This window comes from Brevundimonas sp. (assembly GCF_003248455.1).
Lineage (GTDB): Bacteria > Pseudomonadota > Alphaproteobacteria > Caulobacterales > Caulobacteraceae > Brevundimonas.
In genome coordinates this window covers 1-50550 of the sequence record NZ_QFNM01000030.1, presented here as the reverse complement: position 1 = coordinate 50550, position 50550 = coordinate 1, and the positions used below count along the sequence as shown (strand labels likewise).

The following is a 50550-nucleotide window of genomic DNA, read 5'->3' as shown; positions in this document are numbered from 1 at the left end:
TCGCCCTCCTTGACCATGGTCTCGAAATCGAGCGAGACGGCCTCGGCCGAGATCGGCCCCTCGACCAGGGCGCAGATTTCGGCGATGACCTCGGCGATGTTCCGGCCCGACTTGGCGATCAGCGACGGATTGGTGGTGACGCCGTCCACCATTCCGGTGGGGATCAGGTCCTGGATGACGGCGACGTCTGCGGTATCGAGAAAGAGTTTCATGGGCGGCTTCATAGCCGAGGGCGAAGTTCGGTGAAAGTCGCCTCGGTCCTCATTCCCCTGCCGGTTCCGGAAGCCTTCGACTACGCGGTTCCCGAGGCGCTGACCTTGGCGCGCGGCGATCAGGTCGCCGTGCCCCTGGGGCCGCGCCTGATGCGGGGCGTGGTGTCGGAGGTGTTCGAGACGACGGGCTCGAACCGGCGGCTGAAGGCGGTGGAGTCGCTGCTGGACGATCCGGCCCTGCCGTCCGGGGTGATGGATTTCGTGGAATGGGCGGGGCGCTGGACCCTGTCGGCCCCGGGAGAGATGGCGGCGACGGCGCTGAAGGGCCTGCGCGCGCCGCGTCCTCGGCCCGAACGGCGGGTGAGGCGGGTCGGGGAGCGGACGCCGGCGCGGGCCACGCCGGCGCGGACGGGGGTGCTGGAGGTGCTGGGCGAGCGGGCGATGACGGCGGCCGATCTGGCGCGGGCGGCCGGCGTATCGTCCGGCGTGGTCAAGGGGCTGATCGACGAGGGCGTGCTGGAGGTCGTCGAGATCGCCTCCGAGGCCGCCTTCGACCGGCCCGATCCCGACCACGCGCCGGCCGGGCTGAACGGGGACCAGGCGGCGGCGGCGGCGGCGATGGCGGACGGCGCGATCGGCGACGGTTTCCGCCCCTTTCTGCTGGACGGGGTGACGGGATCGGGCAAGACCGAGGCCTATCTGGAAGCCATCGCGCGGGTGCTGCGCGCCGATCCGGCGGCCCAGATCCTGATCCTGCTGCCCGAGATCGCCCTGACCCAGGCCCTGATCGAGCGGATCGCGGTCCGGTTCGGCGCGGCCCCGGCCGAATGGCATTCCGGCGTCGCCCCGCCGCGCCGTCGCCAGGTATGGGAGGCGGTGATCGCCGGCCGCTGCAACATCGTGGTCGGCGCGCGCTCGGCCCTGTTCCTGCCCTTCGTCGACCTGCGCCTGATCGTGGTGGACGAGGAGCACGACGGCTCGTTCAAACAGGAAGAAGGGCTGGTCTATCACGGCCGCGACCTGGCGGTCGCGCGGGCGCGGATCGAGGGGGCGGCGGTGGTCCTGGCCTCGGCGACGCCGTCGCTGGAGACGCTGTGGAACGTTCAGGGCGGGCGTTACGACTGGCTGAAGCTGGGGGCGCGGCACGGGACGGCGGTCCTGCCCGAGATCGACCTGATCGACCTGCGTCAAAATCCGCCCGATCCGCAGACCTGGCTGTCCCAGCCTCTGCGTCTGGCCATCGGCGAGACGTTGGCGCGGGGCGAGCAGACCCTGCTGTTCCTGAACCGGCGCGGCTATGCGCCCGTCGTCCTGTGCCGCGCCTGCGGGCATCGGCTGACGGCGCCGGACACCGACAGCTGGCTGGTCGAGCATCGCTACACCGGCCGCCTGATCTGCCACCTGACCGGCTTCTCGATGCCGCGCCCGAGACTGTGCCCGTCGTGCGCGGCCGAGGATTCGCTGGTCTCGGTCGGGCCGGGGGTCGAACGGGTCGAGGAGGAGGTGCGCCAGCTGTTCCCCCAGGCGCGCACGGCGGTCTTCAGCTCCGACACCGCGCCCGACGCCCGCTCTGCACGCGCCCTGATCCAGCGGATGACGGACGGGGAGATCGACATTCTGGTGGCCACTCAGGCGGCGGCCAAGGGGCACAACTTCCCGCGCCTGACGCTGGTCGGGGTGGTGGATGCGGACCTGGGGCTTCGCGGCGGGGACCTGAGGGCGGCCGAGCGGACCTATCAGCTGCTGGCCCAGGCGACGGGGCGGGCGGGGCGGGCGGACCGGCCGGGCCGGGCGCTGTTGCAGACCTGGACCCCCGAACATCCGGTGCTGCAAGCCCTGGCGGCGGGCGACCGCGACGCCTTCGTCGAGGCCGAAATGGCCGAGCGGGAGGCGGCGTCCCTGCCGCCCTATGGCCGGCTGGCCGCGATCATCCTGTCCAGCGAGAATGCGGCCGCCGTGGAGAAGACCGCCGCCGACCTGGCCCAGGCCATTCCCAACGCCGAGCGGTTGGAGGTATACGGCCCCGCCGACGCGCCCCTGGCCCTGGTCCGAGGTCGACGCCGGAAGCGGCTGCTGGTCCGGGCGGACCGCGACGTGAACATCCAGGCCTTCCTGCGCGCCTGGCTGCAACGGGTGAAGGTTCCGGGGTCGGTGCGGCTGACGGTCGACGTGGATCCCTATTCCTTCCTCTAAGGACGGCCCGGTTCAGACCGCCATTACCGTGCCCAGCAGCACGCGGGCCCCGGGTCGGCCCAGAGCCGTATTGGTGGCGGCCTGGAGTTCGGCGGCCAGGCGGTCGATGTCGGGCACGGCGCCGGGACGAAGCCCCGCGCCGAAGCGCTGGGCCACGGTGTTGTAGGCGGCGCGCAGGCGCGGCGCCGACTGCTGGGCGCGGGCGCGATGGGCGGCGTCGGGCACGTCCACCCCGGTCTCGATCGACAGCACCCCCCGCCGGCCGTCGGCGTGGAGGATGGAGGCGGTGATGATCGGCAGACGGAAATAGGTGTCCGCCGAGGCCGCGCCGCCGCCCGACGAGGCGCGGGCGGCGGGGGCGGTCGTCGCGGCCGCCGTCGCGGCGACGGCCAGTCCGAGAAGGGCGCGGCGTTCCATGCGATGTCCTTTAGGTTGCGACCGCTTTGGGAAAGCTTCACGCCGCGTGGCGGGCGGCCGGTTCGGCCAGGTCGGCGTCGGCGTCGAAGCGGAAGCCGGCGATCTGGCGGGCCAGGGCCTCGGCCTCGTTGGCCAACTGGCGGCTGGCGGCGGTGGCCTGTTCGGTCATGGCGGCGTTCTGCTGGGTGATCTCGTCCAACTGGCCCAGCGCCCGGCGCACCTCGGCCAGACGGTCGGCCTGATGGCGCGAGGCCGAGGCCATGCCGCCGGCCAGGTCGTCGACCGCCGCGACCCGCTCGCCGATGCTGTGCAGGGCCTGGCCGGCCCGTTCGACCAGTTCGACGCCGCGCGCCACCTGGGCGGCCGAGGTGGCGATCAGGGTGCGGATCTCGCCGGACGCCTCGGCCGAACGCTGGGCCAGGGCGCGAACCTCGGCGGCGACCACGGCGAAGCCGCGGCCGGCGTCGCCGGCGCGAGCCGCCTCGACCCCCGCGTTCAGGGCCAGGAGATTGGTCTGGAAGGCGATCTCGTCGATCAGGGAGGTGAAGCGGGCGATCTCGACGGAGGAGTCGCGAATGGCGGTCATGGCCTCGGTGGTCTCGTCCACCACCGCCTCGCCATGTTCGACGTCGCGGCGGACCGAGACGACGGCCTGGGCGGTGTTCTGGGCGCCCTTGGCGGCCTGTTCGACCCCGGCGGCGATCTCCTCGGCGGTGGCGGCGGTGCGTTCCAGCCCGGCCGCCTGACGTTCGGTGCGCACGGCCAGGTCGTCCGAGGCGATGGCCAGTTCGCCCGAACCGGTCCTGACCGCCTCGGCGCTGTCGGCCACGGCGCCGAAGGCCTGGCGCAGGCTGGCGGCGGCGGCGTTGAAGTCGGCCTTCAGCGTCTCGTATTCGGGGGGGAATTCCGCCTGGATCGACACGCCCAGATCGCCCTGGGCCAGGGTCTTCAGAGCCTGGCCCAGGGCCGCGACCACCTCAGCCTGGCGCGCATCGGCCTCGGCCTTGGCTGCGGCGGCCTGATCCCGCTCGGCTTCCAGGGTCTCCAGATAGATGGAGATGGCCAGGTCCATGTCCAGCAGGGCGCGCTGGTTCAGCTCGGCCAGGGCCTGACCCGTCCGGCGGTCGTGGGCGGCGCCGGCGAACGCCTTGCGCGGCCGCGTCGCCACCGCCTTGATCAGTTCGCCCAGCAGGACGCCATAGCCGCCGATATACCAGCGCGGCTCCAGGCCGATACGGGCGTGGGTGCGGCCGATGGCGGCGACCGCGCGGCCGTAGTCCTCGTCGATCCGGCCATCGATGATGGCGTCCCAATGGCCGATCTGGGCGGACTTGGCGCGGCCCATATGGGTCTCGTCCTGGAAGAAGCGCCGGGTCTCGGGCGTGGCGCGGATGCGGTCGTAGAAGGCGTCCAGGGCGCCGGGCGCGGCGGCCCGCAGGATGTCCTGCATGGCCAGATAGTCGGGCGAGGGATGGGACAGGCCGGCGAAGTCGGTCCGCTGCTGGATCGCGGCGTCGGGCATGGTCCTGAACTCCAAATCTGGCCGGACGCCCCTGTCGCGGCGATATCCCCTTAACCAATGGGGGTTTTGCGGACGTTAACGCACCGCTTCCATTGGTGGCGGATCGCATAAGGATATCTTTATACGATCATTGCCCCCGCGCCGCTGTCGGGCTATGAGGCGCCAAATCCCTGTTTCGGCCACGACAGGCCAGGAGCCCGAGCCATGACCGACTATATCGTCCGCGACATTTCCCTGGCCGCCTGGGGCGACAAGGAAATCGCCATCGCCGAGACCGAGATGCCGGGCCTGATGGCGCTGCGCGACGAGTTCGGCGCCAGCCAGCCGCTGAAGGGCGCCCGCATCGCCGGTTCGCTGCACATGACCATCCAGACGGCGGTCCTGATCCAGACGCTGGAAGCCCTGGGCGCCGAGGTGCGCTGGGCGTCCTGCAACATCTTCTCGACCCAGGATCACGCCGCCGCCGCCATCGCCGCCTCGGGCACCCCGGTCTTCGCCACCAAGGGCGAGACGCTGGTCGAATACTGGGACTACGCCCACAAGATCTTCGAATGGGCCGACGGGGGCTATCCGAACCTGATCCTGGACGACGGCGGCGACGCCACCTTGCTGACCGTGCTGGGCCCCAAGGCCGAGAAGGACATTTCGGTCATCTCCAACCCGCAGAACGAGGAGGAGGAGGCCCTCTTCGCCGTGATGAAGCGGTATCTGAAGGAAAAGCCCGGCTTCTATTCGGCCATCCGCGACGCCATCGGCGGCGTGTCGGAAGAGACGACCACGGGCGTCCACCGCCTGTACCAGATGGCCGAAAAGGGCGAGCTGCCCTTCCCCGCCATCAACGTCAACGACAGCGTCACCAAGTCCAAGTTCGACAATCTGTACGGCTGCCGCGAATCGCTGGTCGACGCCATTCGTCGCGGCACCGACGTCATGCTGTCGGGCAAGGTCGCCGTGGTCTGCGGCTACGGCGACGTGGGCAAGGGCTCGGCCGCCTCGCTGCGCCAGGGCGGCGCCCGCGTGATCGTGACCGAGATCGACCCGATCTGCGCCCTTCAAGCCGCGATGGAAGGCTATGAGGTCCAGACGCTGGACGACGCCGCCGACCGCGCCGACATCTATGTGACGACGACCGGCAACAAGGACGTCATCACCGTCGAGCACATGCGGCGGATGAAGAACAACGCCATCGTCTGCAACATCGGCCACTTCGACAGCGAGATCCAGGTCGCGGGCCTGAAGAACTTCAAGTGGGACGAGATCAAGCCGCAGGTCCACCACGTCGAGTTCCCGGACGGCAAGAAGATCATCCTGCTGTCGGAAGGCCGTCTTGTGAACCTGGGCAACGCCACGGGCCACCCCAGCTTCGTGATGTCGGCCAGCTTCACCAACCAGACCCTGGCCCAGATCGAACTGTGGACCAACGCCGACAAGTACGAGAACAAGGTCTACACCCTGCCCAAGCACCTGGACGAGAAGGTCGCCTTCCTGCATCTGGCCAAGCTGGGCGCCAAGCTGACGACGCTGACCAAGGACCAGGCGGACTATATCAATGTGCCGGTCGAAGGCCCGTTCAAGGCGGATCACTATCGTTACTGAGCCCCCGCCTAAGCCTCTGTTGGCAGGGGGCGTCAAATGAGGAGGGCGTCCTTGGACGTCCTCGTCGACGTTTTGGTGGTGGGGGCCGGCGCGGCGGGCATGATGGCCGCCATCGAGGCCGGGCGGCGCGGACGCCGGGTGCTGGTCGTCGATCACGCCGAGCGGCCCGGCGAGAAGATCCGCATCTCGGGCGGCGGGCGCTGCAACTTCACCAATCTTGGCTGCGGGCCGGCGAACTTCCTGGGCGAGAACCCCCGGTTCGCGACCTCGGCCCTGAGGCGCTACAGCCAGCACGACTTCATCAAACGCATAGACCGGGCCGGCATCGCCTGGCACGAGAAGACGCTGGGCCAGCTGTTCTGCGACGACAGCGCCAAGCAGATCATCCGTATGCTGACGGACGACATGACGGCGGCGGGCGTCTCCCTGAACATGAAGACCGGCGTTGAGCGGATCGCGCGTGGCGGGGACGGCTGGAGCATCGGCCTTTCGGACGGGACGCAGGTCGCTGCGGCGTCGCTGGTCGTGGCGACGGGCGGCAAATCGATCCCGAAAATGGGCGCGACCGGCTGGGCCTATGAAATCGCGCGCCAGTTCGACATCCGTGTCACCGAGACGCGGCCGGGCCTGGTCCCCCTGACGTTCGAGGCGGGTCTTCTGGAGACCCTGGCGCCGTTGGCGGGGGTGTCGGTGGACGCCACGCTCGCCTCGGCGCCCGAAGGGGCCAGGGCGCGCAAGGCCAGCTTCAACGAGGCGATGCTGTTCACGCACCGGGGCCTGAGCGGTCCGGCCATTCTTCAGATCAGCTCCTATTGGCGCGAGGGCGAGGCGGTGGTGGCCAGCATGGCGCCGGGACGCGATGTGTTCGAGGAACTGAAGGCCGCCAAGGCGTCGAACGGGCGCCAGGCCGTGCACACCGCGCTGGGCCACATCGTGCCGCGCCGCCTGGCCGAGAGCCTGTGCCAGCGCGAGGGGGCGTCGGGCAATCTAGCGGACCTGTCGGACAAGGTGCTGCGGCGGCTGGACCGGGCGGTCAACGCCTGGTCGGTCAAGCCGGTGGGGTCCGAGGGCTATCGCACCGCCGAGGTGACGCTGGGCGGGGTGGACACGGCCGCGCTGGACCAACAGACGATGCAGGCCAAGGCGGTTCCGGGCCTGTATTTCATCGGCGAGGCGGTGGACGTGACCGGCTGGCTGGGCGGCTATAATTTCCAATGGGCCTGGTCATCGGGCTGGGCAGCCGGACAGGTCTGTTGATTTTTCAGGGTGCAATCGGTGCGCTTCGCGGCGACGCGGCCGAAAGGGTCGCTGAAAAAGACCGTCTGAATAGTGTGAATAGTATGAATCGGGGCTGGCTCGGTCTGGGCAGAGCGACGATGTCAAAGACCGGGGCGCCAGTCTAAGCGGGTTTGACGCCGTGGCGGGCGAATGGTCGCTGGTCCGACGCAAGTCCCGGAAAAGGCGCGCCATCGTCCGCGGCGATAGGATGGAGCGACGACGAAACGCCCCTGCGGCCGCGCGACGCATGGCGGCGACGGGGGGCGGCGCCTAGCTTGAAGCGGCGGAACGGGCCCCTCTGGCGTCGCCGCGGCCTGGCGTTTCCCCCTTGCTTTCGCCGGATCGCGCGACGTGATGTCGGACCGCACGGGTTGGTCGGCGCGGCGGGGCTTCTCCCCTCCTGGCCTGTCGCGTCGACCGCCCGATCACCCCTGGAACCGGATCGGACGCCCGAATGCCCCTGTTGATGTGCCCCAACGACGACGCCGCCATGCAGACCATGGAGCGCAGCGGCGTGCAGTTCGACATGTGCCCGACCTGCCGCGGCGTTTGGCTGGATCGCGGCGAGCTGGAAAAGCTGATGGCCGCCGCCGTCGACGAGGGTCGGGCCGCCGCCCCGGTCCAGGCCGCGCCCGCCCCGCAGTCCTATGCGCCCCCGCCCCAGGCCCAGCCCTGGGGCCAGGGCCAGCCCTATCGCGACGATCGCGGATATCGCGACGATCGATACCGGGACGACCGCTATCGCGACGGCGACTATCGCCACAAGAAAAAGAAGCGCGACAGCATCTTCGACATCTTCGATTGAGGCGGCGGCGCTGATCGGCGGACGCCTCTGTTCGTCGGTCGCGGCCGGAGCGCAGCGAAGGATTTCGGAAAGCCGGAAGGCCCTTGGCTTTCGGCTTCGTCCTGCGGACGCCCCGGAATGACGACGTCGAGACGAGCTGGGACGGTGAACGCCGTCGCTCTCACGCCGCCAGACCCGCCGCCTGCATCAGGCCGCGCAGGGCGGCCACGCTTTCCGGCGCGGCCGACAGGGCCGTGCGGACATCGGGTGCGCGCAGCAGGCGGACGGCCTCGGTCCTGGCCCGCTCGGCCGACGGACCCAGCGGTCCCGCCTCGCCTGTGGCCAGTTTCAGAAGGGCGGCGATCTTCTGCGGCGCGGAGGCGGGCGCGCGCGCGATCTGGGCGACCAGGCCGGCGTCGGCCTCCAGATGGGCGCCGACCGCGCCGATGGCGTCCGAAATCTGCGTCTGATCGTGTTCGCCCAGATGGGCGGCGCGCACCGCGCGCTGCAGCCGCGCCAGTATGGCCAGTTTCTGCGACGGCGACGGGCCGCCCGGCGCGGGCTGGCGCATCTCGGTCTCGAACCGCAACGAGCCGATGCAGGCGCCCAGCCAGCGGGCGGCCGCGCGCTTGTTGGCGCCGCCGGTCACGTTCTCGCACAGCCGGGTCAGGTGCTCGGCCTCGGCCAGGACGGTCTGGCAGCCGGCGACATAGGCGGCGACGAAATCGGCCGTGACCAGGCTCTTGGAGCGTTCGACGAAGGCGGACTGCACCTCTTCCAGCGTCAGCAGGCGGCCGGCCGAGGCGGTCAGGGCCATGGCCAGCAGCCGCAGGATGTCGATCTCGCCCACTGCGTCGTTCGGCCGAAGACGGCGCGGGCTGGTCAGTTCGCGCGTCACCATCCGGGCCAGGGCGGCGGCCAGCAGCGGAAACTCTCCTGCCGCCAGATGCACGCCCAACCGGGCGGCGGGGCCGTCGACCGACGGCATCATCAACTCCAGACGCGGGTCCATCGCCAGCAGGCCGTCCATCTCGTCCGGCGCGACCATGCGCACGATGGCCGCCAGATTGGCGCCCTGGTCCAGGGCCGGGCCCAGGACCTCGTTCAGGTTCTGGCGCACCGCCAGCATCTCGGCGACGATCTGCTCCACCGCCACCACGATCAGGGCGCGCGGCGGGCCGTCCGGCGGGGCGGCGTCCATCAGATCCATCAGAGCCGAAAGCCGCGCGCGGGCGTCGCGCCGGCCGGCGAGCGCGCCCGCGACCACCCCGCCCATCCGAAAGGCCCGGTCCGACGCCCCGGCCAGACGATGCGCCAGATCGGCGATGGATCGGTCCGCCAGCGTCGGGAACAGGCCGTCGCGTCCGGCCTTGCGCAGGCGCACGATCGCCTGTTCGGTCAGCTTCTGGTAGTGGCGCACCACGGCGTGGACGTCCTGGCCGGTCGCCTGGCTTTCGGGGACGGCGACCTTCTGGATGGCGTGCTGAAGCTCCACCCCCGCCGCCTCCAGCCGTTCGGCCACGTCGGGACGGTGCAGCAGTTCGAAGGCGGTGACGCCCTCGCGCCGCAGCCAGTCCTCCAGCACCCGGCCGATCAGGGCGCGGGCGTGGGGGGAATAGAGTTCGGCTGGCCCGGCGCAGGCTGGACGCGGCGCCGGGTCGACCGGCTTCTTCTTCTTTTCCTCGGGCGCGCCCAGGGTCAGGATGGTGACGGAGGCGAACTCCATCGTCTCGGGGTCCAGCGTCTCCTTGGTCACGCGCGCGGCGACGGCCAGCCGATCCTGAAGTTGGTCCTCGGCCGCCTCGACGGCCTGTTTTCGGTTCTCGGTGGCGATCAGCAGGGTCCACGCCGAAGGGGCGGTCCTGCGGACATAGACTTCGTAGTGGATCGGACCGGCCATGGCGCCACCTTGGACCCCAAGGCTTTAAGGCGAGGTTTTCGCGCGCCGCCGCAGCCCGAGCGCCCGCGCGTTGAAATCCCGCGCGGAACTCACCATCTTCGGCCGTCTGGGCGCGGAGGCTTCGCAGCGAATCGCCTTCTGGTCGCGGCCCCTTAGCCCTAATGTGACCGTGATCGAACGGTTACGCTTGAAGCGCGTTCCTGCTCGCGGGACCGCAAAGTTCAGGAGAAGACACCCTTGGCGAACATCACCCTGGTCGACGACGACGAGAACATCGTGGCGTCCGTGTCGCTGGCGCTGGAAAGCCATGGCCACAAGATCACCGCCTATCACGACGGGGCCTCCGGCCTGGCCGCGCTGGAATCGACGCCGCCCGACCTGGCGATCCTGGACGTGAAGATGCCGCGCATGGACGGGATGGAGGTGCTGCGCCGCCTGCGCCAGACCTCGCAGATCCCGGTCATCATGCTGACGTCCAAGGACGAGGAGATCGACGAGATCCTGGGCTTCAACCTGGGCGCCGACGACTATATCCACAAGCCGTTCAGCCAGCGGCTGCTGATCGAGCGGGTCAAGGCGCTGCTGCGCCGCACCGGGGCCGACGGCGGCGAACCCGAGGCTGCGGCCGAGGTGTCCGGCCGGGCCATCAAGCGCGGCAAGCTGTCGATGGACCCGGCGCGCCACGAGAGCACCTGGGTGCAGGCCCTGGCCCAGCGGCCCGGCTTCGTGAAGAGCCGCGACAATCTGATGGACGCCGCCTACGACGACCAGGTCTATGTCGACGACCGCACCATCGACAGCCACGTCAAGCGGATGCGCAAGAAGTTCCGCGCCGTGGACAACGAGTTCGACGCGATCGAGACCCTGTATGGCGTCGGCTACCGCTACCGCGAGAGCTGATCGTCCCGGCGGGCGTGAGCCCGAGGAGGGGCGTCGGCCGCTGTTCCGTTTCGGCGGATCGCGGCTGGGCGGCTTCATCCTGGCGCTCAATCTGCTCAGCCTGCTGATCCTGTTCGGCGGCGCCCTGCTGCTGAACGAATGGAGCAAGGGGCTGGTTGGGGCACGGCAGGAATCGCTGACGGTCCAGGCCGAACTGCTGGCCAATGTGTTGCGAGAGGAGGGGGTGACGCGGGGCGAGCCCACCCCCGAACTGGACCCTATCCGCGCCTCCCTGTGGCTGACCGACCGTTTCATTCCGGCGGGGCAGCGGGTGCGCCTGTACGACATCAACGGCCTTCTGCTGGTCGACAGCTATCAGGTGACGGAGGCTATCGGCGGCCGGCCGCTGCCCGCCGCCAAGGCGGCCGGATCGCCGACCGACGACGGGGCGGCGGCCAGGCTGGTGTCCGAACGGCGCATCGCCCGCGCCGACAGCGAACTGGCCGCCGAGGTCGGCGCCGCGCTGGAGGGCGCGCCCCAGGCGACGCTTCGCCGCAACGAATCCGGGGACCGGGTCGTGTCCGTCTCCATCCCCGTGCGGCACGTGCGCCAGGTGCTGGGGGTTCTGACGGTCGAATCCGGCGACGTGGACGAGATCCTGAGCGCCCAGCGCCGCGCCCTGGTGCCGTTCGCCCTGGTGGCGCTGGGGGTCAATCTGCTGGCCTCGCTGCTGCTGCATCTTTTCGTGGCGCGGCCGATCATGCGGCTGTCGGCGGCGGCGGACCAGGTCAAGCTGCAGCGCGCGCGCGCCATCTCCCTGCCCGACCTGGAGGACCGCAAGGACGAGATCGGCGACCTGGCGCGGTCGCTGGAATCCATGACCGACACCCTGTCCACCCGGATGGACGCCATCGAGCGGTTCGCCGCCGACGTGTCGCACGAAATCAAGAATCCGCTGACCTCGATCCGGTCGGCGCTGGAGACCCTGCCGCTGGTCAAGACCGACGCCCACCGCGAGAAGCTGACGGCCCTGTTGCAGCAGGACGTGCGGCGGCTGGACAGGCTGATCACCGACATCTCCAACGCCTCGCGCCTGGACGCCGAACTGTCGCGCGACCGGCCCCGCCCGGTCGAGCTGAACCGGCTGCTGACCGACATCGTCGGCGTCTACGACACCACGGCCAAGCCCGGCGACGTGCCGGTGATCCTGAAGGCGCCTGAGACGTCGCTGCGCGTCATGGGGCGCGACGGGCCGCTGGGCCAGGTGTTCCGCAACCTGATCGACAACGCCCGCTCGTTCAGCCCCGAGAGCGGGGCGGTGAAGGTCAGCCTGGAGGAGACGGGCGACGACCTGCCGGTGCGCGTGCGGGTCGAGGACGAAGGGCCGGGCATCCCGCCCGAAAACCTGGAGACGGTGTTCGAACGCTTCTACACCTCCCGGCCGCAGGGGGCGAAGTTCGGCTCCAACTCGGGCCTGGGCCTGTCCATCGTGCGCCAGATCGTCGAGGCCCATGGCGGGCGCGTCCATGCCGAGAACCGGATGGACGCGGGCCGGATCGTCGGCGCCCGGTTCGAGATCGTCTTTCCGGCGGTCGGCCGCTGGGCATGACGCCCCGGAGTCCGGCGCGCCCCCCGATCCACGCCACCACGGTCGCCGTGCGCCGGGGCGGCGGCTGGCGCGGGGTGATGATCCTGGGCGCGTCGGGGGCGGGCAAGAGCGACCTGGCGTTGAGATTGACGGGGCGCGGCTGGCGGCTGGTCAGCGACGACTACACCCAGGTCTGGCCCTCCGCGGGCGCGCTCTACGCCCGCGCCCCCGCCGCCATCGCCGGCCGGATCGAGGTCCGGGGGCTGGGGATCGTGTCTGCGGCGACACGGCCGCTGGTTCGAGTGGCGCTGGCGCTGGACTGTGCGCCGGGGCCGTTGGAGCGCCTGCCGGAGCCGCAGCAGCGGGACTTCGCCGGGGTCCGACTGCCCCTCCTGACCCTGGACCCCAGACCGGCCTCGGCCGTCGATGTGGTCGCAGCGGCGTTGGAGACGCTTTGAAACCCTGGAAGACGGGTCTATGACACCCCCCTTGCGGTCCAAGAAAGGGCGGCGTCCGGCCTCCTCGCCGGACGGGGGAACGTTCGGGACGGTTCGGGGCGGGATGCGAGTGAAGTCCTCATGATCGGTCTGGTCATCGTCACCCACGGCGGGCTGGCGTCAGAATTCCTTTCGGCCATGGAGCATGTGGTCGGCCCCCAGCGCGGCGTGGCGGCCATCTGCATCGGGCCGGACGACGACATGGAGCGCCGCCGGCGCGACATCGTCGATGCGGCGGCGGCCGTGGACGACGGCGACGGCGTGATCCTGCTGACCGACATGTTCGGCGGCACGCCGTCCAACCTGGCCATTTCGGTGATGGAGCAGACCCACGCCGAGGTGATCGCCGGCCTGAACCTGCCCATGCTGATCAAGCTGGCCAGCGTGCGCGGCCGTGAGACGCTGGAGGCGTGCGTGGCCCATGCCCAGGACGCCGGGCGCAAATACATCTCGGTCGCGTCCTGGGTGCTCGCAGGCGAAAAATGAGCGTCGACGCCACCCTGAACATCTGCAACGCGCGCGGCCTGCATGCCCGCGCCTCGGCCAAATTCGTCAAACTGGCCTCCAGCTTCGAAAGCGAGATCCACGTGACCCGAGACGGGGTGACGGTGGACGCCCGCTCGATCATGGGCCTGCTGATGCTGGGCGCCGGCATAGGCTGCAGCATCGACGTCTCCGCCGAAGGGCCGGACGCCGAGGATGCGATGGAAGCCCTGAAGGACCTGGTCGCGCGCAAGTTCGACGAGGATCAGTAGGTCGAGGCTGACGGAAGGCTACAGCCCCAGCGCCTGGCGGATGTCGCGCCAGTCGATGTATTTGAAGTTCTGGGCGCCGCCGTCGTTGACGTCGTCCTGGATGACGACGAGGCCGTCGGGGAAGGGGCCGACCGGACCGCTGGCGGCGGCGAGGCCGTCCGTGCCCGTCACCCCGTCGACCGAGGGGCCGTCCACCACCTTGAAGCGACCCTTGTATTCGGGCGCCGCGCCGTCGATGCGCCAGACGGGGAAGGTGGAATCGCCTTGGCTGGAAGCGATCAGATAGCGGCCTGAGGCGTCGGTGATGGTGGTCAGGCCTTCGGCGTCGGCGACCAGAATGTCCTTGGCGATGGGCTGGACAAGGGTGCGGGCGGCGCCCGACGCCGGGTTCAGTCCGTAGCGCCACAGGCCGACGTTCTCCTCGTTGATATAGAGGGCGTCGGTCGCCTCGTCGGCGGCGCAGCCTTCGGAGATGGCGCCGATCTCGGCGGTGCGGACCAGGCGGGCGGTGGGCTGGCCGGCGGCGTCCACGCTCAGGACGAACTGGCGCAGTTCGCCCTCATGCCCGACCAGTATGGCGTGGACCTCGGCGCCGCGTCGGGCGAAGCAGAAGCCGTAGGGTTCGACCACGTCGGTCGCCACATGGCCCCAATAGCGCACCGCGTTCCGGCCGGTCCCGGCGGGATCGAAGCGATAGAGCGCAATTCCCGTCTTGCCCGGCGTGCGGTCGCTGGCGCCCAGGACCAGTTGAGGGCGGCCGTCGATCGCCAGCCCCTCGACCGCATCGACATTGTTCAGCAGGCCCTCGGGCAGGAACTGAAGGACGCGGCCGTCGAAGCCATAGATATAGAGGCCCGACTTCTTGTCCGTGCCGGCGACGAAGCCGGGGCTGGTCTGGCCCGATACGGTGACGGGGGTGGCGCTGGCCCAGACGGCGGGGTCGTCGGCGGCGTCCTGGCCCGGCGCGCCGACGGGCGGGGTCTCCAGAACGGCGTGAACCGGGGCGCCCGGCCCGACCACGCCGGCCCCCTCGCCCTGGAAATCGACCTCGTGCGTCGCGCAGGCGCCCAGAAGCGCGACCAGGGCGCAGGCGGCGGAAAGGCGAAGGCGAGGGCGGCGCATGGCGGTCTCCGAAACGATCTGAAGGCGTCCTTTCGGCATGGCGGCGATGCGGTCAACGGCGTCGTGGTGACGGTTCGACGTCGGTTCGATGACCGATGATCCGAAAAGGGATCAATCGTCGCCGTCCTGTCGGAAAACCGCGAAACGGGCGTCGCGGAACCGTCGCCGTCGCGTCGCCCGCAAAGGTTAAGCGGCCGTCCCATCGGCTCGAAGCGAACGTCGCGCGCCGAGGGGGACATGAGATGAAACTGCACCTTTTGATGGGCGCCGCCCTGAAGCCGATGCTGATGGCGCCGATGATCCTGGCGCCGATGGCCGTCGCCGCCCAGGCCGAGACCGCCGATGCGGTCGTCGCCTCCGCCGTCGCCGGCGACGTGATTTACGGTCGCGTGACCAACGCCTCGGGCGCGCCCCTGCCGGGCGCCGAGGTCGTGGCGCGCGGTTCGGGCCAGCGGGCCGTGACCGACACGCAGGGCGAGTTCACCCTGCCGACCGCCGCAGGGCAGACGGTCCTGGACGTGCGCTACCTGGGCCTGCCGTCGGCCAGCCAGACGGTCATCACGACGCCGGGCGAGAACGCCAATGTCGCCATCGTCCTGGGCGCCCCGTCGGCGACCGACGTGGCGGACGTTATCGTGACCGGCGTGATCACCGACGGCGTGGCCCGCTCGCTGAACCAGCAGAAGAATGCGGAAGGGACGGTCAACGTCCTGTCGGCCGATGCGATCGGCCGCTATCCCGACCCGAACGTGGCCGAATCGCTGCAGCGTGTTCAGGGCATCGCCATCCAGCGCGACCAGGGCGAAGGCCGCTACATCAACGTGCGCGGCGCTCCGTCGGCTTTCACCGCCGTTTCGGTGGACGGGGTGCAGGTTCCCGCCGTCGACCCCGGCACGCGCGCCGTCGACCTCGACACCCTGCCCAGCGACATCGTCGCCAACATCGAGGTGTCCAAGACCCTGCTGCCCAGCCAGGACGCCGATTCCATCGCCGGCGCGGTCGACATCCGCACGCGCTCGCCGTTCGACCGGCGTCGCCTGACGATCAACGGCTACGGCGGCGGCAGCCATAACGACTATGGCGGCAGCGACGTGCGCGCCGGGGCCACGATCTCCGACGTCTTCGGCCCCAACGAGACCTTCGGCGCCCTGTTGTCGCTCAGCTATTCGCAGACCAACCGCAAGCCGGAGAACGTCGAATCCGGATGGGTGAAGCTGAAGACGCCGGAAGGCGGCGAGGTTTTCGGGCTCGAGGAGGCGCTGTTCAAGGAATACGACACCGAGCGCACCCGCCAGGCCGTCACCGGCGCTCTGGAATACCGTCCGTCCGACGATTTCCGCCTGTTCCTGCGCGGTTCGTTCGCCAAGTTCGAGGACGACGAATACCGCAACCAGCTGCTGATGACCTTCGACGAGGAAAGCCTGCAACCGGGCGCGACCGACACTTCGGCCACCTTCACGGATGTCACCGTCGGCCGTCAGCTGCGCCACCGCACCCAGGTCAACGAGATCACGACCCTGGCCTTCGGCGGCGAGCGCATCTTCGGCAACGGCGCCAAGCTGGACGCCACCCTGTCCTACGCCGACAGCAGCCAGACCTATCCGAACCGAAACGAACTGCTGTTCAACAGCACGGTCGATGAAATCAGCTACGACTTCAGCGGCGACCACTACGAGCCGACCTACTCGCTGTTCACGACCCAGGAGCATCTGGACCCGTCGAACTTCGCCTTCCGCGAGAACGTCTTCCGCTCCAACACGACCGACCAGGAAGAGACGGCCTTCCAGGCCAATCTGGAGTTGCCGTCTAACTTCGCTGGCCGCGACGTGACCTGGAAGTTCGGCGCCAAGTATCGCACCCGCGAAGTGACGGCGGACGAAGAGCGTCTGCGCGGGCGCGGTGCCGCCAACCGGCCGACCCAGACCTTCGCCGACTTCCTGACCGACACCGAGAGCCGCAACTACGACTATCTGCTCGGCTACAAGTTCGACAACGGCATGGCGGACGACTATTTCGCCCAATACCGCGCCATCTCGGACCGCCGCATGCCTGACTCGGTCACGGCGGACTACGAGGCTCAGGAAGACATCCTGGCCGGCTACGGCCAGGCGCGCTTCGACATGGGCGCGACCAACGTCATCGTCGGTCTGCGCGTCGAGCAGACCAAGTTCGAAGGCTCGGCGCCGACTTATACCGTGACCGAGGACGGCGATGAGATCTATTCGACGGCCAGCGTCGACCGCGACCACACTGATTTCTTCCCCAGCCTGACGGTTCGCCACAGTTTCTCGGACAACCTGATCGGCCGCTTCGCCCTGACGCGCTCGATCTCGCGTCCTGAGTTCGCCCAGATCGTGCCGCGCCGGATCGAGGAAACCGACGGTTCGGACATCTCCTACGAAATCGGCAACCCGGACCTGGAGCCGACGCTTTCGAACAACGTCGACCTGGGCCTGGAATACTACTTCGCCTCGCTGGGCGTGGTGTCGGCCAACGCCTTCTACAAGGACCTGACCGACTATCGCTATGTCCTGAAATACGAGGACGAAGTGAGCATCGACGGGACGATCTTCGACGCCGAGTTCGAGACCCCGATCAATGCGCCGGACGGCCACATCGCCGGCCTGGAACTGAACTGGCAGCAGAAGTTCGGCTTCCTGCCGGGGCTGCTGTCCGGCTTCGGCGTGTTCGCCAACTACACCTGGACCGAGGCCGAGATCACCACCGCCCAGCCATATGGCGGCCGCACCGAGTTCGCCCTGCCGGGGCAATCGGACAACAACTACAATGTCGCCCTCTTCTATGAGAACGCCGGAGTCAGCGCGCGCCTGTCCTACACCAAGCGCAGCGACTATCTGGAGGCGATCAACGCCGACGACCCGGACTTCGACCTATTTGTCGAGGGGCGCGAGCAGTTGGACTTCACCGCCAGCTACGACTTCGGCAACGGCGTGGAGCTGTTCACCGAGGCGAAGAACCTGACCAACTCTGCGGGCTCCCGCTACTATGGCGCGCGCGAGCGGACCTACGAATACGAGAAGTTCGGCTACAACGTCTTCTTCGGCGTGCGCTTCAAGCTCTGAATCCAACGGTCGGATCGGAAACGAAGGGGCCGGGCGGCGACGCTCGGCCCCTTTTCGTCGCCGGCCCCTCTGCAATTGGTCGAAGCCGGCCCCATATTGGCGTCCAGCGGTTGACCCACGCGGGGCCAACGCTAGTGTCCGCCCGCCTTTCCCCGCGCGCCAGAAGACCAGAGGATACCATGGCCGAAGCCACCGCCGCCTACGACGTCGTCATCATCGGCGGAGGGCCGGGCGGCTATAACGCCGCGATCCGCGCCGGCCAGCTGGGCCTGAAGGTCGCCTGCGTGGAGATGCGCTCGACCCTGGGCGGCACCTGCCTGAACGTCGGCTGCATGCCCTCCAAGGCCCTGCTGCACGCCTCGGAGCTGTGGGACGCCTCCAACGGCGAGTTCGCCAAGATCGGCATCGAGGTCTCGCCCAAGCTGAACCTTGGCCAGATGCACAAGGCCAAGGACGACAGCGTCCTGACCCTGACCAAGGGGATCGAGTTCCTGTTCAAGAAGAACAAGGTCGAGTGGATCAAGGGCAAGGGCAAGATTGTCGGAAAGGGCAAGATCGAAGTCACCGCCGCCGACGGCGTGGTCCAGACGCTGGACGCCAGGAACATCGTCATCGCCACCGGCTCCGAGCCGACCCCGTTGCCGGGCGTCGCCTTCGAGGACGGCAAGGTGATCGATTCCACCGGCGCCCTGTCGCTGCCGGCCGTGCCCAAGAAGCTGATCGTGGTCGGCGCGGGCATCATCGGCCTGGAGCTGGGTTCGGTCTGGCGCCGCCTGGGCGCGGAGGTCACGGTGGTCGAGTTCCTGGACCGGATAACGCCCGGCATGGACACCGAGGTCGCCACCGCCTTCCAGCGCACCCTGACCAAACAGGGGATGGTCTTCAAACTGGGCGCCAAGGTCACGGCCGCCAAGTCCGGCAAGGACGGCGTGGAGCTGACGGTCGAACCGTCGGCCGGCGGCGCCGCCGAGACGATCAAGGGCGACGTGGTTCTGGTGGCCATCGGTCGTCGTCCGTACACGGATGGTCTGGGTCTGGAGAGCGTGGGCGTGACGCCGGACAAGCGCGGCTTCATCGATCACGACCACTTCAAGGTGACTGGCCAAGTCAACGAGGGCGGCGTCTGGGTGATCGGCGACGTGACCCACGGCCCGATGCTGGCGCACAAGGCGGAAGAGGACGCCGTCGCCGTGATCGACACCATCGCCGGCAAATACGGCCACGTCGACTACGCCCTGGTGCCCAGCGTCGTCTACACCTTCCCCGAAGTGGCCTGGGTCGGTCAGACCGAGGACCAGCTGAAGGCCTCAGGCATCGCCTACAAGAAGGGCAAATTCCCCTTCGCCGCCAACAGCCGCGCCAAGATCAACCACGAGACCGACGGCTTCGTGAAGGTTCTGGCCGACGCCGCGACCGACAAGGTGCTGGGCGTGCACATCATGGGCCCGCAGGCCGGCGAAATGATCCACGAGGCCGCCATCACCATGAGCTTCGGCGGCGCGTCGGAAGACATCGCCCGCACCTGCCACGCCCACCCGACCCGTTCGGAAGCCGTCCGCCAGGCGGCCATGGATGTCGAAGGCTGGATGATGCAGGCCTGATCCGACACGCATCGACACTCTAAGCAAGGCCCGGACGGCGCCGTCCGGGCCTTCTTCACATCAGGCCAGACCCTTCAGCCGATAAAGCGCCTCCAGCGCCTCTCGCGGGGTGAGTTCGTCGGGGTCGACGTCACGCAGGGCCAGTTCCACGGGGGAGGGCCCACGCATCGGTTCCGGCTCGGCGACCGCAAAGAGGGGCAGGTCGTCCAGACGGGCGGCGGCGGCCTTTTCGCCCTCCAGCCGCTCCAGCACCGAGCGGGCGCGGGCGACGACGGCGCCGGGCACGCCGGCCAGCTTGGCGACCTGCACGCCATAGGAGCGGTCGGCGGCGCCGGGCGCCGCCTCGTGCAGGAAGACCAGGTCGCCGTTCCATTCCTTGGCGACCATCGACAGGTTGCAGACATGGTCCAGCCGCGTCTCCAACTGGGCCAGTTCGTGATAGTGGGTGGCGAACAGGGTTCGGGCGCGGTTGGTCTCGTGCAGGGCCTCGGCGGTCGCCCAGGCGATGGCCAGGCCGTCGTAGGTCGCCGTGCCGCGCCCGATCTCGTCCAGCACCACGAAACTGCGGGGCGTGGCCTGGGTCAGGATGGCGGCCGTCTCGACCATCTCCATCATGAAGGTGGAGCGACCGCGCGCCAGATCGTCGCCGGCGCCGACGCGGCTGAACAGCCGGTCCACCACGCCCAGCCGCATCGAACGGGCGGGCACGAAGGCCCCGGCCTGGGCCAGGATGACCAGAAGGGCGTTCTGGCGCAGGAAGGTCGATTTACCGGCCATGTTCGGGCCGGTGACGATGGCCAGGCGCGCGCCATCCCGGCCCGATCCATCCAGCCGGGCGTCGTTGGGGGTGTAGGGATCGCCCGCCGCCTTGACCGCCGCCTCGACCACCGGATGGCGGCCAGCCTCGACGCAAAAGGCCAGGGTGTCGTCCACGACCGGGCGGACGGCGCCGGTTTCCTGCGCCCACTCGGCCAGGGCGGCGTGGGCGTCCAGTTCGGCTAGGGCCTCGGCCATGGCCTGCAGCGGCTGGGCCAGGCGTGCGACCTCGCGCCGCCAGGTCTCGAAGGTTTCGGTCTCGATGGCCAGGGCGCGGTGGCCGGCCTGACTGATCCGGGCGTCGAGCTCGGACAGTTCGACGGTGGTGAAACGGACCTGGCTGGCCAGCGTCTGGCGGTGGATGAAGGGGCTGTCGGGGCCGGCGCGGAGCAATCCCTCGGCGGCCTTGGCCGAGGTCTCAAGGAAGTAGCCCAGGACGGCGTTGTGTTTGACCTTGAACGGCACGCCGGATTCGGCCACGGCGCGGGCTTCCAGATCGGCGACCACGCGGCGGCTGTCGTCGCGCAGGGTGCGGGCGGCGTCCAGTTCGGCGCGATAGTCGGGGCGGACGAAGCCGCCGTCGCGCGCCAGATGCGACGGCTCGTCCACCAGACCGTCGATCAGGTCGGCCATCAGGCGCGACAGGTCCGGCGACAGGCCGAGACGATCCAACGCCACGGCGATGCGGCGCGGCTGGCCGGTCAGGGGATCGACCTGGCCGATGAACAGGCCCGACAGACGTTCGGCCGCCGACAGGCCGATCCGCACGGCGGCCAGGTCGCGCGGTCCGCCGCGGCCCAGGGCCAGGCGCCCCACCGCGCGTGCGATGTCGGAGGAGGCTTTCAAGCCCTCGCGCAGATTGCGGCGCAGGTCGCGGCGCTCCAGCAGCCATTCGACGGCGTCCAGCTGTTCGTTGATCGCCAAGGGGTCGCGCAAGGGCCGGGCGATCCGTTCGGCCAGGGCGCGCGCCCCGCCCGAGGTGACGGTGCGGTCGATGCAGGCCAACAGACTGCCTTCGCGCTCGCCCCTCTGGGTGCGGTCGATCTCGAGACTGGCGCGGGTCGCCGGGTCGATGGCCAGAAAGCCGCTTTCGCCCAGGCGGCGCGGCGGGGCCAGGGCCGGAACCTTGCCGGCCTGGGTCGTTTCCAGATAGGCGGCGATCAGGCCCAGGGCCGAGACCTCGGCCTCCTCGAAGGCGCCGAAGCCGTCCAGGGCCGCCACCCCGTACAGCCGTTCGACCCGCGTTCGCGCGGCCTGGGGTTCGGCGATGGCCGAGGCCAGGGCCTGGACCACCCCGCCCGACCCGTCCAAGGCGTCGCGCGTCGTCGCGTCCGAATAGATGCGGTCCGTGACCAGGACCTCGGAGGGGCGGAAGGCGGCCAGGGCCGCGCCCATGTCCTCGACCGCGCAGGCCACGCTGTCGACCGCGCCGGACGACAGTTCGACCACGGCGACGGCCGCCCGTCCCTTGCGCACCGCCACGGCCGCCAGACGGTTGGCGCCGCGCGCGTCCAGCAGCGAATCCTCGGTCAGGGTGCCGGGCGTGACGACGCGCACCACGCCGCGATGGACCACGGCCTTGCCGCCGCGCTTCTTGGCCTCGGCGGGGTCTTCCAGCTGTTCGCAGATGGCCACCTTGTGACCCAGGCGGATCAGCCGGGCCAGATAGCCCTCCATCGCATGGACCGGCACCCCGGCCATCGGAATGTCATCGCCCTGATGCTTGCCGCGCTTGGTCAGGGTGATGCCGAGCGCGGCGGCCGCGACCTCGGCGTCCTTGAAGAACAGCTCGTAGAAATCGCCCATGCGGAAGAATAGTATGGCGTCCGGCTGGCCCGCCTTGGCCGTCAGATACTGCGCCATGAAGGGCGTCGCGCCTTCCAGCGAGGCGGCGATTTCAGGGGGGTGAGAGACCGGGGCGTTCATGCCCCGACAGGGTGAAGGATCGCGCCGCGCGCCTCAAGGGCGAACGACGGACCTTGCACAGGCTTGTCGGCCGGGTCAGGCGGCGCTGGAGATGCGCAAACGGGCGACGGTGAAGGCGGCGGGCGCCTCCAGGGCCAGGGCCGACCAGTCCAGATCGGGGCAGGGGGCGTGGGCGGCGGCCAGGATGGCGCGCAGTTCGGCGGCCGAGGCGACGCTGGCCACCACCTTGTCCACCCCCTTCAGCGACAGGGCGTAGGCCAGGGCCGCCTGCATGGGGTCGCAGCGTTGTTCGGCCAGGCGGCGGCGGGTGCGCGACAGGGCCTGGGCGTGGCTGGCCAGTTCGGGCGGCAGATCCTCGCCGCCCGCGAACAACAGGCCGTCGGCGAAGACGGAGGACAGATGCACCGCCGCGCCGGCGTCGGCGACGGCCTCCAGCACGCCCTCCTGGGCCGCGCGCTGATCCAGCAGGCTGCAGGGAATCTGGATCACGTCCGCCTCCAGCCGGCGGGCCAGCAGGGCCGGGCCGTCCTCCAGCGTGGCGCAGAAGCCGATGCGGCGGAACAGGCCGCGATCCTTCAGGCTGCGGGCGCGGTCCCACAGGGCGCGGCCCTCGGCGCCCGCCAGGTCGGCGGCGCTGGAGATCAGAAGGACGTCGCCGCGCGGCAGGCCCATCCGTTCCAGGGAGCGGCGGGCGCGCGCCTCGACCCGGTCCAGGCCCTCGCTCAGGGCGACGGTGCGGACCGTGACCTGGAAGGGCGAGGGGAAGGGCCAGGCCTGGCCCAGCAGACGTTCGCCATCGCCCTCCGGCCGGGTGGCGATCAGCTTGACGCCCGCGTCGGCCCCGGTCTGAAGCAGGAACCGCATGGCGTCCTCGCGCGCGCCGGACGGGGCGCTCATGAAGGCGCCGGGCGCGCGTTCGGGCGCCGTCACCACGGCCAGGGCCAGGCGATGGGTGGGCGAGGACGCCGAAGGTGTGGCGGGGGAATACGACACCCCCGCACTGTGGCGCGCAATGCTTAAGGGACGCTGAGCGAGACCTTAAGCGAACCCTACTTATCCACCGCCGATATGCGTCGGCGGGAGATGGTTTCAATCGGCGTCCGGCTGGCGATCCGGGTGCGCGGCTTCGAAGGCGGGATGGGCCTGCGCCCGCGCCTCGACGGCCAGGAGATGCGGCCAGGGCGACAGGTCCATGTCGAACCGGCGGGCCGAATAGAGCTGCGGGATCAGATAGCAGTCGGCGAGGGTCGGGGCGTCGCCGAAGCACCAGTCCGTCCCATGCCGGTCGACCAGGGCCTGAAGCGCATCGAAGCCCGTCGCGATCCAGGCGGCGGCCCAGGCGTTCACCGCGGCCTGGTCGGCGGCGAAGTCGGCGCGCAGCGCCTTCAACACGCGCAGATTGTTCAGCGGATGAATGTCGCAGCCGATCAGGGCGCACATGGCCCGCACCGCCGCCCGGTCGTCGGCGCCCGAAGGCAAAAGCGGCGGAGACGGATGGGTCTCCTCCAGCCATTCCAGTATGGCCGGGCTCTGGATCAGGACGCGGTCGCCGGTCTGAAGCGCGGGCACCATGCCCTGGGGGTTCAGGGCCAGATAGTCCGCCGCCTTCTGCTCGCCCGTTCTGAGATCGTGGGCGGCCAGGTCGTAGCCGATCCCCTTCAACGCCAGGGCGATCCGCACCCGGTAGCTGGCGCCCGAGCGCCAATAGCCGTGCAGGATCACGGGCGGATCTCGAAGCGGAGCGTCTCCAGCCCGGCGATGGTCACGACCACGCGGTCGCCGGGCTTCAAGGGGCCGACGCCCGACGGGGTGCCGGTGAAGATCAGGTCGCCGGGCTGGAGCGACCACAGGGCGGCCGCCGCCTCGACGATGCGGTCGGGGTTCAGGATCATGTCGTTCAGCACGCTGTCCTGTCTGGTCTCGCCATTGACGGTCAGCCGGATGGCGCCGGCGGGGTCGGGCAGGGCGCCCAAGGTCAGGGGGCCGCACGGCGCGGACTGGTCGAACCCCTTGGCGGCGTCCCAGGGGCGGCCGGCCTTCTTGGCCTCGGCCTGGAGATCGCGGCGCGTCAGGTCGCAGCCGACCGCCCAGCCGACGATCCCGATCCCGCCGTCCGCCGTCGGGCCGATGGCGGCGACCAGTTCGGCCTCGTAATGCAGGTCGTCGGTCGCGGGGGGATAGGCCGGGTCCGCGCCGTCCGACACCAATGCGTCGCCGGGCTTGGAGAAGAAGAAAGGCGTCTGCTTGTCCGGGTCGGACCCCATCTCGCGCGCATGGGCGGCGTAGTTCTGGCCGACGCACAGGATGCGGCGCACGGGAAAACGCGCGTCGCGGCCCACGACGGGCAGGGAAGGGACGGGACGGGGCGGGAACAGCCATTGGGTCATGGCCGTGTTCTAATGCGCCGGCCAGGGTCTGGCGAGGGGGCGGAGAAGACCGGTAGGATCGTCGCCTGGCGGGAACTTCGCGCCGGGAGTGGCGTTGCCATACGGGGTTCTCTATTCTACCGCCAAGCTTTCAACGGAGCGCGCATCATGGCCAGCACCAAGGCCCGAGAAGACATCAAGGCCGACCTGAAGACCCTCAAGGAGGATCTAAAGACCGGCGCCCGCGAAGAGACCCAGCGCCTGCGCGAAAAGGCGGCCGAGGCCGAGGCCAAGCTGCGCGCCAAGAGCGAGGAAGTGCGCGAACAGGCGCGCGGCTATTACGACACCGCCCGCACGCGCGGCCGCGAATATTACGACGACGCCGCCGAGCGCCTGGACGAGGCGCAACGCTATGTGGTCGAGCGGGTGCAGGAGCGTCCGTTGCAATCGACCGCCGTGGCGCTGGGCGTCGGAGTGATCCTGGGCATGCTGCTGGCCGGTCGTCGCCGCTGATGTTCAAGGCGCTTGTCAAAAAGCTGGTCGCGACGGCCGTCGTCGCCGCCAGCGCCTTTCTGGCCGTCATCTTCCTGGGGTTGACGATCTTCTATGCGCTCAGCCTCAAGCTGACGCCGCTGGGGGCCGCCGCCGTCACCTTCGGCCTGTTCGCCCTGGTCGCCCTGATCGTGATCTTCGTCTTCCTGCGCGGCGGGTCGGACGAGGGGGACGAAGAGGAGGACGAACCGTCCGGCCTGTTGGGCAAGGTCGTCCACATCATCCGCGAACGTCCGGTCATCGGCGCCGTGGGCGGCCTGGGCGCCGCCTTCCTGCTGCTGCGCAATCCGGCCCTGGCGGCGATCGTGGCCAGCATGGTCGCCGATCGCAAGATGGACCGCGGCGGCTATTCGCGCCGCCGCCGTCGCTGATCGCGCTGGATCAGGGAACAGCCAGGGCGCGGCGGCGTTGATCGGGCGTACCGACGAACGGCTCACGGGTCGCCGGAGGTCATAACAACGCAGGAGAGCTAAACCCATGATGCGCTGGGCGATTATCTTCCTGGTCGTGGCCTTGGTCGCGGCCGTTCTAGGCTTCGGCGGCATCGCGAACTTCTCGTTCGAGATCGCCAAATTCGTCGCGGTCGTCGCGATCATCCTGTTCGTCATCGCCCTGGTGGCCGGCGGGCTTCGCGGACGCGGCGGCGCGCCCCGACTATAACGGGCGAGACTGCATCGATGCGAAGAGGGGCGAAGCGCAGGCTTCGCCCCTTTTTCATGGCATGCGCCGCATGAAGAAAAGCACTTTACAAAATAAAGTTTATCGTCGACTCTGTGGTCCTCATTCAGGAGCGCCGACGATGACCCGCGACACCCAGACCCTTCAAGACGATATCGCCTATATGCGCGACCTGGCCCGCGAGGGTCGCAACGCCCCCTTGCTGGCCGGCCCCGTTCTGGTTCTCGCCGCTGTCGTCTTCGGCGCGGCCAGCCTGGCGCAGTGGGCGATCCAGAGCGGGCTGGCGCAATTCAGTCCCTGGGCGTCGCTGTGGCTTTGGATCGGGGCCGGCGTCGTGTTCGCCGTCGGGCTGACGGTCCTGATCGGCCGCATCCAGTCGAAGCCCGGCCATCGCTCGTCGGGCAATCAGGCGGTGGGCGCGGCCTGGTCGGCCGTCGGCTACGGCATCTTCGTCACCTGGCTGGCCCTGGTCGCCCTGTCGGTGAAGACCGGGAACTGGTCGTGGATGGCGGTGATGCCGACCACAGTCCTGGTCGCCTATGGCTCGGCCTGGTTGATCGGGGCGGCCATGACCCGTACGCGCTGGATGTCGATGACGGCGCTGTTGTCCTATGCGGCCGCGGTGGGCGTGGCCTGGTTCATCGACAGCGCCGCGATCTACGGGGTCTTCACCGTGGTTCTCGTCGCCGTGGCCCTGGTTCCCGGGATCATCCTGATGCGCCAGGAACCGGCGGAGACCGCCTGAGCATGGCCGACGATTTCGACATCGGCCGGATCGACGACGTCATTCACGGGCGCATCCGGCTGGGGATCATGGCCTATCTGTCAGGGGCGGGCGGAGCGGACTTCGCCACGCTGAAGGCGCGGCTTCAGACCACGGACGGCAATCTCTCGGTCCATCTGCGCAAGCTGGAAGAGGCGGGCTTCGTCGCCGTGACCAAGAGCTTCCGGGGCCGAAAGCCCTTGACGGAGGCCAGTCTGACCGAGGCCGGCCGGGCCGCCTTCCTGGCCTATCTGGATGCGATGGCGGACCTGCTGCCCGCGCGATGAAAAACGGGTAGAAGGCGGCGCATGAGCGACCGTCTTCACGCCTTCGAGGCCATCGACAACTTTCGCGACTATGGCGACTACGCCACGGCGGCGGGCCGCCGGGTGCGGCCCGGCCGGCTGTTCCGCTCGGCCCACCATGCGCGGGCCAGCGCGGCGGACCTGGAGCGACTGAAGGCGCTGGACATCGGCGCGGTGGTCGATCTGCGCCGGCCGGGCGAGCGGCGGGACCAGCCGTCGCGCCGGCCAGACGGCTGGTCCGGCCTGGTGATCGAGGGCGGGATCGACGACGGGGTCGAGGCGCCGCACATCACCTTTCTGAAGACCCAGGACCTGACGCCCGCCTCGGGCCGGCGGTTCATGCAGGACGTCTATCGCCGCCTGCCGTTCGACGCGGCGCACCAGGACGTGTTCGCCCGCTATTTCCAGGCTCTGGCCGACCAGGATCGGCCGGTCGTCATCCATTGCGCGGCGGGCAAGGACCGGACGGGCTTCCTGGCCGCCCTGACCCACCATCTGCTGGGCGTGTCGCGCGACGACATGGTCGAGGACTATCTGCTGACCAATGTCGCTGTGGACCTGGCGGGGCGGGCGCCGTCCATCGCGCGCCAGCTGCACAAGATGACCGGCCGCGTCGCCGCCGACGACGCGGTGGTCGCCTTCCTGGGCGTCGAGGCCGCCTATCTGGAGGCGGCCCTGACGGAGGTGGAGGCGCGCCACGGCGCGATCGACGCCTATCTGCGCGACGCCCTCGGGATCGATGCGGACCGGCGCGAGCGGATCGCGGCCCGGCTGTCGGCGTGAGCGACGACTTTCGCCGCCAAGTCGTGCGCGCGGCGGCCTGGGTCGATCCGGTCGGGGTGGCGGCGGGGCTGGCGAAGGCCGAGGATGGCGGGGACGGGCTGCTGGCCCTGTTGTCCGACGGCGGACCGGGCGGGCGCTGGTCCCATGTCGCGGTCCAGCCGGATCGGATCCAGGTCGGGCCGATCGAGGACCGGGCGGCCTTCGGGGCCCTGCGCGATCCGGCCTTCGCGGCGGGGACGGCCGGCCTGGCCGCCTATGATGCGGGCGCGCGCCCGGCGACGGGGCGGCGCGAGACGGCCTGGCCTGACCTGATGCTGGCCCGCTATCCGGCCATGCTGACCTTCGACCACCGGGCGCGGGCGGTGCGGGCGGTCGGACGGGGCGCGACGGTCGCGGAGGCCGAGGCGGCGGCGGATCGCGCCCTGAATTGGCTGACGACGGCGCGCGCGCTCGAAACGCCGCCTCCGCCCGCCGAAGGTTTTCAGGCCGAGACCACGGCGGCCGCCTATCGCGCGGCGGTCGCCGATGTGGTGGGGCGGATCGCGGCGGGCGAACTGTTCCAGGCCAATGTGGCGCGCGCCTGGTCGGGGAGGTTGAAGCCCGACGCCGATCCGTTCGACGTCTTCCTGCGGCTGCAACGGGACAGGGCCGCGCCGTTCGGGGCCTATTGGCGGATCGGGGACCGGGCGCTGGTCTCCAACTCGCCCGAACTGTTCCTGAGTTTCGACGCCGACAGCCGCCGGATCGAGGCCCGCCCGATCAAGGGCACCCGGCCCCGCGCCGGCGACCCGGCGGCCGACGCCGCCCTGGCCGCCGATCTTCTGGCCAGCGCCAAGGACCGGGCCGAAAACCTGATGATCGTGGATCTGATGCGCAACGACCTGGCGCGCGCCGCCGCGCCCGGTTCGGTGCAGGTGGAGACCCTGTTCGCGGTGGAGACCCATCCGACCGTGCATCATCTGGTCTCGACCGTGACGGCCAGGGCGCGCGCGGGCGTCGGGGCGGCGGACCTGATGGAGGCGACCTTCCCGCCCGGCTCGATCACCGGAGCGCCCAAACACCAGGCCTTGAAGGTGATCGCCGCCCACGAACCGCCGCGCGGCCCCTGGTGCGGCTCGCTGTTCCTGGTGGGCGAGGGCGGGTCGCTGACCGCCTCGGTGCTGATCCGCACGGCGAGCTTCGAACGGGCGGGGGGCGTGTGGCGCTATCGCACCCTGGCCGGGGCCGGCATCGTCGCCGACAGCGACCCCGCCGCCGAGGAGGCCGAGACGGACGTCAAGATTTCGGCCATGCGCGAGGCCCTGATCGGGGCGTGAACCCGGCGGTTCAGCAGCCCCCGGAGCAGGGGATGACGTCGACCGTGCGCGGACGCAGATAGGCCACCCGCTCGAACCGGGTGAGATAGGGCGCGACCTGATCGAACGGCGACGAATAGTCGTAGTTCGCCTCGGCCACGATGACGGACTCGCCTTGGGCCAGCATATTCGGCGGGATATTGGCCTGGGCTGGCGTCAGCTTGGCCGCGATGCCGCGGCCGACGCTCCAGTCGACCTTGTAGGTCGTGGCGTCGACGCGGGTCACGCTGCTGACCCTTTGGGTCAGGGGGCTGTTGGGGAAAGGCTTGATGATCTGGTCGCCGATGGCGAAGATGTCGGTGAGCTGGGTCTTCGTCACCTTGTCGTTCTGCGACACCAGGTCGGCGACCATGGAGGCCACATGGCCCGTGCGCTTCAGCGCCATATAGCCCTGACAGAACTCGACCATGCCGAAGTAGAACAGGATCAGTATGGGGGCGAGGAAGGCGAATTCCACCGCCGCCACGCCGCGCGTGTCCCGCGCCAGTCTGCGAAGGCGGATCATGGCGTCGCCGCCTTCGTCCACGGCTCGTTGCGGAAGGCGGTCGCGGATTGCAGCAGAACCTTGCCTGGTCCGATGCGCGAGGCGGCCTGGCTGAGCAGGGGGCTGGCCATCGGGTGGGCGTACCAGACGCGCACCAGGATCAGATCGCCGGGATCGCCGCCGTCGAACAAGGTCTTGCTTGGATCCATCTCGCCGTTGGTGATCGGATCGGGCGGGTCGGGCGTGGCGAACTGGGGGATGACGCGCACGTCGATGGTGGCGCGCGTGATGCAATCGCTCTTGAACAACACCATCCGGTCGCACAGTTCGGTCTTGAAGCGGGCCGCCGTGAACTTCTGCTGATCGGCCTGGCCAGTGCGGATCAGGCGCCCGGATTCCATCGTCGCCGTTTCCAGCAGGGAATCCAGCACGAAAACCATGCCCAGTTCCAAGATCGAGAAGATCATCAGGAAGAAGGGAAGGGCCACCATGGCGAACTCGACGGCGGCGACGCCCTCGCGGCCCTGCCGCGCGCGGGCGCGACGCATCCAGGCCGTCAGGAGGGTGCGCGCGATCATGGCAGGGGTCAGGGGGCGCTGGACGCGACCGCAGGCGCGCTGCGGACGCTGGGCGAGCAGGAGGCGCCGCAGGTCATTTCGGTCGCCTGGGCGCCGCGCCAGACCCTGACCGAGCCGGTCGCGCCGCCCGACACCACGATCTCGCGCTGGAACAGGGTGCGGCCCACGCCGTCCACGGCGACCACCTCGGTCACGCCATAGCCCTTGCCGACGATGAACAGGGTGTTGGCGTCGACCATCGACACATCGGCGATCTGGGGATTGGCGACAATGATCGAGGCGGCGGCCCCGCGCAGCTGGATGCGCGCCGAACGGTCGATCTCGACGTTCAGCGCCCCGTCCTGGGCGATGGAGACGACGGGCAGGGCGCAAAGGGCGGCGGCGAGAAGAACGGCGGGGATGCGAGACATCGGCGGCTCTGATGAAGGGCGCGTGCAGACGCGGACGCGCGCATGATGCGCCGACGATCCTCAACAAAGGCTGAAGCCGACGTACGAGAACTTTCTTTGGTGAATCCGTGCGTAACCAAGTCTCGTGACTCAGATTTAACAGGGGTGCGGCATTGTGATCCTGCGTTTGGGGGTCAAGCGGGCTACCGGCTCCCCCCGCCAGTTGCTCGCTAGATCATTTTCAAAAAGGGACTAAACATGACCAAGTTCATCTCGCGCTTCGCCAAAGACGAATCCGGCGCCACCGCCATCGAATACGGCCTGATCGCCGCCCTGATCGCCGTCGCCCTGATCGGTGTGCTCACCACCATGAGCGGCAGCCTGAAGGCCACCTTCGATCGCATCTCGACGGACCTGACGAAGGCGAACTCCGCCAAGTAACTCCTAAACAGAGTTGCAGGGATAAGGGCCGAAGCGAATGCTTCGGCCCTTTCTTTGTTTTCGGAAACCCAACCTTAAAGTCTTCCCGAGAATATGACCGACATGGACATCTTTCTGCTCATCGTGCTGGGCGTGTTTCCGGCTCTGGTCATCGTCGGAGGTCTGAACGATCTGATCACGATGAAAATTCCCAACTGGATTTCTCTGGCCCTGGTCGGCGCCTTCTTTCCTGTCGCTTTGCTGGTAGGCGCCGCGCCGGTGGATATCGCCGTCCACGTCGGCGTCGGCTTGGCTGCTCTGGTCGTCGGCATGGGAATGTTCGCCATGGGATGGATCGGCGGGGGCGACGCCAAGCTTTTGTCCGCCAGCTGTCTCTGGATGGGATTGAGCGGTGTTGCGCCCTTCCTGTTATCGACAGGGGTGGTGGGCGGCGCCTTCTGCCTGTTGCTGATGACCGCGCGTCAGCACTTCTCGGCGGTCTCGCCCTTCGTGACCCAGGGCTGGGTCGTCAATCTGATGCAGCCCAAGGGCGACATTCCGTACGGCGTCGCCATCGCCATCGGCGCCCTGATGGCCCTGCCCGAGAGCGGCCTGGTTCTGGCCTTCGCTTCGGGGCGCTAGGGCCGGGCCGACCGGCGTTCGGCGCGCTTAGGAAGCGTTAACCGATACCCGGCATGATCGTTAACGGTAGGCGTCGGGGACTGAATCCGAGATCAGAGCGCCAGCCGGAGACATTCTGGATGAAGCCCGACCGCATCGCCGTTCTGTGTATCGCCGCCGTCGCCGCCATCGGTCTGGCCCTGGTGGTCCGGGCCATGGGATCGTCGTCCAAAGAACCCGCCGCGCCCGCCGCCGCCGCGCCCGTCGAGGTCCGGCCGATGGCCAAGGTCCTGGTCGCGGCCAAGAATCTGGAACCCGGCAAGCGGATCGCCGAGGCCGATCTGTCCTGGAAGGACTGGCCGGTCGACGAGGTCGCGCCGGTCTTCATCACCGACGGCGCAACGCCCGTTCCGGCCAAGCCGGCCGCGGCCAACGCCGCCGAGAAGGCCGCCGGCGCCGTGGAGAAGGTCGCCAAGGCGGCGACCGACATGGCCGTCACCGGCGCCAAGTCCGACTATATCGGCGCGGTCGTGCGCGAGCCCATATTGGCCGGCGAGCCGATCGTGGGGCGCAAGATCGTCCGCGCCGGCGACAGCGGCTATCTGGCCGCCTATCTGGAGCCGGGGATGCGGGCCATGGCCATCGCCGTGACCGTGGAATCGGCGGCCGGCGGCTTCATCCTGCCGGGCGACCGGGTCGATGTGGTGCTGACGGCCGAGACCAGCCGCAACGGCGCGGCCGAAGGCGCCGCCAAGTCCAAATTCGTGTCCGGCACGGTGCTTCAGAACCTGAAGGTCCTGGCCATCGACCAGTCGACCCGCGCGGGCGACGACGAACAGGCCGTGGTCGGGGCGACCGCGACGCTCGAGGTCCGGCCTCAGGACGCCGAGCTCCTGGCCCAGGCCAAGGCCGAGGGCGAACTGTCGCTGGCGCTGCGCTCCTACGCCGACACCGCGGGGCCGTCGGGCGCCACGCGGCGACGCGCCGCCGCCGCCCAGCCCCAGGCCGTGCGCATCTATCGCGGCGGCGCGCCCGAGGTGGTGGCCGTTCCATGAAAGCCGATCCGATGCGCCACAGTTCGTTTCGAAAGGCCGCCGCCGTCGCCTGCGCCCTGTTGGCCGGCGCGGCGATCGCGCCCGCAGGCGCGGCCCAGACCCGCGCCGCCGTGTCGATGGGCGCGGCCCCGCAACTGATCAATCTGCCGCGCGGCACCTCCTTCGCCGTCGACCTTCCGGCCGACGCCCGCGACGTGATCGTGTCCAATCCGCAGGTGGCCGAGGCCATGCTGCATTCGCCCCGCCGCATCACCGTGATCGGCGTGGCGCCCGGCGAAACGGACGCGGTCTTCCTGGACGGCGCGGGCCGGACGATCCTGAGCCTGCGGGTGCGGGTGGACGCCGGCACCAGCGCGCTTCAGGATACGCTGAACCGGATGATCCCGGGCGGGCAGGTCCGCGCCGAGGCGGTCAACGACAGCATCATCCTGAGCGGCGTGGCGGACAATCCGGCCGCCTCGGTCCAGGCGACGCGCATCGCCGCGGCCTTCGTCTCCGCCCCGGAGAAGGTGTTGAACCTGATCACCGTGCCGGGTTCGGACCAGGTGACGCTGAAGGTGCGCGTGGTCGAGGTTCAGCGCAACGTCATCAAACAACTGGGCTTCGACACCTCGGCCGTCGTCGGGCGGCTGGGCGACACCCAGTGGCTGCTGGGCAACGCCGCCAGCTGGGGCGTCAACGGCGCCCTGCTGGGCGGGATCAGCGCCGGCACGTCGATCGACACGACCAAGAACTATCAGATGCAGGCGCCCTGCATCGGGCCGGGCTGGGAGCCCGGCGCCTTGTGTCCTTATACGGTGAACGGCGGCGCGCCGGGCGATCCGTCGAACTGGGACACCGCCCAGCCCGGCACCGGCCCTGGCTCGGACGGGCTGAACAAGGGCGAGGCCATGGTCAAGGCGTTCGAGCGGGTCGGCCTGCTTCGGACCCTGGCCGAGCCGAATCTGACCTCGGTCAACGGCGAGGCGGCCAGCTTCCTGGCCGGGGGCGAATTCCCCGTGCCGGCCAGCCGCGACGCCGAGGGCCAGATCACGGTTCAGTACAAACCTTATGGCGTGGGCCTGTCCTTCCGCCCCGTCGTCCTTTCGGGCGGGCGCATCAGCCTGCAGGTCAAGGTCGAGGTGTCGGAACTGACGTCCCAAGGCGGCCTGACCATCGGCGCGGGCACGGCGTCTTCGATCACCCTGCCGGGCCTGACCGTGCGGCGCAGCGAGAACACCATCGAAATCCCCTCCGGCGGGTCGATGATGATCGCCGGCCTGCTTCAGGAAAACAGCCGCCAGGCCGTCGATTCCCTGCCGGGCGTCACCAATCTTCCGGTGCTGGGCCAGCTGTTCCGCTCGCGCGACTATCTGATGGGCGAGACCGAACTGGTGGTCATCGTCGAGCCCTATATCGTCGGCCCGACCTCGCCGGACCGGATGCAGACGCCGGCGGACGGCCTGCGCATCGCCTCGGACAGCCAGACCATCCTCTTCGGCCAGTTGAACCAGGTCTATGGGCTGCCGAACGCGCCCCCGGCCGGTTCGGTCGGCTATGTGATCGAGTGAGCGCCCCCATGAGCCGCACGATGAACCGCACCGCCCTCGCCGCCCTTTCGACCGCCCTCGCCCTTTCGCTGGGCGCCTGCGTCGGCGGGCCGGCCAGCCTGGGGGGAGAGCCGCCGCTGACGCCGACGTCGCGCTACGTCCTTCAGGTGGAGCCGAACCTGGACCGGATCGCCCTGGCCGTGCACGACGCCGGTCTGTCGCCGGCGCAGGCCGCCGCCCTCCAGGCCCTGGCGGGCCGCTACGCCCAGGCCGAGGGCGGGCCGCTGGTGATCGAGACGCCGGCCGGCGACGATCCGGCCGCCCTGAACCAGGCCTACGCCGTCCAGGCCGCCCTGGCCGGATGGGGCGTGCCCGCCGATCGCATCCGCCTGGCCAGCTACGCCGCGCCCGATCCGCGCGCGCCGGTGGTCGTCGGCTTCGAGACCGTGCGGGCCGTCGTGCCCCAGTGCGGACGGACGTGGGGCAATCTGAGCCGGTCGGGCGACAACCAGTCCGCCTCCAACTTCGGCTGCGCCGTCACCGCCAATCTGGCGGCCCAGATCGCCGATCCGCGCGACATCCAGCAACCGCGCGCCATGACCCCCGCCGACGCCAGCCGCCGCACCGTGGTCTTCGACCAGTACCGCGCCGGCAAACAGACCTCGGCCGAGGCGGAAACCCTGATCCGGGAGACCGCCGTCTCCCGCGCGGTGAACTAAGCCATGAGCACAGCGCCCGCCCCCCGCGCCTTCGAGGCCTTCGACGAGGGTTTCGACGTGGACCTGGAGTTCGACGCCGCGCCGGCGGGTGGGCCGACCGAGGCGTCGCACGTTCCCCTCGCGTTCAGCGCCGCCCCGGAAGCGGCGCCGACCCCCGGTTACAATCCCGTCGGCGCGGTGATGGCCAGGGCCGAGGCCAGCTTGGCCGAACCCTATCCAGCGGCCCCGACGGCGACGGCCGAACCGGCCCTGGCGACGCTCGCCCCGACCGGCCTGGCGCCCGCGGCGGCCATCGGCGAGGTGTCGGTGCCGCGCATCGCCATCCATGTCTTCGCCGAGCGCCAGGACACGCTGGCGGCCGCCGAACGGGCGGCCCAAGACCGGCGTCTGTCGCGCGCCACGACCCAGATCCGCATCGGCGGGGTCGCCGCCGCCGTCGAAACCTATCAGCACGAGCCGACGCCGCCGCTGATCATCGTCGAATGCCTGAAAGATCCCCAGACCCTGTTGTGGGAGGTCGATCAACTGGCCGAGGTCTGCGACGCCGGCACCAAGGTGATCGTGGTCGGGGCGACCAACGACATCATCCTGTTCCGCGAACTGATGCGGCGCGGCGTCAGCGAATATCTGGTCGCGCCGCTGCAGCCGCTGCAGCTTATCGCGGCCATCGGCGGCCTGTTCAACGATCCGGCCCAGCCCTTCGTCGGACGCACCATCGCCTTCGTCGGCGCGCGGGGCGGGGCGGGGGCCTCGGCGGTGGCGCACAACACCGCCTATGCGATCTCGGAGCGGATCGGCGCCAACACCGTCATCGTCGATTACGACCTGCCGTTCGGCACGGCGGGGCTGGACTTCAACCAGGATCCCCTGAGCGGCGTCGCCGACGCCCTGGGCCAGCCCGACCGGCTGGACGCCACCCTGCTGGATCGGATGATGGTCCGCTGCACCGACAAGCTGAGCCTGTTCGCCGCGCCGGCCAGCCTGGATGCGGACTGGGACATCTCCACCGAGGCGTTCGAGGAGGTCACGACCCGGATTCGCGCCACCGCCCCCTTCGTCGTGCTGGACCTGCCGCATCTGTGGTCGCCGTGGATGCGCCGCACCCTGATCGCCGCCGACGAGGTGGTGGTGGTGGCGACCCCCGACCTGGCCAGCCTGCGCAACGCCAAGAACATGATCGACCTGATCCGCCAGGGCCGCCCCAACGATGCGCCGCCGCGTCTGGTGCTGAACCAGATCGGCGTGCCAGGCCGGCCCGAGATTCCGGCCAAGGACTTCGGCGCGGCCCTGGGGGTTCACGCCAGCCTGACGATCCCGTTCGACGCCAAGACCTTTGGCGCGGCGGCCAACAACGGCCAGATGATCCTGGACGCCGGGTCCAAGACCAAGGCGGCCGAGGCGTTCCAGACCCTGGCCCAGATCGTGTCGCGCCGCGAACTGCCGGCCGTCGCCGGGCCGAAGGGCAAGGGGGGCAAGACCGGCAAGGCGGAAAGGCCCGCCAAGCCCGCCGACGGCGCTTCCAAATCCCTGTTCGCCAATATGTTCAAGAAGCGCTGACGGATGTTCGGCAAGCGCACAGGCCAGCCCGGCGTCGCGGCGTCCTTGCGTTCCGCGCCTTCGCCGGCCGCGAACGAACCCGTGTCGGTGTTCAACGCCGAAAGCGTCGCCGCGCCTTCGTCCGGTCACGCGTCTGCCTATGCCTTCGCCGACGAGGACTTCGAGCCGGCGGCCGAGGCCTTCGCCCGCGCCGATGCGCCCGCCGCCGCCGCCCCGACCGCCGACCGGCTGGACGCCCTGGCGTCGCGTCCCCGTCCCAAGCCCGAGGCCCTGCGTCCCGCGACGAACCCCGCCGGAGCCGGCCCCAAGCCCACCGCTGGGCTGGAGCAGCTGAAAAAGGCCCAGGCCGTCGCCGAGATCGTCCGCGAACAAAGCGACTATTATCACGCCACGAAGACCACCATCTTCAATGCGCTGATGAACACCATCGACCTGGCCCAGCTGGCGCATCTGGACCAGAAGGCGGCGTCCGAGGAAATCCGCGACATCGTCGCCGAGCTGGTGGCGATCAAGAACGTCTCCATGTCGGTGGCCGAGCAGGAGCATCTGGTCCAGGACATCGTCAACGACGTCCTGGGCTATGGGCCGCTGGAGCCGCTGCTGAGCCGCGACGACATCGCCGATATCATGGTCAACGGCGCCGGACGGGTCTTCATCGAGGTCGGCGGCAAGGTCCAGCTGACCAATGTCCGGTTCCGCGACAACGCCCAGCTGATGAACATCTGCCAGCGGATCGTGTCGCAGGTCGGCCGTCGCGTGGATGAAAGCAGCCCCATCTGCGACGCCCGCCTGCCTGACGGCTCGCGCGTCAACGTCATCGCCCCGCCCTTGGCCATAGACGGCCCGACGCTGACGATCCGCAAGTTCAAGAAGGACAAGCTGACGATGAAGAATCTGGTGGAGTACGCCTCCATCAGCCCCGAGGGCGCGCGCGTCCTGGGCGTCATCGGCGCGTCGCGATGCAATCTGGTGATCTCGGGCGGCACGGGGTCGGGCAAGACGACGCTGCTGAACACCCTGACCGCCTTCATCGACCCGACCGAGCGCGTCATCACCTGCGAGGACGCCGCCGAATTGCAGTTGCAGCAGCCGCATGTCGTGCGCCTGGAAACCCGCCCGCCGAACCTGGAAGGGCAGGGCACCATCACCATGCGCGACCTGGTCAAGAACTGCCTGCGGATGCGCCCCGAACGCATCATCGTGGGCGAGGTGCGCGGACCCGAGGCGTTCGACCTGCTGCAGGCGATGAACACCGGCCACGACGGCTCGATGGGCACGCTGCACGCCAACAGCCCGCGAGAGGCCATCAGCCGGATGGAATCGATGATCACCATGGGCGGCTACGGCCTGCCGTCCCGGACCATCCGCGAGATGATCGTCGGCTCGGTGGACGTCATCATCCAGGCGGCGCGCCTGCGCGACGGCTCGCGCCGGATCACCCACATCACCGAGGTCGTGGGCCTGGAAGGCGACGTGATCGTGACCCAGGACCTGTTCGTCTACGACATCACCGGCGAGGACGAGAACGGCAGGATCGTGGGGCGTCACCGTTCGACCGGCATCGCCCGCCCGCGCTTCTGGGATCGCGCCCGCTACTATGGGCTGGAGCGCGAACTGGCCGACGCCCTGGACGCGGCGGAGTAAGCGATGCTGCCGATCCTCGCCGCCGTTCTGGCCTTCATCACCATCGGCGGCCTGGGCTGGGTCTTCGTCGGGGGCGAGGATTCCTCGTCCCAGGCGATCAAGCGCGCCCAGAACCTGGGCGAGGCCAACAAGAAGAGCCCGGCCCTGGCGCGAAAGGCGGCTGCCGCCAATACGCCCGAGGCGCGCCGCAAGCAGATACTGGTCCAGCTGCAGGAGGCGGACCGGCGCGAGCGCAAGGCCCGCACCACCCTGGGGTCGCGGCTGAAACAGGCGGGACTGAGCCTCAGCGTGCGCGCCTTCTACATCATCTCGGCCGCCGTCGGCGTGATCGCCGCCCTGGCCGCCCTGGTGCTGGGGCTGCCGATTCTGGTGGTGCTGGGGCAGGCCCTGATCTTCGGCCTGGGCCTGCCGCGCTGGGTCATCGGCTTCCTGGCCAAGGGGCGGATGAAGAAGTTCTCGCTGGAGTTCCCCAACGCCGTCGACGTCATCGTGCGCGGCATCAAGTCGGGCCTGCCGGTCCACGAATGTTTCAAGATCATCGCCCGCGAAAGCCCGGCCCCCCTGGGGCCGGAGTTCCAGAAGCTGGTCGAAGGGCTGGGTGTAGGGCTGACGCTGGAACAGGCGCTGGACAAGATGTTCCAGCGGATGCCGACGCCGGAACTGCGCTTCTTCACCATCGTCATCGCCATCCAGCAGAAGACCGGCGGCAATCTGGCCGAGGCGCTGGGCAATCTGTCGGCGGTGCTGCGCGCCCGGCGGATGATGGGCGAGAAGATCAAGGCCCTGTCGTCGGAGGCCCTGGCCTCGGCCGGCATCATCGCCTCCCTGCCGCCGGCGGTGATGACGATGGTGATGTTCACCACCCCGGCCTATATGATGCCGCTGTTCAACGACATCCGCGGCAACTTTCTGCTGCTGATCGCGGCGCTCCTGATGGCCACCGGCGTCTTCGTGATGAAGCGCATGATCTCGTTCAAGTTCTGAGGCGGCGTCATGGAAGGCTTCATCCGCTTCATCACCGATCCGCAGAACCTGCTCAGCATCGGCGTGGGCGTGCTGGTCTTCGCCACCGTGCTGACCCTCCTGTCGTCGATGACCGGCGGGGTCAAGCTGGACAAGCGGATGAAGGCGGTCGCCGAACGCCGCGACGACCTGAAGCGCCGTTCGCGCGCCGGCATGGCGGCGGGCCAGGGGGTGCTGCGCCATACCGACGAAGGCTTCAAGAAACGGGTCGTGGACCGGCTGAACCTGACCAAGCTGCTTGAAGACCCCAAGGTCGCCGGCCAGATGGCCCAGGCCGGCTATCGCGGCCCGCGGCCGCTGACGACCTTCTACTTCTTCCGCTTCGCCTCGCCCTTCATCTTCATGACCGTGGCGGCCTTCTACATGTTCGTCATCAAGGTCGTGGACTGGCCCACGATGAACAAGCTGACGCTGGTGATGGCGGCGGCGGTGGCGGGCTTCTATGCGCCGAACCTCTATCTGAAGAACCGCATCGACAAGCGCCGCACCTCGATCATGCAGGCCTTTCCCGACGCGCTGGACCTTTTGCTGATCTGCGTCGAGGCGGGGATGTCGATCGAGGCGGCGATCACCAAGGTCAGCCAGGAGATGGGGCCGTCGTCGATCGACCTGGCCGAGGAGCTGTCGCTGCTGTCGGCCGAACTGTCCTATCTGCCCGACCGGCGCATGGCCTATGAGAATCTGGGCAAGCGCACCAACCATCCGGGCGTGAAGTCGGTGGCGACCGCCATGACCCAGGCCGAGACCTACGGCACGCCGCTGGCCACCGCCCTGCGAGTGATGGCCAAGGAGAACCGCGACCTGCGCCTGTCGGCGGCGGAGAAGAAGGCCGCCGCCCTGCCGGCCAAGCTGACCGTGCCGATGATCCTGTTCTTCCTGCCGGTGCTGTTCATCGTCATCCTGGGCCCGGCGATCCTGAACGTCATCGACATGATGAAGTCAGGAAGCTAGCCGGCCTCGGCGGCGGTCTTCAGCCCCTCGGCCATCGCCTCGTGCGCCTTGCGGATGGCGGGTCGGTGCTTGTCGTGGAACAGTTCGCCGCGCAGGCCCGAGAACCTGACCCCGATGGCCAGGATGCAGTTGCTGGGCGCCAACTCCTCGATCTCGATATAGCGCAGGCTCTGGAACAGGAAGCCGCGCTTTTCCGCCCAGACCAGGCGCACGCGCGGCTGCCATTCGGCGACCTGGGCCAGGGATTGCCGGGGCGGCATCTCGGGCCAGGCTTCGGTCATGGTCAGGCGGCCGCCGAAGGCGATCACCCCTTCGACCTCGGCGTCGACCGGATTCCAGCGGCGCCAGCCGGGCAGGTCCGCGACCAGGTCCCATATACGGTCGGACGTCGCCCGGACCCCGATTCGCTTTTCGATGCGAGTGTCATCCATGGGTTCGCTCTGACACGGCTGGCCGTTCGAAGAAAGGCGCCAGTTGGACGCCCGTTTCCAGGTCGCTCGCCCGCGCGCCTTCAGTCGGGCTCGGCCGTCTTCAGCCGACGCCCATCGTCCAGCCCCAGCCGCGTCTTGACCTCGAACAGATCCGCCCCCGCCGGCACGATCAGCAGCTTCTTGGGCTGGGCGGCGTTGACCGCCACCACCGCCCCCTTGGGACAGATGTCGAAACAGTCGGTTCCGGTGACGACCAGTTCGCCCTTGCGCCCCGATTTGCCCTTTTTGAGCCGCAGATATTTGCGCAGGGCCTTCTTCAGGGTCAGGTCGCCGTCGGGGCCGAAACCGCCATCCAGCTTCTTGGAGCATTTGCGGCAGACCAGGACCACGTCCCGCCATTCCGTCTTCGCGCTCTTGAAGTCCTTCTGGCCCATGCGGGGAGAAATCGCCGTTCGCGGAGCCTTGCACAAGCCGTCGCGGCGCCGTCACCTGTCGGCGGGCTGAAATTTCACGGGACCTTCATATGCGCAGATTGTTCGCCGCCTTCACGCTTTGGCTGCTGTCGGCGGCCGGGTCCGCCCACGCCCAGCCTGCCGATGCAGCGGCCGTGGACGCCGCCGTCCAGCGCGTGACGCCTCAGGTGATCGCCTGGCGCCGCGATTTCCACCGGCATCCCGAACTGGGTTTCGCCGAGACGCGATCGGCCGGGATCATAGCCGACCATCTGCGGTCGCTGGGGCTGGAGGTGCGCACCGGGGTCGGCAAGACCGGGGTGGTGGGCGTCTTGCGCGGCGCACGGCCTGGACACGTCGTCGCCCTGCGCGCCGACATGGACGCCCTGCCGGTGCAGGAGGCGACAGGCCTGGCCTTCGCCTCGACGGCGACGGGGACCTATATGGGGGCCACGGTTCCGGTGGCCCACGCCTGCGGCCACGACATGCATATGGCCATGCTGATGGGCGCGGCCGAGGTGCTGGCCGGGATGAAGGACCGGATCGCCGGCACGGTGGTCTTCGTCTTCCAGCCGGCGGAAGAAGGCACCCCTCCCGGCGAGCCCAAGGGCGGCGCCGCCCTGATGATCGAGGAGGGCGCGCTGACCGATCCCAAGCCCGAGGCGATCTTCGGCCTGCACGTCGTGCCGGGCGTTCCGGGCACGGTGTTCTACCGGCCGCAGGGCTTCATGGCCGCCTCCGACCGGATCGACATCGGCCTGAAAGGCAAGCAGACCCACGGCGCCTGGCCCTGGCGCGGGGTCGATGTGATCGCGGTGGCGGGGCAGGTCATCGAGACGGTCAACACCCTGACCGCGCGCACGGTCGATCCGACCACGACCCCGACGGTCTTCACCATCGCCACCGTCAACGCCGGCGTGCGCTACAACATCATTCCCGACAGCGCGACGCTGTCGGGCACCCTGCGCACCTTCGACACGGCCCAGCGCGACGCGCTGGTCGCGCGCGCCGAGACCGCCATCGACCATGTCGCGGCGGCTTACGGCGCCACCGCCGAGTTCGGCGTCAAACAGAACGCCGCCCTGGTCTTCAACGACCCCGGCCTGTCCGCCTGGCTGGCCCCGGTCCTGAGCGAGGCGGCGGGCCAGGGGAACGCCGATCCCGCCACGCCCCCGACGACGGTGGCCGAGGACTTCAGCTATTTCCAGCAGGTCATCCCCGGGGTCTTCTATCACCTGGGCGCCAGTCCCGACGGCGTCGATCCGGCGGCGTCGGCGCCGAACCACTCGCCCGAGTTCTCGCCGAACGAAAAGGTCCTGCCCTTGGGCGTGAAGGCCCACGTCCTGACGGCGCTGCGGTTCCTGGAGCGGAGTTAGGCCCGGTCGCGGACGTCGGCCGCCGCCATCGCCTGGGCGAGTTCGGTCCATCCCTGGCGCACGACATCGGCCGACCCGTCGAATAGGGCGGCGGCATCGTCCAGCGGGGCGTCGGCCTCGATCATCGCGCGCGGCAGCGTCAGGGCCGGCATGGCGGCGACCGGCGTCATATTCAGGCCGGTGACGACCTCCCGCAACTGGCGGGCGCACTTGTCGCCGCCGTGGCCGCCATAGGTGACGACCAGGGCCGGCTTGCCCGCCCATTCGCGATACAGGTGATCCAGGGCGTTCTTCAGGGACGCCGGATAGCCCCAGTTGTACTGGGGCGTGACGAAGACGAAGGCGTCGGCGGACGCGATCTTCGCGCTCCAGGCGCGCGTGCCGTCGCAAACATAGCCGCCCTTGGCGGGCACGCCGGGTTCGGCGTCCAGCGGCAAGGGCCAGTCCTTCAGATCGACCACTTCGACGGCGGCGTCGACGATTGGTCGGCCAAGGTCTGCGATCCATTCGGCGATGGTGATGCAGCGTCGCCGGGGCCGAACGCTGCCGGCGACGACCAGAATGGTTTTTGCGTGTATCATGCACCCATTATGCGCCGAAGCGCGGGGAAGTAAAGCGTGTATAGTGCACATGAAATGGACGAGCTGGGTTCGGTCGTCCTTGAACTCGCCGGGATCGTAAACCGGCCGGATCGCGACGATCTGCTGCTGGCCGAAGCGGGCGTGAGCCTGGATCGCGCCCTGTTTCCGCATCTGGTCCGGCTGTCGGTCCGCGGGCCGACGGCGGTGGCGGAGCTGGCCGCCGAGGCCGGACGCGACCACACGACGGTCAGTCGCCAGCTGGCGAAGCTGGAAAGCCTGGGCTTGATCTGGCGCCCCCAGGCGCAGGGCGACGCCCGCACGCGCCCGGCCGCCCTGACGCCGGAGGGCGAGGCGATCGCCGAGGCGATAGGGGCGGCCCGGCGTCGGCTGCTCTCCAAGGCCCTGGCCAGCTGGTCGGCCGCCGACCGTCAGACCCTGGTCCGGCTGAACCGCCGTTTCGTCGACAGCCTCATGGCCGGTTTCCAGGCGAAATAGGGCGGGCGAGGCCGATTAGGCCGCCATGCGTTGCAGCACCGTCTCGATCACGCGCCTATAGACGGCGGTCAAGGTTTGCAGCTCGGCGGTGGGCACCCGCTCGTCGATCTGGTGCATGGTCTGGCCGACCAGGCCCAGTTCCAGCACCGGGCACAGGGCGCGGATGAAGCGGGCGTCGGAGGTGCCGCCGGTGGTCGAGGCCTCGGGGCGGCGGCCCAGCTCGGCCTCCACGGCGTCCTGAACGGCGCTGACGAAGCCGCCTGGCTCGGTCAGGAAGGCCTCGCCCGAGCACAGGTGCTCCAGCTCGATGCGCAGGCCCGTCTCGGCCTGGACGGCGCCGGCCTCGCGGTTCAGCCAGTCGATCAGGCTGTCGCCGGTATGGCGGGGGTTGAAGCGGATGTTCAGCCGCGCCCGAGCCTCGGCCGGGATGATGTTGGTCGCCGGATTGCCGATGTCGATGGTGGTGATCTCCAGGTTCGACGGCGGGAATTCGGGGTAGCCGTCGTCGAGGACATGGGCGCTGAGCCGCGTCATCAATCGCGCGATCACCGGGGCGGGGTTGGCGGCCCGTTCGGGATAGGCGACGTGGCCCTGTTTGCCGTGGACGGTGATCCAGCTGTTCAGCGAGCCGCGTCGCCCGACCTTGATCATGTCGCCCAACTGCTGTGACGACGACGGTTCGCCGACCACGCAGGCGTCGATGACCTCGCCCTCGGCGGCCAGGGCCTCGACCACCCGTTTGGTGCCGTGCAGCGCCGGGCCTTCCTCGTCCCCGGTGATCAGGAAGGAGAGTGAGCCTTGGGGCTCTCCATCGGCCAGCACGCGCGAAACGGCCGCGACCCAAGCGGCGATCGCGCCCTTCATGTCCACCGCGCCCCGGCCATAGAGGACCCCGTCCCGCACCTCCGCCTCGAACGGCCCGGCCGACCACTGGTCGGAGGGGCCGGTCGGGACCACGTCCGTATGGCCGGCGAAACACAGATTGGGCGCGGCCGTCCCGCGCCGGGCGTAGAGATTCTCGATCCGCGCATGGACGCCCTCTCCGCCCGGTCCCTCGAACGCCAGGCGGCGGCAGTGGAAGCCCAGGGCCGTCAGATGGCGCTCCAGCACCTCCATAGCGCCTTCGTCGGCGGGGGTCACGGAGGGGCGGCGGATCAGGTCCCGGGTCAGTTCGACAGGATCAACAGGTGCGCGGTTCATGCGCCTATGCTTTAGGGATGTTCCGCCCCCGCGAGAAGCCCGCGCCGCCCCGCACAATCCGAACGCCGTGACCACAGAATCCATCGACACAGGCCCCGCCGCCCCGCCCGTTCCGCCTGCACCCCCCGAAGGCCCATCCAGTCCGTGGGGCATTCGCGACTTCCGCCTGTTGTGGTTCGGCCGCGTCGTCGCCGTGCTGGCCATTCAGATCCAGTCCTCGGCCCTGTTATGGCAGGTGTACGAGATCGCCAGGCGGGATCATCCGGTCGAGCAGGCCAGCCTTTACCTGGGGCTGGTGGGGCTGTGTCAGTTTCTGCCGCTCCTGGCCTTCACCCTGCCGGCCGGGGCGATGGCGGATCGGCGCGACCGCAAGCGCACGGTGTGGATTTCCATATTGGTCGAGGCGGCCTGCGCCGGATCGTTCCTGATGATGGCCCTGCATGGCGCGCCGCCGCTCTGGGGACTTCTGGCGGTGGCGGCGGTGTTCGGGGCGGCGCGGGCCTTTCTGGCGCCGGCCAGCCAGGCCTTCCTGCCGATGGTGGTGGGGCGAAAGGCCCTGCCGCCGGCCATCGCGGCCCAGTCCATCGCCTTCCAGACCGGGGCCATCGCCGGCCCGGCCCTGGGCGGGGTGATCGTGGGGGTGAACGTGCCCCTGGCCTATGCGGTGTCGCTGGGCATGTTCCTGACGGCGGTCGCCGCCTTCATCCTGATCCGCACCAGCGGCAAGCCGGCGCCCCAGCCCAACGCCCTGTCGCCGGTGGATTCGGTCAAGGAGGGGCTGGCCTATGTCTGGAAGACCAAGATCGTGCTGGGGGCCATTTCGCTGGACCTGGTGGTGGTGCTGCTGGCGGGCGTGGCCCTGCTGACGCCGATCTTCGCGCGCGACATCCTGCATGTGGGGCCGCAAGGGTTCGGACTGCTGCGGGCCTCGTTCGGCGTGGGGGCCATGGTCATGGCCATCTATCTGAGCCGTTATCCTATCCGACAGAACGGCGGCCGCTGGATGTTCGCGGCGGTGGCGGTGTTCGGCCTGTGCACCATCACCTTCGGCCTGTCGCGCATCGTCTGGCTGTCGGGGCTGGCGCTGTTCATCGGCGGGGCGGCCGACATGATCAGCGTCAATGTGCGCCAGACCCTGATCCAGCTGGCCACGCCCGATCATATGCGCGGCCGGGTGTCGTCGGTGTCCATGCTGTTCATCGGCGCCTCCAACGAGCTGGGCGAGGCCTATTCCGGCGTGATGGTCCGCCTGCTGGGCGCGGTGGGCGCGGCGGTCTTCGGCGGCTTCGGGGCGTTGGCCGCGACCGGAGCCTGGTCGGCGATGTTCCCGGGGCTGAGGAAGGCGGACAAGCTCACTTGAGTGTCGAGTGGCGAGTGGCGCGGGCGAGAGCGAACGGCTCGCCACTCGTCACTGACCACTCGCCACTCATCTCGATCACCACACCTTGAAATGCTTCGACAGCTTCAGCCCCTGGTTCTGATAGTGGCTGCCGCTTTCGCCATACAGGCGGCTGGGGCGCTCGGTCAGAGGCTCGTAGACCAGGCGGGCGACGATCTGGCCGTGTTCCAAGAGGAAGGGGGTGTCGTGGGTGCGGACCTCCAACACGCCCTTGGAGCCCGCGCCATGCGCCTCGTCCGTGCCGAAACCGGGGTCGAAAAAGCCGGCGTAGTGAACGCGGAACTCGCCCACCGACGGGTCGATAGGGGTCATTTCGGCGGCCTGATCGACGGGAATCTCCACATCGTCTGACGAGGCCAGAATGTAGAATTTGCCCGGATCCAGCAGCAGTTCGCCGCGCCGAAGCGACAGCGGCTCCCAGAAGTCGCGCGGGTCGTGGCCGTCGATACGGTCCAGATCGACCACCCCGGCGTGGCGACGGCCGCGGAAGCCGACGATGTCGCCGCTCTGCAGGTCGACGCCGACCGAGCGCGTTTCCAGCTTGGGCGGATCGCCGGCCTTGAGCCGCAGCTGGTTCAGCCGGGTGCCGGGGCGGACCAGGATGGAGAAGGTCTGGGGCGCGACCTCCATATAGAGGGGGCCGTCATAACCCTCGGCCACATCGTCGAAACTGGCGCCCTGGTCGGTCAGCAGACGCACGAAGACGTCGACGCGCCCGGTCGAACTCTTGGGGTTGGCGCGGGCGATCAGGCCTTGCGGCAGTTTCAGCCGCTCCTGCAGCCGCACGATATAGACGCAGCCCTTTTCCAGGACGACGCCGGCGTCGGTGATCTCGATGGCGTGCATGGCTACATCGGCGATCCGCGCCTCGACCTTGCGGCGGCCCGGCAGGAAGGAGGCGCGCACGCGCCAGGCCTGGTCCGACAGGCGCAGGTCCAGGCTGGCGGGCTGGACCTGGTCGTGATCGAAGGCCGTGTCGGACGTGATGGCGCCCGTGGCGATCAGCGTCTCGATGGACTGGGCGGGAAGGATGCCGGGGCGCGGCGCCTGGAAAATGCTCATGGCGTCTGTCTCACACGGTTTTCGCGACTTGTCTTCAAGTCGCGCTTGCAGCCCGCGCGCGGCGGGGCGAGCATATAGCCCATGCACGACGGACCTGCCTATAGCGCCGAAACGAACGGCATCCTTGTTCGGGTGCGGCCCAGCTATCTGGCGGGCCAGTCCGATCCCGACGCCGGGCGCTGGGTCTGGGCCTATCAGGTCGAAATCGTGAACCTGAGCGGCCGGACGGTGCAACTGATGGCCCGCCGCTGGACCATCACCGACGCCCACGGCCATGTCGAGGAGGTGCGCGGCCCCGGCGTGGTCGGCGAACAGCCGGTGATCGCGGCGGGCGCCAGCTACGCCTATGCGTCCGGCTGTCCGCTGACGACCGACAGCGGGTCGATGGTCGGGGCCTATTTCATGACGGATGCGGACGGGCGCGGCTTCGAGGCGGCCATTCCGGCGTTTTCGCTGGATACGCCGGATGCGCGACGGGTGCTGAACTGAAATACCCTCCCCGTGAGACGCGCAGCGGGGGGATCGAGATGGCGGATGGGGCTGCGTCAACCCGGATGAACCGCAGCCCCGCCCCCTGGAGTCTCGCCGGCCGCTTGCGCGAACCGGCGAGGGGGAAGGCGGCTCCATAAGGAGCATCTGTGACGGGCGCGTGACCCGCGTGATGCGACGCGCTCAAGCAGCGAGCGACCGCGTCGCGAGCGATAGCGCCCTTTAGATGTAGCGACGCAGGCTGCGGGCCAGGTCGGAGGAGCCGTCCTTGCCGCGCTTGACCTGGGGCTGATAGGCGACGCGGGCGTGTTCGACGCAATAGACGCCTTCCGAGGCGCGGCGGCCGCAGAAGCTGAACTCGCGCGAGGACGGATCGCCGATCGGCCATTTGCACATATGGGCGCCCAGGGTCATGACCGTGGCGGTGCCCGGCAGGTCCGGCATCGGCGCCGGGACGGTCGCGGCCGGCTGGGCCGGCTTGGGCTGGACGGCTTCCAGGCGGCGCGGAGCCGAGGGTTGGGCCGCCGTCGGCGCCGGCGCGGGCGTCGCCGGGCGCGGCCGGCTGGTGCGGAAGGTCGTGGCGACGGTGCGCGCCGGCTGGGACGGGGCGGCCCGGCCCGACAGGCCCAGGCGATGCACCTTGCCGATCACGGCGTTGCGGGTGACGCCGCCGCCCAGTTGCTTGGCGATCTGGCTCGCGGACTGGCCCTCCAGCCAGAGCTTCTTCAGCGCGCCTACGCGGTCGTCGGTCCAGCCTGCGGTCATGCCACCCTCCAGCGAGTTTGGATTCAATATCTAGGGCCAGGCTCCCCCTCCGGGGTCTTGACCTACAACTAATCGTAAACCAGCCGTTAAGAACCGCAAGATGTGCGAATCATCCTGTCCACAGAAACCAGATGTTGAATCATCGTTAAGGTTAAGCTTCTTCGAGTGGCGAGTGGCGAGTGGCGAGTGGCGAGTGGCGAGTGGCGAAACGCGACCTGTCGCCCGACGCGGCGATGGGTTTGTTCCCGATCTCGCCACTCGCACTCCCTTGCGCAGCAAGGTCCCAAAGCGCATTTGGCGGCCCATGACCGATACGCCCGATCTGATCTCGACCCGTCCCGCCGGCCTGCCGCAGCCGCGCCGCTATCCGGGGATCAACTGGATCGGGGTGCAGACGCTTTACCTGCGCGAGGTGCGGCGCTTCTGGAAGGTGGGGGCGCAGACGGTGGCGGCGCCGGTGGTGACGACCCTGCTCTATATGCTGGTGTTCGTGGTGGCCTTGCAGAACGCCCGCCCGCCGCTGCACGGCACGCCCTTCGCCCTGTTCGTCGCGCCCGGCCTGATCATGATGGCCATGCTGAACAACGCCTTCGCCAATGCTTCGTCCAGCCTGATCCAGGCCAAGATCATGGGCACGGCGACCGACTTCCTGACGCCGCCGCTCAGCCCGCTGGAACTGACCATGGGCTTTACGCTGGGCGCGGCGACGCGCGGCCTGTCGGTGGGGCTGGTCACGGCGATCTGCGTCCTGCCGTTCGCGCCCCTGCATATCGCCAATCTGTTCGCGGTGGCCTGGTTCGCCCTGGCCGCCAGCTTCATCATGGGCATGGTCGGGGTGCTGGCCGGGCTGTGGAGCGAGAAGTTCGACCATCTGGCCGCGGTCCAGAACTTCATCGTCATGCCGATGACCTTCCTGTCGGGCACCTTCTATCTGGTCGACAACCTGCCCGAGCCGTTCCGCGCGATCAGCCATTACAACCCCTTCTTCTATCTGATCGACGGCTTCCGTTACGGCTTCATCGGCCATGCCGAGAGCAATCTGACGGTCGGGGTCGTCGGGTCAGCGGTCCTGATGGTCGCCTTGGGGGCCGTCTGCTGGCTGGTGTTCCGGTCAGGCTGGCGTCTCAAGAGCTAGATCGCTACCAGTTGCGGATCGCTCCTCTCCCAGGAAGGTCCGCCATGCTGTTCCGCTCGCTCGCCGCCGCCACGGCGCTTTTGGCCGCCGCGCCCGCATTCGCCCAGGAAGCCACGCCCCAGGCCGGCGACCGCCCCGATATCGCCGCCGGGGCCGCCCAGTTCGTCAAGCCCACCAACGCCGAACGCACCCAGGTCCTGGTCGGCTTCCTGACCACCCTGGGCCTGACGCCCGAGGTCCAGACTTTCGAGGGCGGCAACCGCACGACCGGCCCGATGCAGGGGTCGAACGTGGTCGTCGCCGTGGGGCAGGGCGACAAGGACATCGTGCTGACCGCCCACTACGATGCGGTCAAGCTGCGCGACGGGACCCTGTCGCAGGGCATCGTCGACAACGTCGGCGCGGTCATGGCCATGATGGAGGCGGCCAAGACGCTGGACATGGCGCTGGAGGGCCAGCCGGTCGCCCACCGCTTCGTCTTCGTCTTCACCGATCAGGAAGAGCTGGGGCTGCTGGGCGCCAAGGCCTTCCTGGCCGCGCACGGCAAGGACCGGATCGCCGCCGTGATCAACGCCGATGTCGCCGCCTATGGCCAGACGGTCATGTATGGCGAGAACAACGGCGAACAGTCGCGCTTCGTGCTGGAGACCCTGCGCAATCTGTGCGCCGAGCGCGGTTTCGACTGCATGCCCTATCCCGTCTATCCGCCCAGCGACGACCGCGCCTTCTCGGCCGCCGGCGTGCCGGTGGTGTCCCTGGGCACGCAGGACGCGGCGGGCGCCCACCAGATGTGGCTGGCCCTCAACGGCGGCGAGGACAACGGCCTGAAGGAGGGCTTCGCGCCGCCCGTGTTCCAGCGCATCCATTCGGCCGAGGATCGGTTGTCCTATCTGAAGGGCGTGGATGTGGCCCGCTTCGGCCTGTTCATCGCCGACCTGGGCCTGGCGCTGGACAAGCGGCTGGTCGAGATCCAGGCCCGGGCCGAGGCCGTCGCCGCCGAAACCGCGCCCCCCACTCCTGCGCCGGCCGGCGATCCGCAATAGGCCGCGCGATCGGCCGGTGTTGACTAACACCGGCGCGCGTCCGACAACGCCTGTCCTTGATGACTATCGGCTCCGTCGTTCAGCGGCGGGGCCGTCTCGCTTTTGGAGGTCTTGGTCCCGTGTCCACTGAACATCTGATGGGTGTCTACAATCGCGCGCCGCTGGAAGTGGAACGCGGCCG

Annotated in this window: 51 protein-coding genes; 33 read left to right on the top strand and 18 right to left on the bottom strand. The window is 69.2% G+C overall.

Annotated elements, in window-relative coordinates:
* A partial coding sequence (locus tag DI624_RS12130) for a transaldolase family protein (RefSeq protein ID WP_291538841.1) occupies positions 1-212 on the bottom strand: 212 nt, incomplete at its 3' end.
* Between the two features lie 30 nt (positions 213-242).
* Between DI624_RS12130 and DI624_RS12125 the strand changes: the two genes are divergently transcribed.
* Positions 243-2405, top strand: coding sequence for a primosomal protein N' (locus DI624_RS12125; protein ID WP_291538839.1), 2163 nt, complete (start codon positions 243-245; stop codon positions 2403-2405).
* Between the two features lie 12 nt (positions 2406-2417).
* Here the strand turns inward: DI624_RS12125 and DI624_RS12120 are convergent, their stop codons facing one another.
* Complete coding sequence (locus DI624_RS12120) at positions 2418-2822, bottom strand: Tat pathway signal protein (RefSeq protein ID WP_291538837.1); 405 nt, start codon at positions 2820-2822, stop codon at positions 2418-2420.
* Positions 2823-2859: 37 nt separating this feature from the next.
* Positions 2860-4344, bottom strand: a complete 1485-nt coding sequence (locus DI624_RS12115) for a methyl-accepting chemotaxis protein (protein WP_291538835.1) — start codon at positions 4342-4344, stop codon at positions 2860-2862.
* Positions 4345-4548: 204 nt separating this feature from the next.
* Here DI624_RS12115 and ahcY point away from each other — a divergent pair, with 204 nt between their 5' ends.
* The 3 genes from ahcY (at position 4549) to DI624_RS12100 (ending at position 8023) form a co-directional block, all read left to right on the top strand.
* On the top strand, positions 4549-5940 hold the full coding sequence (gene ahcY / locus DI624_RS12110; protein ID WP_291538832.1) for an adenosylhomocysteinase: 1392 nt from the start codon (positions 4549-4551) through the stop codon (positions 5938-5940).
* 36 nt (positions 5941-5976) lie between these two features.
* A complete protein-coding gene (locus DI624_RS12105) occupies positions 5977-7197 on the top strand; it encodes an NAD(P)/FAD-dependent oxidoreductase (RefSeq protein WP_291538830.1) in 1221 nt (406 codons plus the stop codon).
* Between the two features lie 475 nt (positions 7198-7672).
* A complete protein-coding gene (locus DI624_RS12100; RefSeq protein ID WP_291538829.1) occupies positions 7673-8023 on the top strand; it encodes a zf-TFIIB domain-containing protein in 351 nt (116 codons plus the stop codon).
* Positions 8024-8183: 160 nt separating this feature from the next.
* Here the strand turns inward: DI624_RS12100 and DI624_RS12095 are convergent, their stop codons facing one another.
* A complete protein-coding gene (locus tag DI624_RS12095; protein WP_291538827.1) occupies positions 8184-9902 on the bottom strand; it encodes a hypothetical protein in 1719 nt (572 codons plus the stop codon).
* A 237-nt stretch (positions 9903-10139) separates the two neighbouring features.
* Between DI624_RS12095 and DI624_RS12090 the strand changes: the two genes are divergently transcribed.
* From DI624_RS12090 to DI624_RS12070, 5 genes are all read left to right on the top strand, one after another.
* Complete coding sequence (locus DI624_RS12090; protein WP_291538825.1) at positions 10140-10802, top strand: response regulator transcription factor; 663 nt, start codon at positions 10140-10142, stop codon at positions 10800-10802.
* Complete coding sequence (locus tag DI624_RS12085) at positions 10771-12390, top strand: ATP-binding protein (protein ID WP_291538823.1); 1620 nt, start codon at positions 10771-10773, stop codon at positions 12388-12390. The genes DI624_RS12090 and DI624_RS12085 overlap by 32 nt, the downstream gene beginning before the upstream one ends.
* Positions 12387-12827 carry an HPr kinase/phosphorylase gene (locus DI624_RS12080; protein WP_291538821.1) on the top strand — a complete coding sequence of 147 codons (441 nt, stop codon included), beginning with the start codon at positions 12387-12389 and terminating at the stop codon, positions 12825-12827. Before DI624_RS12085 ends, DI624_RS12080 begins: the two co-directional genes overlap by 4 nt.
* Before the next feature lie 120 nt (positions 12828-12947).
* Positions 12948-13352 (top strand): PTS sugar transporter subunit IIA, encoded by a 405-nt coding sequence (locus DI624_RS12075; RefSeq protein ID WP_087121127.1) that lies wholly within the window; start codon positions 12948-12950, stop codon positions 13350-13352.
* Entirely contained in the window at positions 13349-13621 is a 273-nt protein-coding gene (locus DI624_RS12070) for an HPr family phosphocarrier protein (protein WP_291538814.1), read from the top strand. The genes DI624_RS12075 and DI624_RS12070 overlap by 4 nt, the downstream gene beginning before the upstream one ends.
* Positions 13622-13639: 18 nt before the next feature.
* Here the strand turns inward: DI624_RS12070 and DI624_RS12065 are convergent, their stop codons facing one another.
* Positions 13640-14743, bottom strand: a complete 1104-nt coding sequence (locus DI624_RS12065) for a phytase (RefSeq protein WP_291538813.1) — start codon at positions 14741-14743, stop codon at positions 13640-13642.
* 242 nt (positions 14744-14985) lie between these two features.
* Between DI624_RS12065 and DI624_RS12060 the strand changes: the two genes are divergently transcribed.
* Together DI624_RS12060 and lpdA are read left to right on the top strand one after the other, a co-directional pair.
* Entirely contained in the window at positions 14986-17826 is a 2841-nt protein-coding gene (locus tag DI624_RS12060; RefSeq protein WP_291538811.1) for a TonB-dependent receptor, read from the top strand.
* Positions 17827-18005: 179 nt separating this feature from the next.
* Positions 18006-19427, top strand: coding sequence for a dihydrolipoyl dehydrogenase (gene lpdA, locus DI624_RS12055; RefSeq protein ID WP_291538809.1), 1422 nt, complete (start codon positions 18006-18008; stop codon positions 19425-19427).
* Between the two features lie 60 nt (positions 19428-19487).
* Here the strand turns inward: lpdA and mutS are convergent, their stop codons facing one another.
* From mutS to DI624_RS12035, 4 genes are all read right to left on the bottom strand, one after another.
* Positions 19488-22169 carry a DNA mismatch repair protein MutS gene (gene mutS, locus DI624_RS12050; protein ID WP_291538807.1) on the bottom strand — a complete coding sequence of 894 codons (2682 nt, stop codon included), beginning with the start codon at positions 22167-22169 and terminating at the stop codon, positions 19488-19490.
* 75 nt (positions 22170-22244) lie between these two features.
* A complete protein-coding gene (locus DI624_RS12045; RefSeq protein ID WP_291538804.1) occupies positions 22245-23162 on the bottom strand; it encodes an aldo/keto reductase in 918 nt (305 codons plus the stop codon).
* 96 nt (positions 23163-23258) lie between these two features.
* Positions 23259-23891 (bottom strand): maleylacetoacetate isomerase, encoded by a 633-nt coding sequence (gene maiA, locus DI624_RS12040; RefSeq protein ID WP_291538802.1) that lies wholly within the window; start codon positions 23889-23891, stop codon positions 23259-23261.
* Positions 23888-24556, bottom strand: a complete 669-nt coding sequence (locus DI624_RS12035) for a fumarylacetoacetate hydrolase family protein (protein WP_291538799.1) — start codon at positions 24554-24556, stop codon at positions 23888-23890. The genes maiA and DI624_RS12035 overlap by 4 nt, the downstream gene beginning before the upstream one ends.
* A gap of 147 nt (positions 24557-24703) precedes the next feature.
* On the opposite strand from DI624_RS12035, the gene DI624_RS12030 reads away from it, so the two are divergent.
* From DI624_RS12030 to DI624_RS12000, 7 genes are all read left to right on the top strand, one after another.
* A complete protein-coding gene (locus DI624_RS12030; protein WP_291538797.1) occupies positions 24704-25048 on the top strand; it encodes a DUF883 domain-containing protein in 345 nt (114 codons plus the stop codon).
* Positions 25048-25458, top strand: a complete 411-nt coding sequence (locus tag DI624_RS12025; RefSeq protein ID WP_291538794.1) for a hypothetical protein — start codon at positions 25048-25050, stop codon at positions 25456-25458. Before DI624_RS12030 ends, DI624_RS12025 begins: the two co-directional genes overlap by 1 nt.
* Before the next feature lie 106 nt (positions 25459-25564).
* Positions 25565-25747, top strand: a complete 183-nt coding sequence (locus tag DI624_RS12020; RefSeq protein ID WP_291538791.1) for a DUF1328 domain-containing protein — start codon at positions 25565-25567, stop codon at positions 25745-25747.
* 139 nt (positions 25748-25886) lie between these two features.
* Positions 25887-26510: a hypothetical protein gene (locus DI624_RS12015; protein ID WP_291538789.1), complete on the top strand. Its 624-nt coding sequence runs from the start codon at positions 25887-25889 to the stop codon at positions 26508-26510.
* 2 nt (positions 26511-26512) lie between these two features.
* On the top strand, positions 26513-26815 hold the full coding sequence (locus DI624_RS12010) for a transcriptional regulator (RefSeq protein WP_291538787.1): 303 nt from the start codon (positions 26513-26515) through the stop codon (positions 26813-26815).
* 21 nt (positions 26816-26836) lie between these two features.
* Complete coding sequence (locus tag DI624_RS12005; RefSeq protein ID WP_291538786.1) at positions 26837-27616, top strand: tyrosine-protein phosphatase; 780 nt, start codon at positions 26837-26839, stop codon at positions 27614-27616.
* On the top strand, positions 27613-28932 hold the full coding sequence (locus DI624_RS12000; protein ID WP_291538784.1) for an anthranilate synthase component I family protein: 1320 nt from the start codon (positions 27613-27615) through the stop codon (positions 28930-28932). Before DI624_RS12005 ends, DI624_RS12000 begins: the two co-directional genes overlap by 4 nt.
* A gap of 10 nt (positions 28933-28942) precedes the next feature.
* Here DI624_RS12000 and DI624_RS11995 read toward each other — a convergent pair whose 3' ends face one another.
* The 3 genes from DI624_RS11995 to DI624_RS11985 are packed head-to-tail and all read right to left on the bottom strand — an operon-like array spanning position 28943 to position 30443.
* On the bottom strand, positions 28943-29476 hold the full coding sequence (locus tag DI624_RS11995) for a TadE/TadG family type IV pilus assembly protein (RefSeq protein ID WP_291538782.1): 534 nt from the start codon (positions 29474-29476) through the stop codon (positions 28943-28945).
* On the bottom strand, positions 29473-30033 hold the full coding sequence (locus DI624_RS11990; protein WP_291538779.1) for a TadE/TadG family type IV pilus assembly protein: 561 nt from the start codon (positions 30031-30033) through the stop codon (positions 29473-29475). The genes DI624_RS11995 and DI624_RS11990 overlap by 4 nt, the downstream gene beginning before the upstream one ends.
* An 8-nt stretch (positions 30034-30041) precedes the next feature.
* The gene (locus DI624_RS11985; RefSeq protein ID WP_291538777.1) at positions 30042-30443 is read right to left on the bottom strand and encodes a pilus assembly protein N-terminal domain-containing protein; all 402 of its coding nucleotides are present in this window, start codon (positions 30441-30443) and stop codon (positions 30042-30044) included.
* Positions 30444-30680: 237 nt separating this feature from the next.
* Here DI624_RS11985 and DI624_RS11980 point away from each other — a divergent pair, with 237 nt between their 5' ends.
* The 9 genes from DI624_RS11980 to DI624_RS11940 all read left to right on the top strand — a co-directional run bounded on the left by DI624_RS11980 (position 30681) and on the right by DI624_RS11940 (position 39941).
* A complete protein-coding gene (locus DI624_RS11980; protein ID WP_291538775.1) occupies positions 30681-30863 on the top strand; it encodes a Flp family type IVb pilin in 183 nt (60 codons plus the stop codon).
* Positions 30864-30956: 93 nt separating this feature from the next.
* On the top strand, positions 30957-31484 hold the full coding sequence (locus DI624_RS11975) for a prepilin peptidase (RefSeq protein ID WP_367142125.1): 528 nt from the start codon (positions 30957-30959) through the stop codon (positions 31482-31484).
* Between the two features lie 119 nt (positions 31485-31603).
* Complete coding sequence (gene cpaB / locus DI624_RS11970; protein WP_291538773.1) at positions 31604-32518, top strand: Flp pilus assembly protein CpaB; 915 nt, start codon at positions 31604-31606, stop codon at positions 32516-32518.
* An 11-nt stretch (positions 32519-32529) separates the two neighbouring features.
* Complete coding sequence (locus tag DI624_RS11965; protein WP_291538771.1) at positions 32530-34068, top strand: type II and III secretion system protein family protein; 1539 nt, start codon at positions 32530-32532, stop codon at positions 34066-34068.
* A gap of 8 nt (positions 34069-34076) precedes the next feature.
* Complete coding sequence (locus DI624_RS11960; protein WP_291538769.1) at positions 34077-34766, top strand: CpaD family pilus assembly protein; 690 nt, start codon at positions 34077-34079, stop codon at positions 34764-34766.
* A gap of 3 nt (positions 34767-34769) precedes the next feature.
* A complete protein-coding gene (locus DI624_RS11955) occupies positions 34770-36323 on the top strand; it encodes a cellulose synthase operon protein YhjQ/BcsQ (protein WP_291538767.1) in 1554 nt (517 codons plus the stop codon).
* Between the two features lie 3 nt (positions 36324-36326).
* Complete coding sequence (locus tag DI624_RS11950) at positions 36327-37967, top strand: CpaF family protein (protein ID WP_291538765.1); 1641 nt, start codon at positions 36327-36329, stop codon at positions 37965-37967.
* A gap of 3 nt (positions 37968-37970) precedes the next feature.
* Positions 37971-38951, top strand: a complete 981-nt coding sequence (locus tag DI624_RS11945; protein WP_291538763.1) for a type II secretion system F family protein — start codon at positions 37971-37973, stop codon at positions 38949-38951.
* 9 nt (positions 38952-38960) lie between these two features.
* Positions 38961-39941, top strand: coding sequence for a type II secretion system F family protein (locus tag DI624_RS11940; RefSeq protein WP_291538760.1), 981 nt, complete (start codon positions 38961-38963; stop codon positions 39939-39941).
* Here DI624_RS11940 and DI624_RS11935 read toward each other — a convergent pair.
* On the bottom strand, positions 39938-40372 hold the full coding sequence (locus DI624_RS11935; protein ID WP_291538759.1) for an SRPBCC domain-containing protein: 435 nt from the start codon (positions 40370-40372) through the stop codon (positions 39938-39940). The two genes, DI624_RS11940 and DI624_RS11935, sit on opposite strands and share 4 nt — an antisense overlap.
* Before the next feature lie 80 nt (positions 40373-40452).
* Entirely contained in the window at positions 40453-40806 is a 354-nt protein-coding gene (locus tag DI624_RS11930) for a hypothetical protein (RefSeq protein WP_291538757.1), read from the bottom strand.
* Positions 40807-40895: 89 nt separating this feature from the next.
* Here DI624_RS11930 and DI624_RS11925 point away from each other — a divergent pair, with 89 nt between their 5' ends.
* Entirely contained in the window at positions 40896-42200 is a 1305-nt protein-coding gene (locus DI624_RS11925) for an amidohydrolase (RefSeq protein ID WP_291538755.1), read from the top strand.
* On the opposite strand, the gene DI624_RS11920 is transcribed toward DI624_RS11925, so the two are convergent.
* On the bottom strand, positions 42197-42781 hold the full coding sequence (locus DI624_RS11920; RefSeq protein WP_291538752.1) for an NADPH-dependent FMN reductase: 585 nt from the start codon (positions 42779-42781) through the stop codon (positions 42197-42199). The genes DI624_RS11925 and DI624_RS11920 overlap by 4 nt on opposite strands.
* Before the next feature lie 54 nt (positions 42782-42835).
* Between DI624_RS11920 and DI624_RS11915 the strand changes: the two genes are divergently transcribed.
* Complete coding sequence (locus tag DI624_RS11915) at positions 42836-43276, top strand: MarR family transcriptional regulator (RefSeq protein WP_291538749.1); 441 nt, start codon at positions 42836-42838, stop codon at positions 43274-43276.
* A 15-nt stretch (positions 43277-43291) separates the two neighbouring features.
* On the opposite strand, the gene dapE is transcribed toward DI624_RS11915, so the two are convergent.
* The gene (gene dapE / locus DI624_RS11910; protein ID WP_291538747.1) at positions 43292-44476 is read right to left on the bottom strand and encodes a succinyl-diaminopimelate desuccinylase; all 1185 of its coding nucleotides are present in this window, start codon (positions 44474-44476) and stop codon (positions 43292-43294) included.
* Positions 44477-44543: 67 nt separating this feature from the next.
* Between dapE and DI624_RS11905 the strand changes: the two genes are divergently transcribed.
* Positions 44544-45836: an MFS transporter gene (locus tag DI624_RS11905; protein WP_291538744.1), complete on the top strand. Its 1293-nt coding sequence runs from the start codon at positions 44544-44546 to the stop codon at positions 45834-45836.
* A gap of 75 nt (positions 45837-45911) precedes the next feature.
* On the opposite strand, the gene DI624_RS11900 is transcribed toward DI624_RS11905, so the two are convergent.
* Positions 45912-46937: a 2'-deoxycytidine 5'-triphosphate deaminase gene (locus DI624_RS11900; RefSeq protein WP_291538742.1), complete on the bottom strand. Its 1026-nt coding sequence runs from the start codon at positions 46935-46937 to the stop codon at positions 45912-45914.
* Positions 46938-47018: 81 nt separating this feature from the next.
* Here DI624_RS11900 and apaG point away from each other — a divergent pair, with 81 nt between their 5' ends.
* Positions 47019-47426, top strand: a complete 408-nt coding sequence (apaG, locus tag DI624_RS11895; protein WP_291538738.1) for a Co2+/Mg2+ efflux protein ApaG — start codon at positions 47019-47021, stop codon at positions 47424-47426.
* 222 nt (positions 47427-47648) lie between these two features.
* Here the strand turns inward: apaG and DI624_RS11890 are convergent, their stop codons facing one another.
* Positions 47649-48191 carry a GcrA family cell cycle regulator gene (locus tag DI624_RS11890; protein WP_291538737.1) on the bottom strand — a complete coding sequence of 181 codons (543 nt, stop codon included), beginning with the start codon at positions 48189-48191 and terminating at the stop codon, positions 47649-47651.
* 304 nt (positions 48192-48495) lie between these two features.
* Between DI624_RS11890 and DI624_RS11885 the strand changes: the two genes are divergently transcribed.
* Complete coding sequence (locus DI624_RS11885) at positions 48496-49326, top strand: ABC transporter permease (RefSeq protein ID WP_291538735.1); 831 nt, start codon at positions 48496-48498, stop codon at positions 49324-49326.
* Between the two features lie 44 nt (positions 49327-49370).
* The gene (locus DI624_RS11880; protein WP_291538732.1) at positions 49371-50369 is read left to right on the top strand and encodes a M20/M25/M40 family metallo-hydrolase; all 999 of its coding nucleotides are present in this window, start codon (positions 49371-49373) and stop codon (positions 50367-50369) included.
* Positions 50370-50550: the final 181 nt, after the last annotated feature.

Bases quoted from the DNA above. Each gene is read 5' to 3' on its own strand.
- DI624_RS12120 (WP_291538837.1), bottom strand. From the start codon at position 2,822: ATGGAACGCCGCGCCCTTCTCGGACTGGCCGTCGCCGCGACGGCGGCC.
- DI624_RS12115 (WP_291538835.1), bottom strand. From the start codon at position 4,344: ATGCCCGACGCCGCGATCCAGCAGCGGACCGACTTCGCCGGCCTGTCC.
- ahcY (WP_291538832.1), top strand. From the start codon at position 4,549: ATGACCGACTATATCGTCCGCGACATTTCCCTGGCCGCCTGGGGCGAC.
- DI624_RS12105 (WP_291538830.1), top strand. From the start codon at position 5,977: ATGAGGAGGGCGTCCTTGGACGTCCTCGTCGACGTTTTGGTGGTGGGG.
- DI624_RS12100 (WP_291538829.1), top strand. From the start codon at position 7,673: ATGCCCCTGTTGATGTGCCCCAACGACGACGCCGCCATGCAGACCATG.
- DI624_RS12095 (WP_291538827.1), bottom strand. From the start codon at position 9,902: ATGGCCGGTCCGATCCACTACGAAGTCTATGTCCGCAGGACCGCCCCT.
- DI624_RS12085 (WP_291538823.1), top strand. From the start codon at position 10,771: ATGGCGTCGGCTACCGCTACCGCGAGAGCTGATCGTCCCGGCGGGCGT.
- DI624_RS12080 (WP_291538821.1), top strand. From the start codon at position 12,387: ATGACGCCCCGGAGTCCGGCGCGCCCCCCGATCCACGCCACCACGGTC.
- DI624_RS12075 (WP_087121127.1), top strand. From the start codon at position 12,948: ATGATCGGTCTGGTCATCGTCACCCACGGCGGGCTGGCGTCAGAATTC.
- DI624_RS12070 (WP_291538814.1), top strand. From the start codon at position 13,349: ATGAGCGTCGACGCCACCCTGAACATCTGCAACGCGCGCGGCCTGCAT.
- DI624_RS12065 (WP_291538813.1), bottom strand. From the start codon at position 14,743: ATGCGCCGCCCTCGCCTTCGCCTTTCCGCCGCCTGCGCCCTGGTCGCG.
- DI624_RS12060 (WP_291538811.1), top strand. From the start codon at position 14,986: ATGAAACTGCACCTTTTGATGGGCGCCGCCCTGAAGCCGATGCTGATG.
- lpdA (WP_291538809.1), top strand. From the start codon at position 18,006: ATGGCCGAAGCCACCGCCGCCTACGACGTCGTCATCATCGGCGGAGGG.
- mutS (WP_291538807.1), bottom strand. From the start codon at position 22,169: ATGAACGCCCCGGTCTCTCACCCCCCTGAAATCGCCGCCTCGCTGGAA.
- DI624_RS12035 (WP_291538799.1), bottom strand. From the start codon at position 24,556: ATGACCCAATGGCTGTTCCCGCCCCGTCCCGTCCCTTCCCTGCCCGTC.
- DI624_RS12030 (WP_291538797.1), top strand. From the start codon at position 24,704: ATGGCCAGCACCAAGGCCCGAGAAGACATCAAGGCCGACCTGAAGACC.
- DI624_RS12025 (WP_291538794.1), top strand. From the start codon at position 25,048: ATGTTCAAGGCGCTTGTCAAAAAGCTGGTCGCGACGGCCGTCGTCGCC.
- DI624_RS12020 (WP_291538791.1), top strand. From the start codon at position 25,565: ATGATGCGCTGGGCGATTATCTTCCTGGTCGTGGCCTTGGTCGCGGCC.
- DI624_RS12015 (WP_291538789.1), top strand. From the start codon at position 25,887: ATGACCCGCGACACCCAGACCCTTCAAGACGATATCGCCTATATGCGC.
- DI624_RS12010 (WP_291538787.1), top strand. From the start codon at position 26,513: ATGGCCGACGATTTCGACATCGGCCGGATCGACGACGTCATTCACGGG.
- DI624_RS12005 (WP_291538786.1), top strand. From the start codon at position 26,837: ATGAGCGACCGTCTTCACGCCTTCGAGGCCATCGACAACTTTCGCGAC.
- DI624_RS11995 (WP_291538782.1), bottom strand. From the start codon at position 29,476: ATGATCCGCCTTCGCAGACTGGCGCGGGACACGCGCGGCGTGGCGGCG.
- DI624_RS11990 (WP_291538779.1), bottom strand. From the start codon at position 30,033: ATGATCGCGCGCACCCTCCTGACGGCCTGGATGCGTCGCGCCCGCGCG.
- DI624_RS11985 (WP_291538777.1), bottom strand. From the start codon at position 30,443: ATGTCTCGCATCCCCGCCGTTCTTCTCGCCGCCGCCCTTTGCGCCCTG.
- DI624_RS11980 (WP_291538775.1), top strand. From the start codon at position 30,681: ATGACCAAGTTCATCTCGCGCTTCGCCAAAGACGAATCCGGCGCCACC.
- DI624_RS11975 (WP_367142125.1), top strand. From the start codon at position 30,957: ATGACCGACATGGACATCTTTCTGCTCATCGTGCTGGGCGTGTTTCCG.
- cpaB (WP_291538773.1), top strand. From the start codon at position 31,604: ATGAAGCCCGACCGCATCGCCGTTCTGTGTATCGCCGCCGTCGCCGCC.
- DI624_RS11965 (WP_291538771.1), top strand. From the start codon at position 32,530: ATGCGCCACAGTTCGTTTCGAAAGGCCGCCGCCGTCGCCTGCGCCCTG.
- DI624_RS11960 (WP_291538769.1), top strand. From the start codon at position 34,077: ATGAGCCGCACGATGAACCGCACCGCCCTCGCCGCCCTTTCGACCGCC.
- DI624_RS11955 (WP_291538767.1), top strand. From the start codon at position 34,770: ATGAGCACAGCGCCCGCCCCCCGCGCCTTCGAGGCCTTCGACGAGGGT.
- DI624_RS11950 (WP_291538765.1), top strand. From the start codon at position 36,327: ATGTTCGGCAAGCGCACAGGCCAGCCCGGCGTCGCGGCGTCCTTGCGT.
- DI624_RS11945 (WP_291538763.1), top strand. From the start codon at position 37,971: ATGCTGCCGATCCTCGCCGCCGTTCTGGCCTTCATCACCATCGGCGGC.
- DI624_RS11940 (WP_291538760.1), top strand. From the start codon at position 38,961: ATGGAAGGCTTCATCCGCTTCATCACCGATCCGCAGAACCTGCTCAGC.
- DI624_RS11935 (WP_291538759.1), bottom strand. From the start codon at position 40,372: ATGGATGACACTCGCATCGAAAAGCGAATCGGGGTCCGGGCGACGTCC.
- DI624_RS11930 (WP_291538757.1), bottom strand. From the start codon at position 40,806: ATGGGCCAGAAGGACTTCAAGAGCGCGAAGACGGAATGGCGGGACGTG.
- DI624_RS11925 (WP_291538755.1), top strand. From the start codon at position 40,896: ATGCGCAGATTGTTCGCCGCCTTCACGCTTTGGCTGCTGTCGGCGGCC.
- DI624_RS11920 (WP_291538752.1), bottom strand. From the start codon at position 42,781: ATGATACACGCAAAAACCATTCTGGTCGTCGCCGGCAGCGTTCGGCCC.
- DI624_RS11915 (WP_291538749.1), top strand. From the start codon at position 42,836: ATGGACGAGCTGGGTTCGGTCGTCCTTGAACTCGCCGGGATCGTAAAC.
- dapE (WP_291538747.1), bottom strand. From the start codon at position 44,476: ATGAACCGCGCACCTGTTGATCCTGTCGAACTGACCCGGGACCTGATC.
- DI624_RS11900 (WP_291538742.1), bottom strand. From the start codon at position 46,937: ATGAGCATTTTCCAGGCGCCGCGCCCCGGCATCCTTCCCGCCCAGTCC.
- apaG (WP_291538738.1), top strand. From the start codon at position 47,019: ATGCACGACGGACCTGCCTATAGCGCCGAAACGAACGGCATCCTTGTT.
- DI624_RS11890 (WP_291538737.1), bottom strand. From the start codon at position 48,191: ATGACCGCAGGCTGGACCGACGACCGCGTAGGCGCGCTGAAGAAGCTC.
- DI624_RS11885 (WP_291538735.1), top strand. From the start codon at position 48,496: ATGACCGATACGCCCGATCTGATCTCGACCCGTCCCGCCGGCCTGCCG.
- DI624_RS11880 (WP_291538732.1), top strand. From the start codon at position 49,371: ATGCTGTTCCGCTCGCTCGCCGCCGCCACGGCGCTTTTGGCCGCCGCG.